Annotated in this window: 43 protein-coding genes and 1 tRNA gene (1 of these 44 running past the window's edge); 21 read left to right on the top strand and 23 right to left on the bottom strand. The window is 63.9% G+C overall.

Annotated features, from left to right (window positions below; genetic code table 11):
• From moaC to DC363_RS02210, 4 genes are all read right to left on the bottom strand, one after another.
• Window positions 1-181, bottom strand: the start of a protein-coding gene (gene moaC, locus DC363_RS02195; protein WP_277871149.1) for a cyclic pyranopterin monophosphate synthase MoaC. 305 nt of this gene lie to the left of the window's left edge; 181 of the gene's 486 nt are visible here — the first part of the coding sequence; its start codon is at window positions 179-181; the stop codon falls past the left edge of the window.
• Window positions 178-984, bottom strand: coding sequence for an indole-3-glycerol phosphate synthase TrpC (trpC, locus tag DC363_RS02200; RefSeq protein ID WP_108639474.1), 807 nt, complete (start codon window positions 982-984; stop codon window positions 178-180). Before trpC ends, moaC begins: the two co-directional genes overlap by 4 nt.
• A 175-nt stretch (window positions 985-1,159) precedes the next feature.
• The gene (gene trpD / locus DC363_RS02205; protein ID WP_108639475.1) at window positions 1,160-2,176 is read right to left on the bottom strand and encodes an anthranilate phosphoribosyltransferase; all 1,017 of its coding nucleotides are present in this window, start codon (window positions 2,174-2,176) and stop codon (window positions 1,160-1,162) included.
• Complete coding sequence (locus DC363_RS02210; protein WP_108639476.1) at window positions 2,173-2,778, bottom strand: anthranilate synthase component II; 606 nt, start codon at window positions 2,776-2,778, stop codon at window positions 2,173-2,175. The genes trpD and DC363_RS02210 overlap by 4 nt, the downstream gene beginning before the upstream one ends.
• 169 nt (window positions 2,779-2,947) lie before the next feature.
• Here DC363_RS02210 and DC363_RS02215 point away from each other — a divergent pair, with 169 nt between their 5' ends.
• The 4 genes from DC363_RS02215 to DC363_RS02230 all read left to right on the top strand — a co-directional run bounded on the left by DC363_RS02215 (window position 2,948) and on the right by DC363_RS02230 (window position 6,379).
• A complete protein-coding gene (locus DC363_RS02215) occupies window positions 2,948-4,612 on the top strand; it encodes a divergent polysaccharide deacetylase family protein (protein WP_108639477.1) in 1,665 nt (554 codons plus the stop codon).
• Between the two features lie 125 nt (window positions 4,613-4,737).
• Window positions 4,738-5,151 carry a hypothetical protein gene (locus tag DC363_RS02220; protein ID WP_108639478.1) on the top strand — a complete coding sequence of 138 codons (414 nt, stop codon included), beginning with the start codon at window positions 4,738-4,740 and terminating at the stop codon, window positions 5,149-5,151.
• Entirely contained in the window at window positions 5,148-5,687 is a 540-nt protein-coding gene (locus tag DC363_RS02225) for a plastocyanin/azurin family copper-binding protein (RefSeq protein WP_108639479.1), read from the top strand. The genes DC363_RS02220 and DC363_RS02225 overlap by 4 nt, the downstream gene beginning before the upstream one ends.
• Entirely contained in the window at window positions 5,684-6,379 is a 696-nt protein-coding gene (locus DC363_RS02230) for an RNA polymerase sigma factor (protein ID WP_108639480.1), read from the top strand. Before DC363_RS02225 ends, DC363_RS02230 begins: the two co-directional genes overlap by 4 nt.
• A gap of 6 nt (window positions 6,380-6,385) precedes the next feature.
• Here the strand turns inward: DC363_RS02230 and trpE are convergent, their stop codons facing one another.
• From trpE to fabI, 5 genes are all read right to left on the bottom strand, one after another.
• On the bottom strand, window positions 6,386-7,888 hold the full coding sequence (gene trpE / locus DC363_RS02235; RefSeq protein WP_108639481.1) for an anthranilate synthase component I: 1,503 nt from the start codon (window positions 7,886-7,888) through the stop codon (window positions 6,386-6,388).
• 3 nt (window positions 7,889-7,891) lie between these two features.
• A complete protein-coding gene (locus DC363_RS02240) occupies window positions 7,892-9,736 on the bottom strand; it encodes a SurA N-terminal domain-containing protein (protein ID WP_108639482.1) in 1,845 nt (614 codons plus the stop codon).
• Window positions 9,737-9,817: 81 nt separating this feature from the next.
• Complete coding sequence (locus DC363_RS02245; protein ID WP_108639483.1) at window positions 9,818-10,990, bottom strand: aminotransferase; 1,173 nt, start codon at window positions 10,988-10,990, stop codon at window positions 9,818-9,820.
• Window positions 10,991-11,120: 130 nt separating this feature from the next.
• Window positions 11,121-11,651, bottom strand: a complete 531-nt coding sequence (gene gpt, locus DC363_RS02250; RefSeq protein WP_108639484.1) for a xanthine phosphoribosyltransferase — start codon at window positions 11,649-11,651, stop codon at window positions 11,121-11,123.
• A 30-nt stretch (window positions 11,652-11,681) separates the two neighbouring features.
• A complete protein-coding gene (gene fabI, locus DC363_RS02255; protein ID WP_108639485.1) occupies window positions 11,682-12,494 on the bottom strand; it encodes an enoyl-ACP reductase FabI in 813 nt (270 codons plus the stop codon).
• 157 nt (window positions 12,495-12,651) lie between these two features.
• Between fabI and pdxH the strand changes: the two genes are divergently transcribed.
• The 4 genes from pdxH to DC363_RS02275 all read left to right on the top strand — a co-directional run bounded on the left by pdxH (window position 12,652) and on the right by DC363_RS02275 (window position 14,518).
• The gene (gene pdxH / locus DC363_RS02260; protein ID WP_108639486.1) at window positions 12,652-13,272 is read left to right on the top strand and encodes a pyridoxamine 5'-phosphate oxidase; all 621 of its coding nucleotides are present in this window, start codon (window positions 12,652-12,654) and stop codon (window positions 13,270-13,272) included.
• Between the two features lie 120 nt (window positions 13,273-13,392).
• Window positions 13,393-13,923 (top strand): cold-shock protein, encoded by a 531-nt coding sequence (locus tag DC363_RS02265; RefSeq protein ID WP_108639487.1) that lies wholly within the window; start codon window positions 13,393-13,395, stop codon window positions 13,921-13,923.
• Complete coding sequence (locus tag DC363_RS02270) at window positions 13,896-14,381, top strand: DUF192 domain-containing protein (protein ID WP_241962895.1); 486 nt, start codon at window positions 13,896-13,898, stop codon at window positions 14,379-14,381. Before DC363_RS02265 ends, DC363_RS02270 begins: the two co-directional genes overlap by 28 nt.
• Window positions 14,382-14,441: 60 nt before the next feature.
• Window positions 14,442-14,518 (top strand) — tRNA-Pro (locus DC363_RS02275).
• 37 nt (window positions 14,519-14,555) lie between these two features.
• On the opposite strand, the gene DC363_RS02280 is transcribed toward DC363_RS02275, so the two are convergent.
• Window positions 14,556-15,014, bottom strand: a complete 459-nt coding sequence (locus tag DC363_RS02280) for a hypothetical protein (RefSeq protein ID WP_108639489.1) — start codon at window positions 15,012-15,014, stop codon at window positions 14,556-14,558.
• Between the two features lie 553 nt (window positions 15,015-15,567).
• Here DC363_RS02280 and DC363_RS02285 point away from each other — a divergent pair.
• The 3 genes from DC363_RS02285 to DC363_RS02295 all read left to right on the top strand — a co-directional run bounded on the left by DC363_RS02285 (window position 15,568) and on the right by DC363_RS02295 (window position 21,731).
• Window positions 15,568-19,248 (top strand): vitamin B12-dependent ribonucleotide reductase, encoded by a 3,681-nt coding sequence (locus tag DC363_RS02285; protein ID WP_108639490.1) that lies wholly within the window; start codon window positions 15,568-15,570, stop codon window positions 19,246-19,248.
• Between the two features lie 219 nt (window positions 19,249-19,467).
• The gene (gene otsB, locus DC363_RS02290; RefSeq protein ID WP_108639491.1) at window positions 19,468-20,274 is read left to right on the top strand and encodes a trehalose-phosphatase; all 807 of its coding nucleotides are present in this window, start codon (window positions 19,468-19,470) and stop codon (window positions 20,272-20,274) included.
• Window positions 20,259-21,731, top strand: coding sequence for an alpha,alpha-trehalose-phosphate synthase (UDP-forming) (locus tag DC363_RS02295; protein ID WP_108639492.1), 1,473 nt, complete (start codon window positions 20,259-20,261; stop codon window positions 21,729-21,731). The genes otsB and DC363_RS02295 overlap by 16 nt, the downstream gene beginning before the upstream one ends.
• Window positions 21,732-21,735: 4 nt before the next feature.
• Here DC363_RS02295 and DC363_RS02300 read toward each other — a convergent pair whose 3' ends face one another.
• Complete coding sequence (locus DC363_RS02300; RefSeq protein ID WP_108639493.1) at window positions 21,736-22,785, bottom strand: protein kinase family protein; 1,050 nt, start codon at window positions 22,783-22,785, stop codon at window positions 21,736-21,738.
• A gap of 580 nt (window positions 22,786-23,365) precedes the next feature.
• On the opposite strand from DC363_RS02300, the gene DC363_RS17075 reads away from it, so the two are divergent.
• Both DC363_RS17075 and DC363_RS02305 read left to right on the top strand, forming a co-directional pair.
• Window positions 23,366-23,848 (top strand): hypothetical protein, encoded by a 483-nt coding sequence (locus DC363_RS17075; protein WP_241962896.1) that lies wholly within the window; start codon window positions 23,366-23,368, stop codon window positions 23,846-23,848.
• A complete protein-coding gene (locus DC363_RS02305) occupies window positions 23,845-26,319 on the top strand; it encodes a Hint domain-containing protein (protein WP_108639494.1) in 2,475 nt (824 codons plus the stop codon). Before DC363_RS17075 ends, DC363_RS02305 begins: the two co-directional genes overlap by 4 nt.
• A gap of 78 nt (window positions 26,320-26,397) precedes the next feature.
• Here the strand turns inward: DC363_RS02305 and DC363_RS02310 are convergent, their stop codons facing one another.
• The 3 genes from DC363_RS02310 to hemB form a co-directional block, all read right to left on the bottom strand.
• Window positions 26,398-26,964 carry a nucleotidyltransferase family protein gene (locus DC363_RS02310; protein WP_108639545.1) on the bottom strand — a complete coding sequence of 189 codons (567 nt, stop codon included), beginning with the start codon at window positions 26,962-26,964 and terminating at the stop codon, window positions 26,398-26,400.
• Between the two features lie 22 nt (window positions 26,965-26,986).
• Complete coding sequence (locus tag DC363_RS02315; protein WP_108639495.1) at window positions 26,987-27,544, bottom strand: lipid-binding SYLF domain-containing protein; 558 nt, start codon at window positions 27,542-27,544, stop codon at window positions 26,987-26,989.
• A gap of 122 nt (window positions 27,545-27,666) precedes the next feature.
• Window positions 27,667-28,665, bottom strand: a complete 999-nt coding sequence (hemB, locus tag DC363_RS02320) for a porphobilinogen synthase (RefSeq protein ID WP_108639496.1) — start codon at window positions 28,663-28,665, stop codon at window positions 27,667-27,669.
• Window positions 28,666-28,784: 119 nt separating this feature from the next.
• On the opposite strand from hemB, the gene DC363_RS02325 reads away from it, so the two are divergent.
• Both DC363_RS02325 and mfd read left to right on the top strand, forming a co-directional pair.
• Window positions 28,785-29,309, top strand: a complete 525-nt coding sequence (locus DC363_RS02325) for a component of SufBCD complex (protein ID WP_108639497.1) — start codon at window positions 28,785-28,787, stop codon at window positions 29,307-29,309.
• Between the two features lie 48 nt (window positions 29,310-29,357).
• On the top strand, window positions 29,358-32,798 hold the full coding sequence (gene mfd, locus DC363_RS02330) for a transcription-repair coupling factor (RefSeq protein ID WP_108639498.1): 3,441 nt from the start codon (window positions 29,358-29,360) through the stop codon (window positions 32,796-32,798).
• A gap of 112 nt (window positions 32,799-32,910) precedes the next feature.
• Here mfd and DC363_RS02335 read toward each other — a convergent pair whose 3' ends face one another.
• From DC363_RS02335 to DC363_RS02350, 4 genes are all read right to left on the bottom strand, one after another.
• A complete protein-coding gene (locus DC363_RS02335; RefSeq protein WP_108639499.1) occupies window positions 32,911-34,152 on the bottom strand; it encodes a multidrug effflux MFS transporter in 1,242 nt (413 codons plus the stop codon).
• Window positions 34,149-34,793: a DsbA family oxidoreductase gene (locus tag DC363_RS02340; protein WP_108639500.1), complete on the bottom strand. Its 645-nt coding sequence runs from the start codon at window positions 34,791-34,793 to the stop codon at window positions 34,149-34,151. Before DC363_RS02340 ends, DC363_RS02335 begins: the two co-directional genes overlap by 4 nt.
• Window positions 34,794-35,091: 298 nt before the next feature.
• On the bottom strand, window positions 35,092-35,316 hold the full coding sequence (locus DC363_RS02345) for a hypothetical protein (protein ID WP_108639501.1): 225 nt from the start codon (window positions 35,314-35,316) through the stop codon (window positions 35,092-35,094).
• Window positions 35,317-35,460: 144 nt separating this feature from the next.
• A complete protein-coding gene (locus tag DC363_RS02350; protein WP_108639502.1) occupies window positions 35,461-37,293 on the bottom strand; it encodes an extracellular solute-binding protein in 1,833 nt (610 codons plus the stop codon).
• Between the two features lie 598 nt (window positions 37,294-37,891).
• Between DC363_RS02350 and DC363_RS02355 the strand changes: the two genes are divergently transcribed.
• Window positions 37,892-38,665, top strand: a complete 774-nt coding sequence (locus DC363_RS02355; RefSeq protein WP_108639503.1) for a 3-hydroxybutyrate dehydrogenase — start codon at window positions 37,892-37,894, stop codon at window positions 38,663-38,665.
• A gap of 18 nt (window positions 38,666-38,683) precedes the next feature.
• On the opposite strand, the gene DC363_RS02360 is transcribed toward DC363_RS02355, so the two are convergent.
• From DC363_RS02360 to DC363_RS02370, 3 genes are all read right to left on the bottom strand, one after another.
• Window positions 38,684-39,400: a DUF502 domain-containing protein gene (locus DC363_RS02360; RefSeq protein ID WP_108639504.1), complete on the bottom strand. Its 717-nt coding sequence runs from the start codon at window positions 39,398-39,400 to the stop codon at window positions 38,684-38,686.
• A gap of 152 nt (window positions 39,401-39,552) precedes the next feature.
• A complete protein-coding gene (locus DC363_RS02365) occupies window positions 39,553-40,467 on the bottom strand; it encodes a pseudouridine-5'-phosphate glycosidase (RefSeq protein ID WP_108639505.1) in 915 nt (304 codons plus the stop codon).
• Window positions 40,464-41,357: a PfkB family carbohydrate kinase gene (locus DC363_RS02370; RefSeq protein ID WP_108639506.1), complete on the bottom strand. Its 894-nt coding sequence runs from the start codon at window positions 41,355-41,357 to the stop codon at window positions 40,464-40,466. The genes DC363_RS02365 and DC363_RS02370 overlap by 4 nt, the downstream gene beginning before the upstream one ends.
• A gap of 146 nt (window positions 41,358-41,503) precedes the next feature.
• Between DC363_RS02370 and DC363_RS02375 the strand changes: the two genes are divergently transcribed.
• On the top strand, window positions 41,504-42,304 hold the full coding sequence (locus DC363_RS02375; protein ID WP_108639507.1) for a glutathione S-transferase family protein: 801 nt from the start codon (window positions 41,504-41,506) through the stop codon (window positions 42,302-42,304).
• A 13-nt stretch (window positions 42,305-42,317) separates the two neighbouring features.
• On the opposite strand, the gene DC363_RS02380 is transcribed toward DC363_RS02375, so the two are convergent.
• Window positions 42,318-43,121, bottom strand: a complete 804-nt coding sequence (locus DC363_RS02380; RefSeq protein WP_108639508.1) for a DUF4198 domain-containing protein — start codon at window positions 43,119-43,121, stop codon at window positions 42,318-42,320.
• On the opposite strand from DC363_RS02380, the gene DC363_RS02385 reads away from it, so the two are divergent.
• The 3 genes from DC363_RS02385 (at window position 43,120) to tsf (ending at window position 46,526) form a co-directional block, all read left to right on the top strand.
• Complete coding sequence (locus DC363_RS02385; protein ID WP_241962897.1) at window positions 43,120-44,466, top strand: HupE/UreJ family protein; 1,347 nt, start codon at window positions 43,120-43,122, stop codon at window positions 44,464-44,466. The genes DC363_RS02380 and DC363_RS02385 overlap by 2 nt on opposite strands.
• A gap of 229 nt (window positions 44,467-44,695) precedes the next feature.
• Entirely contained in the window at window positions 44,696-45,574 is an 879-nt protein-coding gene (rpsB, locus tag DC363_RS02390) for a 30S ribosomal protein S2 (RefSeq protein WP_108639509.1), read from the top strand.
• Window positions 45,575-45,653: 79 nt separating this feature from the next.
• A complete protein-coding gene (gene tsf, locus DC363_RS02395) occupies window positions 45,654-46,526 on the top strand; it encodes a translation elongation factor Ts (protein ID WP_108639510.1) in 873 nt (290 codons plus the stop codon).
• A 374-nt stretch (window positions 46,527-46,900) separates the two neighbouring features.
• Here tsf and DC363_RS02400 read toward each other — a convergent pair whose 3' ends face one another.
• Window positions 46,901-47,662: a LuxR family transcriptional regulator gene (locus DC363_RS02400; RefSeq protein WP_108639511.1), complete on the bottom strand. Its 762-nt coding sequence runs from the start codon at window positions 47,660-47,662 to the stop codon at window positions 46,901-46,903.
• A gap of 241 nt (window positions 47,663-47,903) precedes the next feature.
• Here DC363_RS02400 and DC363_RS02405 point away from each other — a divergent pair.
• Window positions 47,904-48,131 (top strand): helix-turn-helix domain-containing protein (locus DC363_RS02405; protein WP_146180731.1); only part of this gene is annotated, 228 nt, incomplete at its 3' end.

The raw sequence follows: 48,131 nt of genomic DNA on the forward strand, positions 1-48,131 counted from the left end.
TGCCCAGCACGTCGCCTTTCTTCGCCGTGCCTTCGGTGACAAAGGCCAATGTCGCTTCGGTCATCCGGATCCAGCCCGTGGCCGTGGCGATCCTGTCCGTGACCGGTTTGCCCGAAACATCGACCATATGCGCCTGGCCCGAGCTGTCGAAATGCGAGAGGGAATCGCCGCTTTTGCTCACATCCCGCCCATGGTTTGCGGCGCGGCCAGCAGCTCTCGCGTTGCGGTGGCGACGTCGTCCTTGCGCATGAGGCTTTCGCCGATCAGGAAGCTCCGGGCCCCGAACCGCGCGATATCGGCGAGGTCATCGGGCGAGTCCAACCCGCTCTCGCTGACGATCACCCGGTCTGGCGGCACCAGCTTGGCAAGTTTTCGTGTGACGTCGAGGGAGGTCTCGAACGTGGACAGGTTGCGGTTATTGATGCCGATGAGCGGTGATTTGAGCCGTTCGGCGCGTTCTAGCTCTTCCTGGTTGTGGACTTCGATCAACACGTCCATGTCCCATTCGAAGGCCGCGGCCTCAAGCTCAGCGGCCTGTTCGTCGTCGACGGCGGCCATGATGATCAGGATTGCATCCGCGCCGAGGCCCCGCGCTTCGGTCACCTGATAGGTGTCGAACAGAAAATCCTTGCGCAGGACCGGCAGATCGCAGGCAGCGCGGGCGCGGGTGAGATATTCGTCGGCGCCCTGGAACGACGGTCCGTCGGTTAGCACGCTCAGACAGCTCGCGCCGCCTTCGGCATAGGCTTCGGCGAGAGCTTCGGGATCGAAATCCTCGCGGATCACGCCCTTGGACGGGCTGGCCTTCTTGATCTCGGCGATGAGCCCATAGCCCTCACGGCTGGCTTCGGCCAGACGGTCCGCAAACCCGCGCGTGGGCGAGGCATCGCGCGCGGCGGCTTCGACCTCGGCCTGGGGTCGCTCCTCTTTGCAGGTGGCGATGTGGTCGAGTTTATAGGCTTTGATTTTGTCCAGTATATCCATGGCCCATAGCTAGCGCCGACCCGGGCGGAAGGCAATCGCGGTGGGATGGGGAAGGTGGGAAAATTTTGCAGGGCGCAGGCGGTCTATATGAGAGAAGCGGGGGGCGCTGCCCCCGTCGCTGCGCGACTCCCCCGGGATATTTGTGAAGCAAAGATTGAGTTGAGGACTGCGGGGATCAGCCGCCTTGGGTGATGCGGGCGACGGTCTCGACGCTGCGTTTGGCGGCGCCGCTGTCGATGCTGTCGCGCGCCATGGCCACACCCTCTTTCAGGCTGTCGGCGCGGCCTGCCACCAGCAGGGCGGCCGCGGCGTTGAGCAGGACGGCGTCGCGGTAGGCGCCCTGTTCGCCGTCGAGCAAGTTGCGGAAGGCGCGGGCGTTGTCTTCCGGCGCGCCGCCCAGAATCGCATGGAACGGGTGGACCGGCAGGCCGGCGTCCTCGGGGTGAACCTCACGCGCGGTGATCAGGCCCTGCGAGAGGGCCGCGACAGAGGTGGATCCGCAAATCGAGATCTCATCGGTGCCGTCGGAGCCGTGCACGATCCAGGCGGCATCCGAGCCGAGGTCCTTGAGCGTTTCGGCCATGGGGAAGATCAGGTCGATGGCGAAGGCCCCGGTCAGCTGACGTTTGACGCCAGCCGGGTTGGTCAGGGGGCCAAGGATGTTGAAGATGGTCTTGCAGCCAAGCTCTTGCCGTGCGGGCATAACGTGTTTGATCGCCGGATGGTGCATGGGGGCCATCATGAAGCCGATACCCGCCTCCGCGATGCAGCGTTCCACGACCTCCGCGCCGACCATGACGTCGATGCCCATCTGCCCCAGAGCGTCCGCCGCGCCGGATTTCGACGACAGGTTGCGGTTGCCGTGCTTGGCCACGGGCACGCCCGCACCCGCCACAACAAAGGCGGTGGCGGTGGAGATGTTGAGCGTGCCTTTGCCATCGCCGCCGGTGCCGACGATGTCCATCGCCCCCTCGGGCGCGGTGACGGGCACGCAGCGGTCGCGCATCGCCTTGGCGGCGGCGGCATATTCAGCCACGGATTCGCCCCGCGCCCGCATCGCCATGAGAAGCCCGCCGATCTGCGCCTCGCTCGCCTCGCCCTCGAACAGGGCGTCGAAGGCAAGCTCGGCCTGGGCGCGGCTCAGCGGGCCTTCGGAGGCGGCGTAGATCAGCGGTTTCAGCTTGTCGCTCATGCGGGGACCTTCTCAGCAGTGGGATGGGACGAGGGCAACATGTCCAGAAAGTTGCGGATCATCCCGTGCCCGTGTTCGGATTTGATGCTTTCGGGGTGGAATTGCACGCCGTGGATCGGCAAATCGCGGTGCTGCAGGCCCATGATCGTGCCATCGGCCAGCTCGGCCGTGACCGCAAGACAGGCGGGAAGGGTGGCGCGCTCAACGATCAGTGAATGGTAGCGTGTGGCCTCGAACGGGTTGGGCAACCCTTTGAAAAGGCCAATGCCCTTGTGGTGCATGGTGCCCATCTTGCCGTGCACGATCTCATGCCCGCGCACCACGCGGCCGCCGAACGCCTCTCCGATGGTCTGGTGGCCCAGACAGACCCCCATGAGGGGCATGCGCGCGGCAGCGGCGGCTTTTGTGACCGCAAGGCAGATGCCTGCGCGGGCGGGATCGCAAGGCCCGGGTGAGAGGACGATGCCCTCGGCCCCCATGCCCATCGCCTCGTCCACGGTGATCGCGTCGTTGCGGCGCACGACCACATCGGCGCCCAATTCGCCGAAATAATGCACCAGATTATAGGTGAAGCTGTCGTAGTTATCGATCAGCAGAAGCATCGGTCCGCCCCCCTTCGGGTCCGCTCAAATTGGGGCTATCGTCCGCAGGCGCGACCCCTTTATACTGCCGCCATACATGGGCCGGTCCGGAAGGTGCGTCAAGGCCCGCATTGGCATCGCGACGCCCCCGTGAGAGGGGCACGCACAGCAGACAAGGGGCGACGGCAGTATGCAGGGGTTGATTGGCGGTTTGTTGGTGGGCGCACTGGTCTCATTGCTGGGGCTGGGCACGCTTTCGGTGATAAGCGAACAGCCCGCAGGCTCGACGCCGCCGGAAGCGCCGCTGGTGGATGCGCCGGAAGTGGCGGCGGTCGAGGGGGACGCGCTGCAGGATCAGGCAGAAACCGCAGCAGAAGGGGGCCGCGACAGCGCGCCGTCCTCGCCGGTGGGCAGCGTGACGATCACCGTTCCGATCACCCCGGCCTTGCCCGAGGAAGAGGCGGCGAGCACCGAGCCAGCCACACCGCAGGCAGCCACGCCCGAGGCAGAGAGCCCCCGCGCAGACACCGACCCGCTGGACCAGCCCACCGTCGTGTCGGTCGAGGGCAGCATGACGGCGCCGGACCCCTCCGACGAAGCCGGCTTCGGGGCCGAGCCCGTGGCCCCGGTCTTGCCGAACCCACAGGGGCAAGCGCCCGCCGTGCCTGATGCCGAATCGGATTTGACTGTCTCGACCGCGCCGGCGCAGCCGTTGGTGGTTATCGAGCCGGACGCGGTGGAGGCGGATACGCCCACGGATGGCACCGCGCCGGACGCCGAATATGAGGTTTTTGTTATTGAGCCCGGGACGGAGACGACCGGGACGGAGGCTGACGGACCGGAGGCGGAGACCGTGAGCGGCGACCTCGCGCAAGATAAAGCACCTGCCGTAATCCCCGACGCCCCGGCGCAGCCCACGGCGCCTAGCGCCGAGCCGGGCACGTCCGACGCGCCGGAAGTGACGATCCTGTCGCCCGAAGCCGAAGCGCCCGACGTCGTGGACGTGGCCCCCGAGGTCGCCGCGCCGGCGGATGATCCACGCCGGTTGCAGATGCAGGGGCAGGACAACGGGCTGCTGGCGGATCGTGACACGGGCGTGACCGTCCGCCGCCCCGGTCTTGAGGATACGGCAGATGCGCCAGAGGCCACAGCGGCGGGGGTAAAGGGGGCAGAGGGGCTGGATGCCCTCTCGCTTTATGCCGCCGACGCGGGGGACGCGGATGGGCCGCTCATGTCCATAACGCTGCTGGACGACGGACGCATGTCCGCCGCCGCCGCTGCCCTGTCGGGCCTGCCGTTCCCGGTCACCATCGCGCTCGATCCCGCGATGCCCAACGCGCGCGACCGGATGCGGGCCTACCGCGATGAGGGCTATGAGATTGCCGCGCTGGCGAAGATCCCCGAGGGGGCTCAGCCGGCGGATGTCGAGGTGACGCTGGAGAGCGTCTTCGCCACCTTGCCCGAGGCGGTCGCCCTGCTGGATCTGGGGCAGGGCGGGTTGCAAGCAGACCGCGCGGTGACGGCGCAGGTGATGCAAATCCTCAGCGCGCAGGGGCGCGGCTATGCCACGGTGGCACAAGGGCTGAACATGGCGACCCGGGCCGCCGCCCAGGCCGAGGTGCCCGCGGTCGAGATCTACCGCGACCTTGATCCGAACAACCAGGATGCGCGCGTGGTGCGCCGCTTCGTCGATCAGGCCGCATTCCGCGCGCGGCAGGAAAGCGGCGTGGTGCTGGTCGGGCGCGTGCGGCCGGATACGATCTCTGCGCTGATCCTCTGGGGCACCGCGAACCAGCGCGGCGAAGTCGATCTGGTGCCGCTCTCCGCGATCCTGATGAAAGACCTCGCGGAATAGTTTTTCCTTTCAATGGGTTGCGACCGGCGCGGGGAATTCGTCCCTCCCCCCGGGAACCTTTGTGTCTCACCTGCATCCAATGGGGCGTGTGTCTGGTTGTGACACAGGCTTTGAAAGGAAACGCTATGTTGAGACCCATCATTCTGAGTGCCGCGCTTGCCGCCGGTTCTGCCGCTTTTGCCGAAGGGCATGATGCCATGATGCAGGCCCCTCCGGGGGAGCCTTTCGTGCAGGTGAGCGACGCGCTGCCCTTGCCGGAGTTCATCCCGGGGCTGGGCACGCTCTTCGTCAATCCCGACATGCTGCCCGCCGGGCCGTTTCTGGCCTACGACCACGACGGGATGCTCTCGGCCACGATCTACATGACGCCGCTGGCCGAGCTTGAGGGTGGCACCTCTTACGACGACCTCGCCCTTGGGGCGTCCGAGGTCACCTCGGTCGATATCTACTACAATGCAGGCCACCCCGGGGTTGAGGCCCCCCACGCCCATGTCGTGCTCTATCACGATGACGGGGCCAAGGCACGGTTGGCAGAATGACCCGGCATCGGCGTGACGTCCTGAAACTGGGGGGCGGCCTTTTGGCGGCCCTCTCGCTCCCCGCGATCCTGCGGGGGGCCCCGAGTGACGCGGTCGCGGTTGTCGAGATGGCCGGGACCGCGCGGGGCGAGCATGTCTGGTTTCGGCCCCACGGGCTGCATGTGAACCCGGGCACGCTTGTGCGCTTCGTCAATCGCGACGCGGGCAACAGCCATACGGCCACCGCTTATCATCCCGACCTTTACGGTCGCAGCCTGCGCATCCCCGACGCGGCCACGCCTTGGGACAGTGGCTTTCTGTTGCCCGACGCGCAGTTCGAGGTCATGCTGACGGTGCCCGGCGTCTATGACTATTATTGCCTGCCGCACGAGATGGCGGGCATGGTCGGGCGCATCGTGGTCGGACGGCCCACGGATGCCGGATGGCAGGGGCCGGTGGAAAGCGCCAGCGACCTGCCGGACGCCGCGTTGAACGGGTTCGCGCCGGTGGACGATATTCTGGCACAGGGCGCGATCCAGCAAGGGGGTGAGCCATGAGCGTGCTGAACCGATCCGCATCCGAGACGACGGACCCGCGCGCCTGTTCAGAGCAAGCTCTGGTCGCGGCCGCCCGGACCGGTGAGGAGGCCGCCCTGCGCGAGTTGATCCGCCGCATGAACCCGCGCCTGTTCCGCGTGGCCCGTGGCATCGTCGGCAGCGATGAAGAGGCCGAGGATGTGGTGCAGGAAAGCTACCTCAACGCCTTCCACAAGCTTGAGACTTTCCGGGGTGAGGCGCGGTTCTCCACCTGGATCACCCGCATCGCGATCAACAATGCGCGGATGCATCTGCGGCGCAAGCAACAGCATAAGGAGTATGACACGGTGACAGAACACAGGCCCGCCGCAGCGTCCATCCATGCCTTTCCCGGGCAGGATCCGGACCGACCGGAGGTGGCTTTGGGGCGGGCACAGATCCGCGCCTTGCTTGAGGATGCGGTCGCCAGCCTGCCGTCCGAGTTGCGACTGCCGTTTCTGCTGCGCGAGGCGGAGCATATGACCCTGCGCGAGATCGGGCGCGATCTGTCGCTGAACCCGATCACTGTCAAAACCCGCCTGTTCCGCGCAAGGCGCAAGCTGCGGCAGGCGCTTGAGCAGCGGATCGAAGGCGGCTTCGACGCGATCTTTCCCTTCGACGGACAACGTTGCGCCGGCATGGCGGACCGGGTGATCGCGGCGCTGGGGGATTAAGTCCGGCTAGCGGTTGCCCGACCCGAACATCGCCGCATCGGCCGCCGCGCGTCGGATGGCGTTGCTCTTGTGCACGGTCTCCATGTATTCGGCTTCGGCGTCGCTGTCATAGACCACGCCACCGCCCGCCTGAATGTAAAGCTGGTCGCCCTTGAGCACGGCGGTGCGCAGGGCGATGCACATATCCATGTCCCCATTGGCGCTGAAATATCCGCATCCCCCGCCATAGACACCGCGCTTTTCCGGCTCAAGCTCGTCGATAATCTCCATCGCGCGGACCTTCGGCGCGCCCGAGACGGTGCCCGCGGGCATGCCCGCGAAGAACGCAGACAGCGCGTCCTGATCCTCGGCCAACTCGCCCACCACGTTGCTGACGATGTGCATGACGTGGCTGTAGCGTTCGACGACGAATTGTTCGGTCGGGCGCACGGTGCCGATCTTGCTGACCTTGGCCGTGTCGTTGCGCCCCAGATCAAGCAGCATGAGGTGCTCGGCCAGCTCCTTCTGGTCGGCCATCAGGTCCGCTTCGTTGGCCTTGTCCTCTTCTGGCGTAGCCCCGCGGGGCCGCGTGCCTGCGATGGGCCGGATCGTGACCTCGTCCCCGAAAACCCGCACAAGGATCTCCGGGCTGGCGCCGATCACCTGATAATCGCCGTAGTTGAAATAGAACATGAAGGGCGAGGGGTTGGTGCGCCGCAGCGACCGGTAAAGTGCAAACGGCGGCTCGGAGTAAGTCTGCGTCCAGCGCTGGCTGGGCACGCATTGGAAGATGTCGCCCGCGCGGATGTAGGCCTTGGCCTTCTCCACCGCCTCAAGATAGCCGGACTTTGTGAAGTTCGACACGGGCGCGGGGGCTTCGGCGGCCGCCCCCAGCGTGCGTTCGGCCATCGGCATGGGCAGCTCTAACGCCCGTTGCGCGTCCATCACCCGTTCGGCCGCCTGCGCATAGGCCGCCTTGGCCGAGAGCCCCGAGGTGGCATAGGCGGGCGCGACGAGGATCACCTCACCCTTGACGCCGTCCAATACCGCCACCACCGAGGGGCGCAGCATCACCGCATCGGGCAGGTCCAGCGGGTCCGGGTTCACCTGCGGCAGATGTTCCACCAGCCGGATCATGTCATACCCGAGATAGCCGAACAGCCCCGCGCTGGCGGCGGGCAGGTCGTCGGGCAGGTCAATGCGGCTTTCCGCGATCAGGGCGCGCAGGGCGTCGAGTGGCTCTGCGTCCTGCTCGGTGAAGGCAGTGTCATCGAAGCGCGCATCTCGATTGATCCGGCTGCGCGCGCCGTGACATTCCCAGATCAGATCGGGCTTCATGCCGATGATCGAATAGCGCCCGCGCACCTCACCGCCGGTCACCGATTCCAGCAGAAATGCATGTCGGCCCGCCTGCGTCAGCTTCAGCATCAGGGACACCGGCGTGTCGAGGTCGGCGGTCAGGCGGGTATAGACGATCTGGTTCTCGCCTGCGTCATATCCGGCGCGGAAACTGTCGAAATCAGGGGTCATGATCTACCGGAAGTTCGCGTGGACGGCATTGATGGCCGCGTCGTTGATCTGCACATCGGTGCGCACCTGCACCGCGCGGGTGTAAAGCTCGTAGATGTCCTGCGCGATGCCTTCACCGGCCTGTCCGGCGACCGCATCGACCTCAGCGGTATAGGCTTCATCGCCGGTGTCCGCGGCGCTGATGTCGTCCAGCCGCACGATGACCGCCGCCCCGTCGTTGGGCAGCACGCGCACCTCGCCCACCTCCATCTCGAAGACGCGGGCCATGAAGTCGCGCGGGGCCCCATTGATGAACCCGCGGCGGGTCAGCCCCTCTTCCTCTTGCGGCTCGAGGTCGACGGCGGTGAAGTCCTGCACGCCTTCGCGCAGCCGTGCGGCGCGGGCTTCGGCCTCATCCAGCACCGCCTGCGCGGTGGCCTCGGCCTCCCATCCGGCGATCACGTCGGCGCGGGCCTCGTCCATCGGGATCAGCGCCGGTTCGCGCACCTCGGTGACTTCCAATGCAAACAGTCCGCCATCTTCCAGTTCGCTCAGCTCGGCGTAGTCGCCTTCGCCCTGCGCCTGTGCCTGATCGCGGAAGGCGGCATAGGCGGCGATGCCGTCGTCGACGCTGGCAGACCACTCGATCTCACCCAGTTGCATGTCGGTCTGCTCGGCCACATCGGCAAGCTGCGCCCCCCCGGCGAGCAGGTTGTTGATCGGGTCGATCTGGTCCTCGATCATGCGGCGGGCACGGGCGGCGGCCTGATCTTCGCGCAGGTCGGGCATAGCCTCTTCAAAGGTGATTTCCTGCGCGGCGAGCACAGCGTTCACGCGGTAAAGCGCGGGGCCGAGGTCGGTGGGAAAGGGGCCCACGACTTCGCCGGTCTCGGCGCCAAAGATCGCCTCACCAGCCTCACCCATCTGCGCCTCGGTCACGTCGCCCGCGTCCACGTCATCAAGCGTGAGCCCGCGCTCCGCCACCAGTTCGGGGAACGACGTCTCATCCGTCGCGATGGCGTCGCGTGCGGCTTCGGCGGTGGCCTCATCGCGGAACACAAGGCGCTCGATCAACCGGCGTTCGGGCTGGACGAATTCGGCGATCCGGTCGTCATATTCGGCGCGCAGCGCCTCTTCGTCGACGGGCATATCGTCCTGAATCATGTCCGGCGTCAGCCAGACATAGCGGATCACCCGTGTCTCGGGGCTGGTGTAAAGGTCGGGGTTGGCGTCGTAGTGGGCCTGCAAATCCTCTTCCGAAGGTTCCGGCAACACGATATTGAGATGCTCGGCCGACAGCGTGGCCCAGGTGAACGCGCGCTCCTCGCGCACGAATTGCGCTACGGTCTCACCATAGGTCTCGGGCGCAGGGATGCCGGTGAAGACCGCCCCTTGCAACAACGCGCGCGAGGCACCGTCGCGCAGGGTTGTTTCATATTCCCGCACGGTCAGGCCAGACCGGGCGAGCGCTTCGCGGTAGGCATCGCGACTGAAGGCACCGTCCAGACCGCGGAAGGCCGGGGTCTGGCGGACCTGTTCGCGCACGACCTCATCGCCCACCGACAGGCCAAGCTGCGCAACCTCGTTGTCCAGGCTGCGCTCGGCCACGACCGACTGCAAAGCACGGATCGGCAGACCTTCGGCCTCGGCCTCAGGGAAGGACATCTGACGGCCAAGTTGGTTGCCGCGAATGTTCATCTGCGTCTGCAGTGCGTTGTAATAGGTCTGCACCGTCACGGGTTTCTCACCTACGGTGCCCACGGTGTTGACGTTGCCCGTCAGGCCCGTGGCCCCAAAGCCCATCAAGCCGACGAAAAGCAGGCCCAGAATGATCCAGACAAAAAAGTTCTTGGTGGTGCCTTTGGCCATGGTCTAGTCGCCCCGATCTTGCGCAGAAATCCTGTTTGCAACTGCATATGCAAGGGGGCCGGTGCGTGCAAGCGGTGTTGGCTACGGCGCGGGGCTGTAGGCTGCAAGCCGGTCGAACAATACCGTGAGGCCCGCGCGATCCACATTGGCGAAGGCCAGACGCAGGTGCCGCTTGCCCTGACCCTCTGGCATGAACATGGTGCCGGGCAGGGTCAGCACATGGGCCTGCCGCACCAGATCGCGGGCCAGCTCGTCCGAGGGCATATCGAAGGGGTGTCGGACATAGGCGAAATAGGCGCCGCAGCCTTCCAGCACCCAGCCTTGGGCGGCGAGCTTGGGGAACAGCGCTTCGATGGCGGCGCGGCGGTCAAGGATTGCGCGCCGCTCCCCCGCCAGCCAGTCGCCGAGGTTGCGCATCCCCCAAAGGGCCGCGTGCTGGCCAAGCTGGTTGGGGCAGATGGTCACCGTGTCGAGGAACTTCTCTGCCTCGGCCAGACGGGTGTCCGAGGCCACCATCGCGCCGACGCGGTGCCCGGTCAGACGGTAGGCCTTGGAGAAGGAATAGAGCTGGATCAACGTCTGGTCCCAGTCGGGATCGCGAAACAGATCATGGGGCGCGCCGTCGCGGCTGTGGAAATCGCGGTAGGTCTCGTCGATGATCAAGGCGAGGCCACGCGCGCGAGCCAGCTCGAAGAAGGCCCGCACCGTTTCGGCGGGATATTCAACGCCGCCGGGGTTGTTCGGCGTGACCAGCACGATGGCGCGGGTGCGCGGGGTAATGCGGGTCGCAGCGTCCTGCGGATCGGGGATCAGCCCGGCGCGGGCGGGCAGCGGCACGCAGCGCAGGCCCGCCATGTCGAGCCACATGCGGTGGTTGAAGTAATAGGGCACCGGCACGATGACCTCATCCCCCTCGGCGCACAGGGCGGCGATGGCGGCGGTGAAGGCCTGATTGCACCCGGAGGTGATCGCCACATTCTCGGCCCCGATCTGGCCGCCATAGGCTTGCGACCAATCCTGCGCCACCTGCGCCCGCAACGCCGGCAGCCCCAGCACGGGGCCATAAAGATGGGTGTCATCCTGCTCTACAATCATCCGCGCCATCGCTTGGCGCATCTCCAACGGCGGAGGATCGACGGGGGCGGCCTGGCTCACGTTGATGAGCGGGCGGCCGGTGAAGTCGACCCCCTCAAGCCAGCGGCGCGCCTCCATCACTGGGGGCTGGAAAGTGCTGGCGGTGCGCGAAGGGCTCATGAACAGTGTCCTGACGAGAGGGCGGAAGCCTCCGGCGGGAGTTTATCGGTCAGATGAAGGCGGAACCGGGTTCGCTTCATCTGACCCCGCAAACTCTCCCCGAAGGGTCGGGCGCGGTCTGTCCGTCCGGTCAGTCCTTGCCGCGGTAGGGTTCCACGTATTGCAGCGCCATATCCCAGGGGAAGAAAATCCAGGTGTCCTGGCTCACGCCGGTGATGAAGGTATCGACCTGCGGTTCCCCTTCCGGCTTGGCGTAGACGGTGGCGAAATGGGCGTTGGGATAGCGGCCCCGCACCAGTTCGATGGTCTTGCCACTGTCTACAAGATCATCGACGATCAGGATGCCGGTGCCGTCGCCCATCATCTCGGCGTCGGGGCTTTTGAGCACTTTCGCATCCCGCCGTTGGTCCGCTTGACCGCCACCGGAGTGATAGGAGACGACCGAGATCGTATCGACCGTGCGCACGTCCAGTTCCCGCGCCACGATCATCGCCGGCGCCATGCCTCCGCGGGTGATCGCGACCACCGCCCGCCAGCCGCCATCGTCCGGCCCTTTGCCATCCAGCCGCCAAGCCAGCGCGCGACTGTCGCGATGGATTTGATCCCAGGAGATGTGGAAGCCTTTTTCGTGGGGCAGACGGTTGTCGTCTCGGGTGCTCATGGGCGCTGTTCCTTCGCGGGTTTGATCGTATCAGTCCTTGTTGGGCGACATGTCGGGCGCGTCGACCGCCTTCATGCCCACCACGTGATAGCCTGCATCGACGTGATGCGTCTCACCGGTGACGCCGGTGCTCAGATCGGACAGAAGATAAAGGGCCGAGCCGCCCACCTCATCGATCGTCACGTTCTTGCGCAGGGGGGAGTTGTATTCGTTCCATTTCAGGATGTAGCGGAAGTCGCCGATGCCCGAGGCGGCCAGCGTCTTGATTGGCCCGGCCGAGATCGCGTTCACGCGGATGCCGTCCTTGCCCAGATCCTCGGCCAGATAGCGCACGCTCGCCTCGAGCGCGGCCTTGGCGACGCCCATGACGTTGTAGTGCGGCATGATCCGCTCGGCGCCGTAATAGGTCAGCGTGATGGCCGAACCGCCCGCGTTCATCATCTTCTCGGCCCGTTGCATGACCGAGGTGAAGGAATAGACGCTGATGTCCATGGTCATGGTGAAATTGTCGCGGCTGGTGTCCACGTAACGGCCGCGCAGCTCGTTCTTGTCGGAGAACCCGATGGCGTGAACGACGAAATCGAGGCTGTCCCAATGCTCTTTCAGCCCGTCGAACAGGCTGTCGATCGAGGCCTCATCGCTCACGTCGCAGGGCAGCACGATGTCCGATCCCAAAGAGGCGGCCAAGGGCCCAACACGTTTTTTCAACGCCTCGCCCTGATAGGAAAAGGCAAGCTCGGCCCCCGCGTCGCCCAGGGCCTTTGCGATCCCCCAAGCGATGGATTTGTCGTTGGCCAGGCCCATGATCAGCCCGCGTTTTCCCTGCATCAGATTGTTCGACATCCAAGACCCCTGTGTTCGGCGCGCGCGACTGGCGGCCTTCTTGCGCTTCGGTTTAGGCGATGATGACGCCTGCTTCAAGGTTCCCCGCGAAGGGGACTTGACCAAATCGGGCCCAGCGTCACCTATGGGGCGGAAGCTGAAAAGGACGAGGGCGCAGATGGCGGACCGGACGGGAAAATTTGCAGGCGACGACCCTTTCGAGATCGCCCGCCGCTGGCTTGCGGAAGCCGAAACGCAAGAGCCGAACGACCCCAACGCCATCGCGCTTTCGACGGTTGATGCCGACGGCATGCCCAATGCGCGCATGGTGCTCTTGAAAGAGATTGAGGCCCACGGCGATGGGGACGGCGCCTTTGTCTTCTATACCAATTACGACAGCCAGAAGGGGCAGGAGATCGCCGCGACCGGCAAGGCGGCCTTTGTGATGCACTGGAAATCCCTGCGCCGACAGATTCGTGTCCGCGGCACTGTGACGCGTGAAGAGGGCGCGAAAGCCGAAACTTACTACCGCTCGCGCAGTCTTAAAAGCAGGCTGGGGGCCTGGGCGTCGGAGCAGTCGCGGCCGCTCTCGTCCCGCGCGGCCCTCGTGGCCGAGGTCGCCAAGGTGACCGCGCGCCACGGCACCGATCCTGCGCGGCCGCCATTCTGGGGCGGCTTCCGAATCTCTCCGGTGGAAATCGAGTTCTGGGCCGATGGCGACTTCCGGTTGCATGACCGCTTTCGCTGGTCGCGGCAGACGGGTGCGCAGCCCTGGTCGGTGGTGCGCCTGAACCCTTGAAACCCACGGCACCTGCGGGTGACCGTTTGAAAAGGCTTGTAATTTTTCGGGGGCGGGTCCACGGTTCCGCCCATGGGACAGGCCTGCAGCGGCTGGGTGGCGCGTGGGCAAGGGAAGAAAATGCAAGATTTACAGACTGACGAATATGAAATGGTCGGCCATGTCAAATGGTTCGACCCGGGCAAGGGGTTCGGTTTCATCGTGGCGCAGGACGGGGGCCCGGACATCCTGCTGCATGCCAATGTGCTGCGCAATTTCGGCCAATCCTCGGTGGCCGACGGCACCGAGATCGAGGTGCGGGTGATCCGTACCGACCGCGGGTTGCAAGCCTCGGAAGTGCTGCACATCCCGCAATCCGAGCGCTCGCCCGCCTCCGCTCTGGCGGATTTCGCCGATTTCGATCCGGCCGCCGTGGCCAGCGCGCCGGCCGAGCCTGCACGGGTGAAATGGTTCGACAAGGTCAAGGGCTTCGGCTTTGCCAATGTCTTCGGGTCAGACGCTGACGTCTTCGTGCATATCGAAGTCTTGCGTCTGTCCGGTCTGGCTGATCTTTTGCCCGGTGAGGCCATCGCAGTGCGGGTCATTGACGGCAAGCGCGGATTGATGGCGGCTGAGGTGTTGCCATGGGAAATCGCTCTCTCGCAGGGATGATCGTCACGAGCGCCGTGGTGTCGGGCCTAGCCGGCAGCGCGTCTGCGGCCTGTACGGAGGATGAGCTGCGGATTCGTGGCGCGTTCGGTGAGGCGCGGTTCACGGTCTCGGTCGTCGATACCGTAGAAGAACGCGCGCAGGGATTGATGTTCGTCGAACAGATGGGCCGGATGGAGGGGATGCTTTTCGTCTATGACCGTCCGCAAAGCGTCAGTTTCTGGATGCGAAACACGCTGATTCCCCTTGATATGGTGTTCATCGGCGCGGATGGCATCGTCTCCAACATCCATAGCAACGCGCAACCGCTTGATGAGACGCCAATCTATGGCGGCCATGCCGTGCAATATGTGCTTGAGGTGAACGGCGGCATGGCGGACCGGCTGGGGCTGGCCGCGGGGGATGAGGTCCAGCATCCAAGCCTTGGGGCGGACGCGGCCTGGCCCTGCGCAGAAAAATAGAAAATTTCCGAAAAAAGCACTTTTCAACCGCGCGTGTAGGGATTAGATGAGGCCTCGGATCGGGGCGTGGCGCAGCCTGGTAGCGCACCTGTTTTGGGTACAGGGGGTCGGATGTTCGAATCATCTCGCCCCGACCACTTCTTCAAAAACCCAACCTCTCACAAGAACCGTCTGTCAGAGGAGCCGCCCGCCGGCGGCTTGCAACACGCGGGCCACTTCCGCTTGGACCTCCGGATCGGGCAGGCGCAGCAGCACCGCGCCGCCCTGGCGTTGCGGCACCCGGATATAAAGGTCGGCGGTGACGAGATAGCCCTGCGCCGTGGATTCGCCGCTGAAGGCGGTCACGAAGGTGGGCAAGTCCTGAACAGTTCCGTCGTAGCCGAGGATCAGCGCGGCAGCTGCGTTCGGGTCGGGCAGGGCGGCACAGAAAACCTGATTCCGACGGGGACGCGACAGCGTGCGCGCGGGTCCGTCGCAGACATCGGCGGCCAGTTCGAACAGGCCCGCAGGGTAAGTGTCGAAAAAGGCGCGCTGCAAACCCGCAGGTGGGGAGGGCGCCGGCGCGACACCAGATGTGGGGCCCTGAGTGCAACCCGCTACAATGAGAGCCACGAACGCGACGGTTTTACGCATGTCTCTGCCTTCGATCTTGGACGTTGTGACAAGTCTGACACAGACTTTGCCCTGACCCCAGCACCGAATCCCCCCACGAACAGCCGCACAGGCAGCGCTGTGGATAATTCACGTAAAAGGTGAGCCGCGCCCGCTAAATCCATAGGGACTATAACGCTTTCCGGATCGGTGGCCGCTCCGAAGGCACAGACCCCACCTGTGCGTAACCTTGAGGATGAATTATCAACCGTGTCCGGCGGCTGGTGTCTTGTCCCGGTCAAGATATTTAAATCCAGATTTGGGGTAAAAATTCCGTTGACCCACAAGGTGTAGTTAGGCCAGTTTGTGCGGGCTGGATCGGACAACACAATATCTGGTGTTTCTCCCGGCATGGGACAGTTTTCAGGATATGGGCACCATATGTGCCTCGAACCTTTGGGTCGCCCCCGGTGGGCACCGGTCTCATGCTGCACGCCTGATTGTCGGGCCAGCGCACAGGATTTCGGCCGCAGGGGCCGGGGGCAAGGGACACGGCGCTGCAACGACAGGCCATCAGAACAAAGGCAAGGGCACGATGAAGATCGAACGCAATTTCACGACTTCGGGACAGGACGCTTACGCAGAGGTGGCCTTCAAAACCGCAACCTCTGAGATCCGGAACCCGGATGGAACCATCGTCTTCAAGCTCGACAATTGCGAGATCCCCAAAGCCTGGAGCCAGGTTGCCTCGGACGTCATCGCGCAGAAATACTTCCGCAAGGCGGGCGTGCCCTCGGCAACCGAAAAGGTCGCAGAAAAGGGTGTTCCGGAATTCCTGTGGCGGTCGGTGCCCGCAAAAGGGGCCACGCTGGGGGGGGAGACCTCGGCCAAGCAGGTGTTCGACCGGCTCGCCGGGGCCTGGACCTATTGGGGCTGGAAGGGCGGCTACTTCACCACCGAAGAGGATGCCCGCACCTATTTCGACGAAATGCGCTACATGCTGGCCACCCAGCGTGCGGCCCCGAACTCCCCCCAGTGGTTCAACACGGGCCTGCACTGGGCCTACGGCATCGACGGACCCGCACAGGGCCACCACTACGTAGATTACCAAACAGGCAAATTGACGAAATCAACGTCATCCTACGAGCACCCCCAACCCCACGCCTGCTTTATCCAGTCCGTCGGCGACGATCTGGTGAACGACGGTGGCATCATGGACCTTTGGGTTCGCGAGGCGCGCCTGTTCAAGTATGGCTCGGGGACGGGGACCAATTTCTCCTCGCTGCGCGGCGAAGGCGAACCCCTTTCGGGTGGCGGCAAGTCGTCCGGCCTCATGGGCTTTTTGAAGATCGGCGACCGGGCTGCGGGCGCGATCAAGTCTGGCGGCACCACGCGGCGTGCGGCGAAAATGGTCATCGTCGATGCGGATCACCCCGACATCGAAGAGTTCATCAACTGGAAGGTGCTGGAAGAGCAGAAAGTGGCGTCGATCGTCGCAGGCTCCAAGATGCACGAACAGAAGCTCAACGAGATCTTCGCCGCCATTCGCGGCTGGGACGGGGCCGAGGCTGACGCCTATGACCCAAAGAAGAACGAGCAACTGAAACAGGCCGTGCGCGGCGCGAAAAAGGTTGCCATTCCGGAGACTTATATCAAGCGCGTGCTGGATTACGCCAAGCAGGGCCACACCAGCATCGAATTCCCGACCTATGACACCGACTGGGATTCCGAGGCTTACAACTCGGTCTCGGGCCAAAACTCGAACAACTCGATTCGGGTCACGGACGCCTTCCTCAAGGCGGTCGAGAACGACGAGAACTGGAAGTTGATCAATCGCCGCAACGGTGAGGTCGCCAAGATCATCAAGGCGCGCGACCTGTGGGAAAAGGTCGGCCACGCCGCATGGGCCTGTGCCGATCCGGGCATCCAGTATCACGATACGGTCAACGCCTGGCACACCTGCCCGGAAGATGGCGCGATTCGTGGCTCCAACCCGTGCTCGGAATACATGTTCCTTGACGACACGGCCTGCAATCTGGCGTCGATGAACCTGCTGACCTTCTACAAGGACGGTGAGTTTCAGGTCGAGGACTACATGCACGCATCGCGCCTCTGGACCGTGACGCTGGAAATCTCGGTGATGATGGCGCAGTTCCCCTCCAAGGAAATCGCCCAGCGCTCCTACGACTTCCGCACGCTGGGTCTGGGCTATGCCAACATCGGCGGGCTGCTGATGAACATGGGGCTGGGCTACGACAGTGACGAAGGCCGCGCCATGGCCGGTGCGCTGACCGCGATCATGACCGGCGTGAGCTACGCCACCTCGGCCGAGATGGCCGGTGAGCTTGGCCCCTTCGCCGGGTTCAAGAAAAACCGCGCGCACATGCTGCGCGTGATCCGCAACCACCGCAACGCGGCCTATGGCGCCTCGGACGGCTATGACGCGCTCGACATCAAGCCTGTGGCGCTGGATCACGCCAACTGCCCTGACAGCCGGCTCGTGGATATTGCTATGTCCACATGGGATGAGGCGCTGAAACTGGGCGAGAAGCACGGCTACCGCAACGCGCAAGCTACTGTGATCGCGCCCACGGGCACCATCGGGCTGGTGATGGATTGCGACACCACGGGAATCGAGCCGGACTTCGCGCTGGTGAAGTTCAAGAAGCTCGCCGGGGGCGGATACTTCAAGATCATCAACCAGTCGGTGCCTGCCGCGCTGACCAAGCTGGGCTATTCCACCAGCCAGATCGAAGAGATCATCGCCTACGCTGTGGGTCACGGCACGCTGGGCAACGCGCCGGGGATCAACCACACAGCGCTGGTGGGGCACGGGTTCGGGCAGGCCGAGATCGACAAGATCGAAGCGGCGCTGCCGTCGGCCTTCGACATCCGTTTCGTGTTCAACCAGTGGACCCTCGGCGAAGAGTTCTGCCGCGATGTGCTGGGCATTCCGCCCGAAAAGCTCAACGATCCGACCTTTGATCTGCTCAAGTCGCTGGGCTTCACCAAGGCGGATGTGGACGCGGCCAACGACCACGTTTGCGGCACCATGACCCTCGAAGGCGCGCCCCATCTGCGCGAAGTGCATTATTCCGTCTTCGACTGCGCCAACCCTTGCGGCAAGAAGGGCAAGCGGTTCCTGTCGGTCGAAAGCCACATCACCATGATGGCGGCCGCGCAGTCCTTCATCTCGGGCGCGATCTCGAAGACCATCAACATGGCCAATGACGCGACGATCGAGGATTGCCAGAAAGCCTATGAGCTGTCGTGGTCGCTGGGGATCAAGGCCAACGCCCTCTACCGTGACGGCTCCAAGCTCAGCCAGCCGCTGGCGGCAGCGCTGATCGAGGACGATGAAGAAGCCGAAGAAATCCTCGAAAGCGGCAACACGATGGAAAAGGCCCAAGTGATCGCCGAGAAGATCATCGAAAAGGTCGTCGTCAAAGAGGTCATCAAATCCCACCGCGAAAAGATGCCCCAGCGTCGCAAGGGCTACACCCAGAAGGCCAACGTCGGCGGGCACAAGGTCTATCTGCGCACCGGCGAATACGAGAATGGCAACCTGGGCGAGATCTTCATCGACATGCACAAGGAAGGCGCAGGCTTCCGGGCGATGATGAACAACTTCGCCATCGCGGTCTCGGTCGGTCTGCAATACGGTGTGCCGCTGGAAGAGTTTGTGGATGCCTTCACTTTCACCAAGTTCGAGCCTGCAGGCATGGTTCAGGGCAACGACAGCATCAAGAACGCGACGTCGATCCTTGACTATATCTTCCGCGAACTGGCGGTCAGCTATCTCGACCGCACCGATCTGGCCCACGTGAAGCCCGAAGGCGCGTCGTTTGACGATCTCGGCCGGGGTGAAGATGAGGGCGTGAGCAACATTCAGGACGTCTCCGAGAGCACCGCGTCGAAGTCGCTGGAAGTGCTCAAGCAGATCAGCTCGGCCGGATATCTGCGCAAGCGCGTGCCCAACGATCTGGTGGTGCTGCAAGGCGGGGCAGGGACCGTGGCCTTCTCTTCCGAGACGGATGCGGAGACTGCGATGGAAACCCTGATCCCCGCGGTGATCGCTGGCAACGGCATGACGCAGGCCACCACGACGACGACCACCGCAGTGGCATCGGGCACGGTAAACCTGACCGCGCGGGACAAGGCCAAGATGCAGGGATACGAGGGCGAAGCCTGCGGCGAATGCGGCAATTTCACCCTAGTGCGCAACGGCACCTGCATGAAATGCAACACCTGCGGCGGCACGAGCGGATGCAGCTAAGGGACAAGGTTCCGGGGCGGGTGCGCTCGCCCCTGGTGCGGATCGGGCCGACAGGCAATAAACTTTGAGCGGTAAACTATGAGCCCGATCAGCAAGACTAACGGGGCCCCATCGCGGGGCCCTTTTTTATAGCCGGTTGCGGCGGTCTTGGGCGGAACTTCACCCGAGCTTTCGGCGTTACAACCTTAAGGCTATCCAAGATCGATCAGGGACGAGGTCATGCTCACGTCATCATCCAGCACATCCGCTCAAACGTCGCCGAGCAAAGCAGGGCTTGCCGCTTTGCCGGACCTGTCGCAGGTGGCGCTGTTTCTGGATTTTGACGGCACGCTGGTCGAGATTGCCGAGCGGCCCGATGCCATCATCGTTCCCGATGATCTGCCTGCAACCTTGCGCGCCTTGGATGACGCAACCGGGGGCGCGGTGGCCGTTGTTTCGGGCCGACGGCTGGATGAGTTGGACGCATGGCTCACGGGGTTCGACGGCGTGCTCATCGGATCCCACGGGGCGGAAACGCGGAACGGTGCGGACGCAGGTGGGGACGGCGCCGCCCATACCGGCCGAGCGTTCAGTGACGCGCGTGATCGGCTGAGGGGCTGGGTCGCAGGGCGCGACGGTGTTCTGCTGGAAGAAAAGCCAGCCTCGCTGGTGCTGCATTACCGCCAGGTCCCCACGTGCGAGGGGGCCTGCGCTGACATCATGGACACGGTGGCGAGTGACCTGCCGGGGTTCGAAGTCCGTCCGTCAAAGATGGCGTTCGAGCTGATGCCGAAATCCGTTTCAAAGGAAACCGTTGTGCAGGATCTCATGACGCGCTGGTCCGGGCGCATCCCGGTGGCCATCGGCGATGACCGCACCGATGAGGGGATGTTTCGCGCAGCACAAGCGTTGGGCGGCACGGGGATCAAGGTCGGTGAGGGGGACACCCTCGCCAGCAGCAGGTTGCCCGACGTTACGGCGCTGCGCGCGCTTCTGGCCGATTGGCTCGAGGCCGAAGCAAGGGGGGTGACATGCCGAACCGCCTGATCGTCCTGTCCAACCGCATTCCCACCGATGGCCCCCCATCGGGGGGGCTTGTCGTCGCATTGCATGAGCTTCTGGCCGAACGGGGCGGGCTCTGGATCGGGTCGTCGGGCACCTTCGCCGAGACCCCCGGCGAAGAGCTGCAACCGGTGCCGACCGTTGATGGCTACGACAAAGCCACCTTTGACCTCACCGCGCAAGAGCACGAGGATTTCTATCTCGGCTACGCCAATTCCGTGCTCTGGCCCCTGTGTCACCACCGGACCGATCTGCTCGCCCTCGACCGGCGTTATGCGGCGGCCTATGATACGGTGAATGCCCGCGTGGCGCGGATGCTGGCCAAGGTGATCGGGCCGGACGATCTGGTCTGGGTCCACGACTATCACTTCCTGCCCATCGCCTATGAACTGCGCCGCCTGAACGTGACCGCGCGCATCGGGCTGTTCCTGCACATTCCGTTCCCGACCTCGCCGGACCTCATGGCGCTGCCCGAACAGAAAGAGTTCTTTCACTGGCTGGCCGCCTTCGATCTGGTCGGTTTGCAGACCGAAGCCGATGTCGCCCGCTGTCTGTCGGGTTTCCGCGAACAGCGGGAAGGGGAGCTGTTGCTGAACGGGCGGGTGAAATTCGGCCCTCGGGTATTTCAGGTCCGGTCCTTCCCCATCGGCATCGACGGCGCGGCCTTCCGCGACCTCGCCGAACGGGATGCACCGCTCGACCCGCTGCACCTTGGCAAGAACACGCGGCTGGCGATTGGCGTGGACCGCCTGGACTATTCCAAGGGCTTGCCGCAGCGGATCAAGGGGTTCGCCCGCTGGCTCGAGACGCGAAAACCCGGAACAGACCGCGCGACGCTGTTGCAGATCACCCCGCCCTCGCGCGAGGCGGTCGAAGCCTATCAGGAGATCACGACCGAGCTGGAAACCCTGACCGGGCGCACCAACGGCCAATTCGGAGAGATTGACTGGACCCCGGTGCGCCTGATCGAAAACGGCGTCCCGCGGGAGGTTCTGGCCCCGCTTTATCGCAGGGCCGATCTTGCGCTGGTCACGCCGCTGGCCGATGGCATGAACCTTGTAGCGAAAGAGTTCGTCGCAGCGCAGGACGCGGAGGATCCCGGCGTGCTGATCCTTTCGAACGCTGCCGGTGCGGCGGAACAGATGGTCGATGCGCTGATCGTCAATGCCCATGATGCAGATGAGATCAGCGAGGCGATCGAGCGTGCGCTGACCATGCCGCTTACTGAGCGAAAGGCCCGCCATGCGGCGCTGATGAAAGTGGTCGAGGACACGGACATTGCCACTTGGGGCGCGAGCTACATCGACTGTCTGCGCACCTCGGGTGAGGGTGGCGGCACATCCTCGCGTTTGCAGGATCTTCTGAGCGCATTGAAACGAGGCGAGCAGTTGCAACCGGCTCCGGTCGATCTGACGCCAAAGACCGAAGAACAGGCGGAATGAACGCCTAGACCCCCGGCGGGGTCCGGGGCAGGCTGAGCGCGCGCACGAAAATCTGTTCGACTTCTTGAAACAGCGGCGCGAAGGACCGTGTTTCGCGGTGTCGCCGGGCCAAGAACCCACCGGTTCTTGCCACGCGGGCGGCCATGTGCGGATCGGCCCCCACCAGATCGTAGCGCAGGATCCGATGCGCCGGGGTCCATGATTTTTTCTTCAACTCGTTGCGAATGACCCGCAAGCGCAGCGAGGCATGCAAGCAGGTGAAAATCTCGAACCGTTTGATAAAGTCTTCCTGCTTCGCGGGGTCGTCGGTCAGCGCCGCGTCGCGCAGGATCGGACGCAGGCTGTCGTAGATCGGCGCGATCTCCATCGGCAGGGCTTCGTCCGCGATGAGCCAGCCGAAATCCTCATACCCGCCGCGCAGCCCGCAATGTTCGAAATCGAACCAGCCGATGCGGTCGGCATCGTCAAGTGCGGCATTGGCGCTGCGGCAATCCCACTTCACCATGCGCGGCGCATCCACGGTCAACACCGCCTGCAACGCGTCGACCTCAACTTTGGGCACCGGCAGACCGTAAAGCCAGGCCAGACGTTCGGGGCCGCGGGCAAAGTGCCGGATCTCTTTGCGGGTGGCGGTGATCGGTGCAAGCAGATCGCCCCATTCGACACGGGCGGCGCAGGTGTGAATGTCAACAAGCGCGCGCAGGGCATCGCGCAGCAGCTCGGCTGCCGCCTCGGCCCCGCGCTGGTGCAAGACCACATTCAGCCGCCGCCGCCCGAGATCGCGGATCACGGTGAGGTCCCCCTGTTCATGCAGCACTTCGGGCACCCGGTCACATCCGGCGACCGCGAGCTTTTCCAACGCGGCCCGCTCATGGCGCAATCCGGTGCTGTCGACGCGCCGCGCCACGATGACGCTGCGGTTTGGCGTATGGACGCGATAGACGGGCCGTTTCTCGCCTCCGGGCATGCCGATGCGGATCACGTCTTCGCCGAATGTGGCGGAAATAAGGGCGCGCAGGGACGCAACGTCAGCGTCGATATCCGGTCGTGTCACTCTGGGTTCGCCCTTGTTTATCGTTGTTCCGCCCACGATTGACTTAGGACAGGCAACAGAAGCGGCACAAGAGTGATTCGCAAAATGCGGCGAAACTGCCCCAATTCGGTGCGCCCTTGTGGGCCAATTGTGGCAAGGAAATCGGCCAATCGGGCGAACTGGCGTCCGTTTGTGAACAATCCGCTGGCATATTGGCGATTGTTCACTGCCCAAGGTTGTGCTGCCGCCACCGACCAATCACTGCGCCGCACTCTAAGTCCCCATAATTTATAGATGAATCTGTTAAAAATGACCTAAATGTGTTCGAATTTCGGCAGGCTGCCTCATGTGGCCACTATTTTTTGACAATTGTCTTGGGTAGAACAATGGACGGGGGTGTCGATCTGTCTCACCTGGGGTGAGGGTTTCGACCAAAATATTTAGTCTGCGCCACGGCAACGTGGCCCGTTGTTGAATTGGTGCTCTTGCGGAAGCGGACGCACTTTTGATCGAAGGATTGCTGCCATGGCCGAAGAAACGAAGAATACGATTGGAACGCGTGGAGTCTATGTGACTGCCGGAACCGGCGGCACTGGCACGGGTGGAACCGGAACGGGTGGAACTGGCACGGGCGGCACGGGTGGCACTGGCACTGGCGGAATGGGCACGGGCGGCACTGGAACCGGCGGCACAGGTGGCACGGGCACGGGTGGAACCGGAACCGGCGGTACGGGCACTGGTGGAACTGGCACGGGTGGAACGGGGACGGGTGGAACCGGAACGGGCGGTACGGGGACTGGCGGCACGGGCACGGGTGGAACTGGCACGGGCGGCACTGGATCCGGCGGTACGGGCACTGGTGGCACTGGCACTGGTGGAACCGGAACGGGCGGCACTGGCACGGGTGGAACCGGAACGGGCGGCACTGGCACGGGTGGAACCGGAACAGGCGGCACCGGAACAGGCGGCACCGGAACAGGCGGCACTGGCACGGGTGGCACGGGGACCGGCGGAACCGGCTCTGGTGGCACGGGCTCTGGCGGCACGGGCAGTGCCGGCAGCACCTCGCGCGATGGCTATGTGACCGGCACCAGCGGCGATGACACGATCGTTCTGGGCTATACCGATGCGGACGGCGACCAGATCGACGAGGGCGATGCGATCCTTCCCGGCGAATATGACGATGACGACATCGTCTTTGCTCTGGGCGGCGACGATACCGTGCGCGCGGGTGAAGGGAATGACGAAGTCTATGGCGGCTCGGGCAACGACAGCATCGAAGGCAATGCCGGGGATGACGTGCTTTACGGCGACACAGGCGGACGCGCGCCCGAAGGCGGCGGCGGCCGGGAGAGCTTCGAGTGGGATCTGCAAACCGAGCATGACGTCGACACCTGCTTCACGCAGGACACGGGCCAGGTCGAGGTGACGTTCACGCGGCTGGTGGATGCCAACCGTCACGACAGCCATTTGGCGAAGGACAAGCTGAACGTCGACGGAATCGACTCCGGGGACGAAGCCATCGACAACCGCAGCGGACTGCACTCAGAAACCCACGGCCGCGACGGTCGCGGCAAGTTCCAGTGGGAGTTCTCGGAGGCCGTCTCGGACGTGCAGTTCAACGTGAACGACATCGACGGCGACGGCGTGGTGAAGATCACCGCCTATGATGCGGACGGCAACAAGATCCCGGTCGATCTGGACGGCGGCAGCTGTCTGAAGCTCATCGACACGGATTCTGTCGCCGGAGCGGATACCGCCGACAGCCAGGGCGGTTATGCGGGCGTGACCTCGCCGCATTACAACCTTCAGGTGACGATCCCCGGCCCGGTCGCTCGGATCGTCGTCGAACACACGCAGGACGGCTACAACAACTCAGGCATCCGCATCACCGACCTGTACTTCGACGCCCCCGCGGCGACGGACGACGGCCCCGATGGCAATGACACGATCGACGGCGGCAAAGGCAATGACGTGATCTACGGCGAAGGCGGGGATGATGTCCTTTACGGGGGCTATGGCAACGATACCATTTACGGCGGCCCCGGCGACGACAGCATCTTCGGCGGCAAGGGGGACGACGTCCTCTACGGCGGTGACGGCCACGATTATCTGGACGGTGGCAAGGGTGACGACACGATCTTTGGCGGTGACGGCCGCGACACGGTCTATGGTGGCGACGGCGACGACGTGATCAACACCGCCGGCGGGTCCGACCCTCGGCCGGACATCGGTTATCCCGGCCTCTACGGCGCGGACACCGACCCCGACAACGACCGGGATCTGGTCTACGGCGGCGACGGCGACGACCGCATCTTCACCGGTGACGATGCTGATACGATCTACGGCGGCGACGGCGACGACCAAATTCATTCCGGCTTCGACGACGATTATGTCGAAGGCGGCGATGGGGACGATACGATCATCGCCTCTGAGGGCAACGACGAGGTCTATGGCGGATCGGGCGATGATGTCATCTATGGCGGCCTTGGCCCTGATGCGCCCGATGTCGTTAATATCCCCGACGACGGCTCCGGCCCCTTCGGCCCGGATCTGGTGACCGACAACAACCGCGACACGCTGTTCGGTGGTGACGGGGACGACTCGATCTTTGGCATGGACGATGCCGATACGCTCTATGGCGGCGACGGCGACGACTACCTCGACGGTGGCGTGGACGATGACACGCTGTTTGGCGGCGACGGTGACGATGTGCTCAGGGGCGGGCAGGGTGCCGACGAACAGTTCGGCGGCTTCGGCTCGGACCGGTTCGTGATCGATGAGGAAGGCCACGGCGCGGGCGATGTGATCGTCGGCGGTGAGGATCCCGACGACGGTGACATCGACGTGCTCGACCTGACCGGGTCGAACGTGGATTACATCACCTATGATCCCGACGATGCCGAGGCCGGCGTGGTCACCTTCGGCGATGGCTCGACCCTGACCTTCTCGGAAATCGAGAATGTGATCCCCTGTTTCACGCCGGGCACCACGATTGCCACGCCGCGGGGCGAACGTCTGGTCGAGGATCTGCGGGAAGGCGACCGGATCATCACCCGCGACAACGGCATTCAGGAAATCCGCTGGGTGGGCCGCAAGGAGATGACGGGCAAAGCTCTGGTCTCGAACCCGCACCTCAAGCCGATCCTGATCCGCGCGGGCGCATTGGGCAACGGTCTGCCGGAACGGGACATGCTGGTCAGCCCGAATCACCGGATGCTGGTCGCAAGCGAGCGCACGCAGCTTTACTTCGAAGAGCGTGAGGTGCTGGCCGCCGCCAAACATCTTGTCGGCTCGGACGGCATTCACGAGGTGGACGTCATGGGCACGGCCTATATCCACTTCATGTTCGATCGTCACGAAGTCGTGCTGTCGAATGGCGCCTGGACCGAGAGCTTCCAGCCGGGGGATTACACGCTCAAAGGCATCGGCAACGCGCAGCGCAACGAAATCTTCGAGCTGTTCCCCGAGTTGCAGTCGAAGACCGGGCTTGAGGGCTATCAATCGGCCCGCCGCTCGCTGAAAAAGCACGAAGCGCGTCTTTTGGTGAAGTAAGATGCAGCTACGGCCCGCGCCTTTGGGGGGGGGCGCGGGGCAGAAACCGGAGTGCGCGAGCGCTCCGGTTTTTTGCTGTCAGCGCGTGCGGTAGGCGGCCCAGTCCTGCGGCGTGTCGAGGTCGAGCCGCGCGCGGTTGCCCGGCAGCGCGACGGTGACCGCGTCGGGGCAGGCGGCGATCAGTTTCGCCGCGCCGCGATCCCCGCGCAGCCCGGCGAACCGGGGAAACTGCGACGCCGCGAAATAGACCGGGTGGCCGGGCTGGTGGTCCTGCGTTGTCGCACGCACGATGGGTGCCTGCGTGCGTTGCGCGGCCTCGCGCAGCGTGGCAAGGTTTTCAGCGGTGATATCGGGCATGTCCGCCGGCAGGATGATGACGCCGCATGCGGTCTGGGGCAGGGCGGCGATACCGGCTTTGAGGCTGTCGGACATGGTTCCAGTCACCGCCACGACCTGCGCCGTGGCGGGCAGAACCGCCCGTCTTGGGTGATCCAGCGCGGGAAGCGTCACGAAGCAGGGCCCCAACTCCAAAGCACGGGCGGCCATACGCGCCAGAAGCGGTGTGCCGTCCACCTCTTCCAGCAGCTTGTCGACCCCCTCCATACGGCTGGACCGGCCAGCCGCCAGAAGCAGAACCGGAATCACCGAGGGCACCGGCCGGATGCAATCACGGAATGATGCGCGTGTATTTCGTGCCTTCGATGGTCGCCCCGGCGCGGAAACCCGCCTGCGCGAAGACCACCGCGATCACCGGCGCGAGCGAGGTCGTCGTCTCGGCCCGCAGGGATTCCCCGGTGTCGTTGAGCGCGTATTCCACATTGGCACCCACGGCCCAGCCGCTGGCGCGGCGGAAATCGGTCAGCGCCTCTGGCGTCATGAAGAACAGCACGCTCGAGAACTGCTGCCCGCCCACCTGCAACCCGGCGCTGGCGCTGGCGGCGGAATAATAATCGACCGTCGTCTCGCCAATGCGCAGCGCGCCGCGCCCGAACGAGCCGCCGACGCCCAGACCGGCCTGCGTGATCACCGGCATGACCAGCATGCCGCTGGCCTTGTTGGCCAGATCGCGGGTGCCGGGGTAGGTGGCATACATGTGGTTGAGCGTGCTGTCGACGCGGCTGTCGATCACCGCCGCCCCGGCGCCGCCGATGCCGTTGCCGCAAGCGGCCAATGTTGTCGCCGCCACGGTGCCGAGCGCGAACGTCCGTCTTGAAATCTGTGTCATAACTGCCTCGTGCCAAAACTTCGGGGTTTGTCCCCGTTATGGCCGACACTATAGGCAGTATTTCGCAAACTGTCAGCAGCTAGATGCAGCTGGGCGGGTTTTGGCCAAGACGCAGGAGCGGGTCAGCCGTTCAGGGCGCGGGCCGCGGCGGGGGCGAAATAGCTCAGCACACCGTCCGCACCTGCCCGTTTGAACCCCTGCAACGATTCCAGCATCACCCGGTCGCCGTCCAGCCAGCCGTTCTGCGCGGCCGCCTGCAGCATCGCGTATTCACCGCTCACCTGATAGGCGAAGGTGGGCACGCCGAACTCGGCCTTCACCCGCTGCAGAATATCAAGATAAGGCATCCCCGGTTTAACCATCACCATGTCCGCCCCCTCGGAGAGATCGCGCGCCACAAGGCGCAAAGCCTCATCGGAGTTGCCCGGGTCCATCTGATAGGTCTTCTTGTCCCCGGTCAGCGCCGCAGACGCGCCCACGGCATCGCGGAACGGGCCATAGAACGCCGAGGCATATTTCGCGCTGTAGCTGAGGATCGTGACGTCGCGGTGCCCTGCCTCTTCCAGCGCCTGCCGCATGGCGCCCACGCGCCCGTCCATCATGTCCGAGGGTCCAAGGATGTCGGCGCCGCAATCGGCCTGCGCCAAGGCCATTTTCACCAGCGCCTCAACCGTGCGGTCATTGACGATTTCGCCGTTCTCGACAAAGCCGTCGTGGCCGTTGACGTTGTAGGGATCAAGCGCGATGTCGGTCATCACAGCGATGTCCGGGCAGGTGTTCTTAATTTCGCGGATGGCGCGGTTGGCGATGTTGTCGCGGTCCCAGGCCAGCGCGCAATCTTCGGTCCGGGCTTCCATCCCCGTGTAGGGAAAGACGCAGATCGCGGGAATGCCCAGATCCCAAGCCTCACGCGCGGCGGCGCCGATCCGGTCCACCGTGCGCCGGACTACGCCGGGCATCGAGGGGATCGCCTCTTCCGCGTCGGAGCCTTCCATCACGAACACCGGCCAGATCAGATCCGACGGCGCCAGCGTGGTTTCGCGCACCAGCGCCCGCAAGGCAGGGCTTTGGCGCAGGCGGCGCAGGCGGGCGGTGGGGAAAGATGGAAGCGGGTGGGTCATGGATCGGGCCTTTCTGGTCACAGCCCGTGGGTGCCATGGAATTGATTGCATCACAAGGCTGGGCATTGCCGCAGACCCCCGCTAGGTTGCGCCAAAATGACATCAGGCTGCCGCACCCCGTGAACTGGACCGCTACCTTATTCGAAGTCATCGACATGCGCTCGTTCAGCAACCTCTGGTACTGGATCGGGCTTGCCGTCTTGTGGTCCACCGTGAGCCATTGGGTGCTTGGTGTGCCCTATGACATGATCCAGCGGGCCCGCAAACACGGGGGCGAGGCCGAGATCGACCTGCAGGATCTGGTGCGCATCAACGTCAACCGGCTGCTCTATATCGGGCGTGTCTCGGGGCTGGTGCTGCTGGCGCTGGTGTCCTTCATCCTGACCTCGCTGGCGATTCTCGCCTTCTACTACGATGTCGAATTCGCCCAGGCGACCTTCCTTCTGGCCTTTCCGATGACGCTGGTCGGCGCGCTGAGCCTCTCCACCGCCACGGTCATTGCCCGCGAACAGCCGCAGGGGGATGCGCTTTATGCGCGGCTGTCTAAACACCGGGTCATCACCCAGTTCATCGGCATGATCTCGATTTTCGTGACCGCGATGTATGGCATGTATCAAAATCTCGATGTTGGCCCCTATTTCTAGGCCGCCAGAACAGTTGACAGGACCGGCGGGTGACGTAAGTCCGACCTTATGACCAATCCAAATCACATCACCGTCTCGGGCGCGCCCGAAGGCTTCGACGCCCGTCTGGTTCTGGCCGAGGCCGAGCGCGGCCCCGTGGTTCACGTCTGCCGCGACGACAAGCGCTTGGCCGCGATGAAAGCCGCGCTCGCGTTCTTCGCGCCGCAGATGCCGGTGGTGGTGTTTCCGGGGTGGGATTGCCTGCCCTATGACCGCGTGTCGCCCAATGCCGACATTTCCGCCGCGCGCATGGCGGTGCTGGCGGGGCTGGCCCATGGGATGCCGGAACGGTTCGTGCTTCTGACCACGGTCAACGCGGCGACCCAGAAGGTGCCCGCCCGCGCTGTGCTGCGCGAAGCCGCGTTCACCGCCCACGTGGGCAGCCGCATCGACGAGGCCGCTCTCAAGGCGTTTCTGGTGCGCATGGGCTTTGTGCAAAGCCCCACGGTGACCGAGCCGGGCGACTACGCCGTGCGCGGTGGCATCATCGACATCTTCCCCCCGGGGCAAAGTGGTCCGGTGCGGCTGGACCTGTTCGGCGACGATCTGGACGGCGCGCGGCGGTTCGATCCGGCCACCCAGCGGACGACGGAAAAGCTCGACGTGGTCGAGTTGGCCCCCGTGTCCGAGGTGATATTGGACGAGGCGGCGATCACCCGGTTCCGGCAGACCTACCGTCTGGAGTTCGGCGCGGCGGGCACCGATGATCCGCTGTATGAGGCGGTGTCGGCCGGCAAGAAACACGCGGGCGTTGAACACTGGCTGAGCTTTTTCTACGACGAGTTGGAAACGCTGTTCGACTACGTACAAGGCGCGACGATCTCGCTGGATGAACAGAACGCGGCCCAACGTGAGGCGCGCTGGTCTTCCATCGACGATCAATACGACGCCCGGGTTGAGGCGATGCGCGCCAAGGGGCGGATGGACAGCGTTTACAAACCTGCCAAACCCTCCGGCCTTTATCTCGATGGGCCGGCTTGGGACGCGGCAGTGGCCGATTTCCGGGTGTTGCAATTCAACGCCTTGCCGCAGGCGACCGGTCTGGGCGTGATCGACGCGGGGGGGCGTATCGGACGCAACTTCGCACCGGAGCGCCAGCAGGAAAGTATCAGTCTTTTCGGGGCTTTAGCGCAACATCTTAAAGCAAAGCTTGAAGACGGGCCGGTGGTCGTCGCGTCCTATTCCGAGGGCGCGCGGGAGCGTCTGATGGGGCTGATCGAGGATGAGGGCATCGCCGAAACGATCCCCGTCACCGACTTTTCCCGGGTGGGCAAATCCGGCCTGCATCTCGCGGTCTGGGCGCTCGAACACGGGTTCGAGAGTGACGGGCTCACCGTGGTGTCCGAGCAGGACGTGCTGGGCGACCGGCTGATCCGGCAGACTCGCAAGAAACGCCGCGCCGAGAATTTCCTGACCGAGACCCAAAGCCTCACCCCCGGCGATCTTGTCGTCCATGTGGATCACGGGGTCGGGCGGTATCTGGGGCTTGAGGTGGTCACGGCAGCGGGGGCGGCGCACGAATGCTTGCTGTTGGAATATGCTGAAGGATCAAAGCTTTACCTGCCGGTTGAGAATATCGAACTGCTCAGCCGCTACGGCCATGAGGTCGGCCTGCTCGACAAGCTGGGCGGTGGCGCATGGCAGGCGAAGAAGGCCCGCCTGAAGGAACGCATCCGCGAGATGGCCGAGCGGCTGATCCGCGTGGCGGCCGAACGCGCGCTACGCACCGCCCCCGCGCTGACCCCGCCTGACGGCATGTGGGACCAGTTCCTTGCCCGTTTTCCCTATGCAGAGACCGACGACCAGTTGAACGCCATCGCCGATGTGCTCGAAGACCTCGGCTCGGGCCAGCCGATGGACCGGCTGGTCTGCGGCGACGTGGGCTTCGGCAAGACCGAAGTGGCGATCCGCGCGGCCTTTGTGGCGGCCATGTCCGGCGTGCAGGTGGCGATCGTCGCACCGACGACCTTGCTGGCACGGCAACACTACAAGGGGTTCGCCGAGCGGTTCCGCGGATTTCCCATCAATGTCAGACCCTTGTCGCGCTTTGTGAGCGCGAAGGACGCTGCCGCCACACGCGACGGTCTGGCCAAGGGCACGGTGGATATCGTCATCGGCACCCATGCGCTGCTGGCGAAATCGGTGCGGTTCAAAAACCTCGGGCTTTTGATCATCGATGAAGAGCAGCATTTCGGCGTGCAGCACAAGGAACGGCTGAAGCAGATGCGCACGGACATCCATGTTCTGACGCTCACCGCAACGCCGATCCCGCGCACGCTGCAGCTCAGCCTATCGGGCGTGCGCGAATTGTCGATCATCGGCACGCCGCCCATCGACCGGTTGGCGATTCGCACATACGTCAGCGAGTTCGATACGGTCACGATCCGCGAGGCGCTTCTGCGCGAGCATTACCGCGGCGGGCAGTCGTTCTTCGTCGTCCCGAGGGTGTCGGACCTGCCCGAGATGGAGGAGTGGCTGAAGACCGAGGTGCCCGAGGTCAGCTACGTCACCGCCAGCGGCCAGATGGCGGCGGGCGAGCTCGACGACCGGATGAACGCCTTCTACGACGGAAAATACGATGTTCTTCTGGCGACCACCATCGTCGAGAGCGGGTTGGATATCCCGACAGCGAACACGATGATCGTGCATCGCGCCGATATGTTCGGGCTGGCGCAACTCTACCAGATCCGCGGCCGTGTGGGCCGGTCAAAAACCCGCGCCTATGCCTATTTGACCTATAAACCGCGCCAGAAACTCACCCCGCAAGCGGAAAAGCGGCTGCGCGTGTTGGGCTCGATCGACACGCTGGGCGCGGGCTTCACACTGGCGAGCCAGGACCTCGACATTCGCGGGGCCGGCAACCTTCTGGGCGAGGAACAGTCCGGCCAGATGCGCGAGGTTGGCTATGAGCTTTATCAGTCGATGCTGGAAGAGCAGATCGCCAAAATTAAATCCGGCGAGGTGACGCTGGTTGAGGACGGTCAGTGGGCGCCGCAGATCAATCTGGGCGTGCCGGTGCTGATCCCCGAGGACTACGTCCCCGATCTGGACGTCCGGCTGGGACTCTATCGCCGTCTGAGCGAATTGACCACCAAGGTCGAACTTGAAGGGTTCGCCGCTGAATTGATCGACCGGTTCGGGAAATTGCCGAAAGAGGTCAATACCCTGATGCTTGTGGTGCGGATCAAGGCGATGTGCAAACGCGCCGGAATCAGCCAGTTGGACGGCGGGCCGAAGGGGGCGGTGATCCGGTTCCACAACGACAAGTTCGCCTCACCCGAGGGATTGGTCGCGTTCATCGAGGACCAGCGCGGCATGGCGAAGGTGAAGGACAACAAGATCGTCATCCGGCGCGACTGGTCCACGGACCGCGAGAAAATTCAGGGCGCGTTCAACATTGCGCGCGACCTTGCAGCGAAGGTGAAGGCTGCGAAGAAGGCCCACGGGTAACAGGGCTGTTGGGCTGCGGTTGCGGGCGGGGGTTGGGGGCTTTGCCCCCCGGCGCCTGCGGCACCTCCCCCCAGGATATTTCCAAAGCAAAGATGGGGGAAGGCGGACTTGGTCAGTCGCTGTCGCGGCGGATCTTGGTGGTGATCCAAAGCGCGATGCAGGCGCAGATGAAGATGCCGATGGCCAGCGGCAGCGGCGTTCCGTCAAAGTTCAGGCCGATGGGCACCGCGATGATCACCGCACCGACCGTGGAGGTGGCCGTGATGATCGAAGCCGCCGAGCCCGCGATATGCCCCATGGGCTCCATGGCGAGCGCGTTGAGGTTGCCCAGGGTCAGCCCCGCCTGAAAGAAGACCGAGACCGTCCAGAGCGCGTAGAACACCAGTTCGACCTGCTTCGGCAACCCTAGCATCATGACCAGCACCATGCCCGCCGAGAGGGCCATCTGCGCGGTGAACATGCCCTTGATGATCGCGCGCATGCCAAGTCGCCCGACCAGCCGCGCGTTGATCAGCGAGGCAGAGGCGGCCAGCACGGCGATCCCGCCGAACCACAGATGGAAGGTCTCGCCCTGACCGTAGGTGATGTCGAACACCTGTTGGGTCGAGCTGAGCACCGAGAAGAGCATTCCCATGCTGAGGGTCTGCACGAAGGTCGACAGGCGCGCGGTGGGGTGTCGGAACACTTCGGCTGCGGCGTGAAACAGTGTTGTGAACCGCAGGGGGCGGCGGTTCTCGGGCGCCAGCGTTTCCGGCTGGCGCAACATCAGCCAGAGCGTGGCCACCAGAGAGAAGAGCGCAAACGCGATGAAAATGCTGCGCCAGCCCGACAGCGCGATTATGAAGGCGCCGAGACTGGGTGCCAGCGCGGGGACGAGCGAGAAGATCAGCATCACGAAGGACATGATCCGCGCCATGTTGCGCCCGGCATAAAGGTCGCGCACCAGCGCCATCGTCGCCACCCGCGGCGCGGAGGCGGCCAGCCCCATAAGCAGCCGTGAGGCCAGCATGGTTTCCAGCGTCGGCGCGAGATAGGCCACGAGAGTCGCGGCCACATAGAGCGTGGCCCCGACGGCAATCACCGGTTTGCGGCCGAACCGGTCGGCCACGGGGCCGATGAAGAAGGTGCCCAGCCCCATGCCCAGCACGAAGCTGGTGATGATCAGTTGCGCGTTGTTGAGATTGTCCGGCGACAGTTCCGCGCCGATCTCGGGCAGGGCGGGGAGCATGGCGTCGATGGAGAAGGCCACCGTCGCCACCAGCATCGCGATCAGCGCGACGAATTCGACCTGTCCGAGCGCCTTCTCGGGGCGTCCAAAGGGGCGCCGGCCATGGGCTTTGTCTGCGATGCTCATTCCGAGGCCTCGATCTGGTTCATGATTTCTTCCATGACCTTGACCCACATCTCGGGCGGCTGCGCTCCGGGGACGGCGTGCTGGTTGGCGACGATGAAGGTCGGCACCGAGGTGACGCCCATCTCGCGGCTGTGGGCGTCGCGTTTGCGGATGTCGTCCACGTCGGCATCGGACTTGAGCAGCTTGCCGATCACGGCGGCGTCCATTTCGCAGCCGTCGGCGATGTCGAGCAGCACGTCATGGGCACCGATGTCGCGGGCGTCGCGGAAATAGGCTTCGAACAGGCGCTGGACCACGAAACTCTGACGGCCCTCGATGCCCGCCCAGTGGATCAGCCGGTGGGCGTCGATGGTGTTCGGCGTGCGCTGCATGTCTTCGAAGTTGATCGTCAGCCCCGCCGCTTCGGCCTGTTCCAGCACCGGCGCATAGGCTTTGACCGCGCCCTCCTTGCCGCCGAACTTCGCCTCAAGGTAGGTGCGCCGGTCGAGGCCTTCGGCGGGCATGTGGGGGTTGAGCTGGAAGGGATGCCATTCGATCACGAACGGATGGTCGGGAATCTGTTCCAGCGCGCGGTCCAGATTCGTCTTGCCAATATAGCACCACGGGCAGATCGGGTCGGAAATGATATCTAGTTTGACCATGCTCGGCCTTTCATCGGGGTCTTGGCGCGGGGCGCAACAGGTATGGGACACGCCGCGCGGCAAGGCGTCGGCGCAAGGAAGGCGCGGCGTCATGTGGCGGGCGATGGGCCGCTCAGGGGCGGCTACTTCGGTATCGTCTATCACATAGGTTTGGGTATGAAAGACGCCAATGGCGTGCGGGGGGAATTAACCAGATGCCGCCGCAGGGTCTTCCACGGGGCGCGTTTCACGGGACCTGCGTGGCTTGCCCGACATCAAAAGCGCGGCGCGTGGCCCTTTCGCGCCGGCAGCCGGCCTGTCAGGCGGCGAGCGCCCCGTCGTGGTGCCGGCGGCGGATCAGCCAGTCTTGCAAAGTTTCCGCGGCTTCCCGTGGGGTAAGATCGTGGGCCCGGGCGAGCTGCGGGATGATCGACGGCCAGTCCTGTCCCGCCTGTTTCAGCGGGACCGGGTCGAGAAAGGGAAACTCAGCCAGCAGAAGGTCGAGAACGGCTGACCCGGGGGGCGGCGCTGGAAAGGCGGTCATGTTCAGGCTCCTCAAACCGTGGGGGCTGTTGCGGGAAGTCTGCGGATAAGTGCTTTACATATGGTTAATCGGCGCCCCGCAGGGGGCCGCAACAAATAAGGGCGCCACGAAAGGCGCCCTTTTGCATTGGACAATGAGGTGGCCTTACCCCTCGTCCCACCACCAGACATCGGGCTGCCAGCCGGGCCAGTCCCCGAAAATCGGCATGGTTTCTGGATACTTGAGCCGTTTGTCATGGGCGATGCGGCTGATGTTCCACTGGTAGATCGGCAGCACGTAGCGCCCTGCGGTCAGCAAGCGGTCAAGCGCGCGTGTGGCGGCAAGGAAGTCGTCCTGGCTCTCGGAGGTGAGCAACCGGTCGATCATCGCGTCGATGGCTTCGGACTTCACGCCCATCAGGTTGCGCCCGCCTTCCACATCGGCCGCCTCGCTCCCCCAATACAGGAACTGCTCGTTCCCCGGAGAAAGCGACAGCCCCCGGCGGTAGTAGGTCATGCCGAAGTCATAGGCATCCGTACGTTCGGCATATTGCGCGTTGTCGACCACGGTGATCGTCGGGGTGATGCCCAACCGGCGCAGGCTTTCCACATACATGTCGATGATCGACTGGTTCTCGGAGGAGCCGGACTTGAGCAGGATCTCGAAGGTGAACGCCTCGCCCGCGTCGTTCTTCATCACGCCGTCCTGCACGGTCCAGCCGGCCTGTTCCATCAGATCAAGCGCGCGGGCAATGTTGGCGCGGTTGCGCTCGGACCCGTCCGAGACGGGCAGGGCATAGCCGCTGATGGCATCCTCGGGGATCTGGTCGGCGTAGGGTTCGAGAAACTCGAGCACGCGGCCCGTGGCGGGCCCTTCCTGCATCGCCAGCGGCGAGTTCGAGAAATACGAGGTGATGCGGGGCTGTTCGCCACCGGTCATCGCTTCGTTGATGAACTCGAAGTTGAACGCATGCAGCAGGGCGTCGCGCACGCGGATGTCTTGGAACTGCGGCAGACGGGTGTTCATCACGAAGCCGGTGATGCCCGAGGGGCGCGAATGGGGCAGGATCGAGCGGACGTAATCGCCCGACTGCATCAGCGCGAAATCATATTGGGTGGTCCACTTGGCCACGTTGAATTCGCGGTTGGTGTTTACGTCGCCGACCTTGAAGGCCTCGAAAGCTGCGGTCTCGTCACCGAAGAACTCCATCCGCAGGGTGTCAAGATTGTAGAGGCCGTTCACGAAGGGCACGACGCCGTAGCCCCAGTAATCCTCATCGCGGGTGAGCTCGATGAAGCGACCGGCCTCGAAATCCGTGATGATGTAGGGGGAGGAGACGACGGGGATCGTGTCGAGCCCGGATTCGGCGAAGGCCAGCCCGTCCCATTGGGATTTCTGCAGGATCGGACGCAAGCCGGCCAGCAGCGCAAGTTCGCGGTCCTCGGTGTTGAAGGTCAGACGGACGCTGCGCTCTCCGGTTTGTTCGATGCTCTCGACCTTGCCGTAAAAGCCCTGATAGCGGGGGTGGCCTTCGGTGCCCAACGTCTCATAGGACCAGATCACATCCTCGACCGTGACGGGGCTGCCGTCCGAGAAGCGCGCCTCGGGGCGCAGGGTGAATTCCACCCATGAGCGGTCGTCCGCCGTTTCAACCGATTCGGCGAGCAAGCCGTATAGCGTGAAGGGTTCATCCAGCGACCGCGCCATGAGGCTTTCGCCCATGAGGTAGCGCAACTGCCAATGCACCGAGCCCTTGGTGATGAACGGGTTCAGGCTGTCGAAGCTGCCCACGTTGGCGGTGACCATCCGCCCGCCCTTGGGCGCGTCGGGATTGGCATAGGGCAGGTGGTCGAAATCCGCAGGCAGGGCTGGTTCGCCATACATGGCGATGCCGTGCATCGGCTCGGCCGCGGCGCCCAACGCCAGAAGCGAGGTGGTCGCGGCCAGTGCGATCCCGCGCCAAAGCGCGCCGATTGCGGTGGATGGTCGATTGGTCATAGGCTGTGTGCTCCCGATTGGACCCCGGTTTCGGCCGGGTATTGCCGTCAGCCTAGAGGCGGAAACAAACCATTTCAAACTTTTAGCTTGGATACGGGCGGCGGATTGCTTATAACAGGGGCACTGCTCGATAGGTTTCTTGCCTGTATGAAACCTGCCTCAATAACTTAACCCCAGCTTCGGCTGGGGTTTTTTTCTGCCTGTATTTATTGGCGTTCAGGCCCATTTGCTTAAAGCTTTACCGAATGTTCGCGCCTATATGCGCGACGCGTTCAGATACCCGAGAATCACCTGCGGCAATGGCCTTGATCTACGCCCACGGGAGAATGGAAAAAAGCCCCTGTGCCGTCCGATAAGCGGGTCAAACGGGAGCTTTCACAGGATTGTGAGAGCACGTCCGACCAGGGAGGCACAGCATGCATGAGCGGGGCCGGTGTGCGACCGGCCCGCGCAGGCCGATTTGCGCAAGAATCGTGGCAAGGGCCACCCCCGTGGCGTGGGTTTTCAGTCGTAAGCCCACCGTACCAGTCCTCGGCGCTTGCTGTCCCGCGCGGGGCGCCTATGCTGCGCTGCAATATCGTAAAACCACGGAGCCCCCATGACCCTTGCAGGAAAAACCGCCGTCATCACCGGATCGAACTCAGGCATCGGGCTGGGAATCGCGCAAGAGATGGCGAAGGCTGGCGCGAACGTCGTCCTCAATTCCTTCACCGACCGGGATGAGGATCACGCCATCGCCAAGGATCTGGCCGCAGAGCACGGGATCGAGGCGCGCTACATTGCGGCGGACATGTCGAAGGCCGAGGACTGCCGCGGCTTGATCGAACAGGCCGGGGCCTGCGACATTCTGATCAACAACGCGGGCATCCAGCACGTGGCCCCGGTGGACGAGTTCCCCACCGAAAAATGGGATGCGATCATTGCGATCAATCTGACCTCGGCCTTCCACACCACGGCGGTCGCCCTGCCGATGATGCGCAAGGCAGGCTGGGGCCGGGTGATCAACATCGCCAGCGCCCACGGGCTCACCGCGTCGCCCTACAAAAGTGCTTATGTGGCGGCGAAGCACGGGATTGTGGGCCTGACCAAGACGGTCGCGCTCGAGACCGCGCAGGACCCGATCACCTGCAACGCGATCTGCCCGGGCTACGTGCTGACGCCGCTGGTCGAGGCGCAGATCCCCGACACGATGAAAGAATACGACATGAGCCGTGAGGACGTGATCAAGAACGTGATGCTCACCCGCCAGCCGTCCAAGGAATTCGCGACAGTGGAACAGCTTGGCGGCACGGCGGTGTTCCTGGCCTCGAACGCGGCGGCGCAGATCACCGGCACGACACTCAGCGTAGACGGCGGCTGGACCGCACTTTAGAGCGCGGCCCATCGCAGCCTAGTTTTGCGGGTCGTCCGGCGTGGAATGGGCGATCCGGCCCACCAGTTCATCCAGCGCATCGGGGGCGCGGCCGTCCTTCTCGCCGGGGTAGACCAGCCCGGCCGAGATCACCAGCTTCGCCGCATCCTCGACCGTCATATCGAGTTCCACGACATCGGCCGTGGGCACCAGCAGCAAAAAGCCCGAGGTCGGGTTCGGCGTGGTCGGCAGAAAGACCGAGGTCATCGGCCCCGCATTGGCCTTCTCCAGCAGTTCGCCCTTGGTCGTGGTCGAGATGAAACCGATGGCCCAGATCCCCTTACGCGGGTATTCGATCAGACAGGCCCGGTCAAAACTGCTCTCGGTCTGGGCGAAGACCGTCTCGGCGATCTGTTTGACCGCGTTGTAGATCGAGCGGACGATGGGCATCCGCGCGACAAGGCTTTCGCCCCAGCGCAAAAAGCTACGCCCGATCAATCCCTTGCCCAGCCAGCCGACGAACATCGTGAAGATCAGGAAGATCACCAAACCGATGCCGCGGACGTTCACCTCGATCCAGTTGGGGTCCGAGGGGTCGCGCCCCATGGCGTAGTTCAGCAGGGCTTCGGTCTGATAGGCATCGGGCACGAAGGGCCAGACAAAGCTGTCGACCCAGCCCACGACCGTCCAGATCAGCCACAGGGTCAGACCGATGGGCGCGATCACCACAAGCCCGGCAATAAAGTTGTTCCGCATCGCGGTCAGAACGGGACGACGCAGTTTAGGGTCTTGGGGTGTGCTCACGCGTGGGGGGCCTTTGTCAGGGGTTCAAAACGATATGTAGTGCACCCCTGTGACTTGGACAATGCGAGGTTGGGCGAAGCTCTCTCTCGCCGGATTTGACCGACTCAGGCCACCAGCGATTGGGCGATCTTCGCAGCCAGACGGGCGTTGTTGCGCACCAGCGCGATGTTCGCGGTCAGCGAAGCGCCCTCGGTCAGCTCGAAAATCCGGCCCAGCAGGAACGGGGTCACCGATTTCGCGGCGATGCCCTGATCCTCGGCCTCTTTCAAGGCCTTGTCGATGATGGGGGCAAGGGTGCTGGCAGGAATTTCCGCGTCCGAGGGGATCGGGTTGGCGACCATCTGGCCACCGGGCAGGCCCATCAACGCGCGCATCTTGTGGGCGGCGGCGATGTCTTCGGCGCGGTCCATGCGCAGCGGTGCCGCAAGGGACGAGGCCGAGGACCAGAAAGCGGGGAGGGTGTCTTGCCCATAGGCGATGACCGGCACGCCGAGGGTTTCGAGCACTTCGTAGGTCTTGTCGAGGTCAAGGATCGCCTTGGCCCCGGCGGCAACAACCGTCACCGGTGTCTGCGACAGTTCCTGCAGGTCGGCGGAAATATCGAAGCTGGTCTCGGCCCCTTTGTGGACGCCGCCGATCCCGCCGGTGGCGAAGACCGAGATGCCCGCCAGATGCGCCGCGATCATGGTGGCGGCGACGGTGGTGGCCCCCGTGCCGCCCAGCGCGATGCAGGCGGCCATGTCGGCACGGCTGAGCTTGGCGACGTCATCGGCCTGCGCCAGCGTGTCGAGTTCCGCGTCCGTCAGGCCGATGTGCAAAGTCCCGTCCATCACCGCGATGGTGGCGGGCGTGGCACCTGCGTCGCGGATGTCCTGTTCCACCTGACGCGCGGTCTCCACGTTCTGCGGATAGGGCATGCCGTGGGTGATGATGGTGGATTCAAGTGCGACGATGGCCGTGCCATTGTCCTTGGCGGTCTGCACTTCGGGGGCGTATTTGAGCGGGAGCTGCTGGGTCATAGGGGTGTCTTTCCGGATACATAGGTTGCGGCTGCGTTCAACGCGCGTTCCAAGGCGGCCTGCGGGGCCATACCTTGCAATTCGGACGCGATATGGGCGGCCATGAATGTATCACCTGCGCCGGTGACGCGGGTGACGAGGACTTCGGGCGGCTGCGCCGTGCGCAGGGTGTCGCCGTGGCTTTCCGCGGCCAGACTGCCGCCATCGGTGACAAGCACCCGGTGCACCCCGCGTTTGGTCAGTCCGCGCGCGGCGTCGGGGGCGGTGTCAAAGCTGGTCTGGCAAAGCAGACCCGCCTCTTCGAGGTTCACATAGAGCGTGGCCGAGGGATGGCCGACCAGGGCCAGCAGACGTTCGGCCTTGCCCGGAGAGGCCGGGGCCACGCGCAGGTCGGCGGCGCGGAACAGGGGCGAGTTGGCGATGTCGTAGAGCAAATCCCGCGTCAGGTTCCCGTCCAGCGCCACAAGACTGTCCCAGGGCGCTTCAGCGCTGCCAAGGGTGCCGTCGGACATGGGCGCAAGGATCTTGGTGCCCGCCTGTTCCAGCGAATGGGCGTCGGCAATGGCCGCAATCAGCCCGTTGGCCCCCTCGATCGCCATGTATGAATCCGTGGGCAGATCGGCGGAGCGGTAAAGATATTCGGTCATCAGGCCCATGTGCTCGGCCTCGGTCACCAGCTCACAACCTTCCGCGTCGCGGCCCACGGCCGACAGCAGCGCGGGCGTCAGGCCGAATTTGGCCAGCGTCATGGCAATGTTCATGGCCACGCCGCCGGGCAAGCGGGTGATGCGGCCGGGCACGTCCGAGCCCTCACGCATGTGGCTGGGCGCGCGGCCGATGATGTCCCAGAGGACCGAGCCGATGCACAGAATGTCAGGTGCCGTTGTCATGGCGTGGTCATGGCGCGACAGGGCGCGAAGGTCAACGCCGATTGCGCCTTGCCCGCAAGATATCCGCCCCGCGCCCCGGCTTGCGATATTGATCGGAGGCGGCGCTTGCGGCAGTCTGGGTGGCACACAGCGTCGGAGGGATCGTCATGCCGCAAAAGCCAATCGTCTATCACATTCCTGTCTGTCCGTTCTCGCAACGGCTCGAGATCATGCTGGCGCTGCGGGGGAGGGAGGATGCGGTCGAGTTCCGCGTCGTCGACATCACCAAGCCCCGCGACCCGGCCCTGTTGGAAAAGACCCGCGGGACCACGGCGTTGCCGGTGCTGGAATGCGCCGACGGCACGATCCTGAAAGAAAGCCTCGTGATCCTGCAGTATCTGGATGAGGTGCTGGACGGCGGCCCGCTGCGCCGCCGCGATCCCAAGGAGCATGCCATCGAGCAGATGCTGATCGGGCGCGAAGGGGCGTTCACCACGGCGGGCTATCTTTTCGTGATGAACCAGGACCGCGCCGCGCGGGACGACCATGCCGAGAAGCTGCTGTCGATCTACCGCGACATGAACGACTTTCTGGCGCATTGGGCCCCAGGCGGCCCCTTCCTGTTCGACACCTTCGGTCTGGCCGAGACGGTCTTCACGCCGATGTTCGTGCGCTTTCACTTCCTGGATTACTACGAGGGCTTCTCACTTCCCGAGGGGCCCGACTACGATCGCGTTCGCACGTGGCGCGCCGCCTGTCTGGAACATCCGGCGGCGCAACAGGTCAGCAAGGAGGAGGTGGTCAAACTCTACTACGACTACGCCTTGGGTGCGGGCAATGGCGCGCTGGTGGCGGGGCGCAAGGTGTCGAGCTTCGCGTTCGAGCCGCACTGGAAAGACCGCCCCTGGCCACCGCAGGACAAATACGGCGGCAGCGCCAGCGATGCGGAACTGGGGCTTTCAAGCTAGATCACGGGTCGGGTCACTCGGGCACGGCGAAGGTCAGCGCGGCCCAAAGCGTTTCCCACTGAATATCCTCGGCGTCCGCCAGGGCGTCCGCCGGTTCGCGCAGGACGACGTGATCGACGAGGTAGCTGTGCCCGGGCTTGACGGGCAGGGTGGCGATGCCCTCCTCATCCGTGCGGTGCAAGGTCACCTCAACGGCGCCATCGGGGGCCTTCTCGAACAGCTCCACCTGTCCATCGGCTACGACCTCATCGAGGTAATAAAGCTGCACCCGCATCCCCTGTGACAAATCCTCCGTATAAGGATTGTCGAGCGCCACATATTCCACCGCCAGCCCGGTGCGGTAATCCCGCCCGACCCCGTGGCCCGCGGCGATCAACGTCTTGGCAAACCGCCAATAGCCTTCGCGGATGTCGTCACGGGCCAGCCCGCGGGCGTCGTGGCGGGCTTCGATATCGCGAAAATCCTTGTGGCTGGCGAAGCTCAGGAACTTTTCCCACTCCGAATAGGACACAATCGACATGCGCGATTGATAGCTGACGATGTTAAGCCCCTCGCGCAGCGGTGGGATGTCCAGCGCCGGGCGCGCGCCAAGGCGGTTCTGAACCGCCGCCTGTTGCATCCCCGCAGCGACTGTAAACCGCGTGAAACGCTGGGGAATATAAGCCAGTTGCGTTCCTTCGAATTCTTCCCCATTGAGAAGTCGACCTTGCAGCATACCGTCCGGCTCAATCTGATAGGCCTGCGGTTCGATCCAGAATTCATGGGATTGGGCGGGCAGGGCGATGGTGATGGCAAGAAGGGCGGCAAGGATGCGCATGAAACTCTCCGATTGGTTGGCTGTAACAGTGGTCTGGATGCGGGCGGTGTCAATGATCACCGTGCTGGCGATCACGGGCGCGTCAGCGGCCACCGCACACGAGGTCCTGCCCACGATCGGCGACATGGAGGTGCAGGGCGATGCGCTGTCCTTCACGCTTGAGGGCAATTTCGAAAGCCTTGTGGCGGGGATCGACCTTGACGGGCTGGAGGACACCGAAGCCGCCCCCGAAGCCGACACCTATGACCGCCTGCGGGCACTGGACCCGGCCGCGTTCGAGGCCGAGGTCGAGGCCTATTGGCCGCAGATGGCCGAGGCGATCACCGTTCTGGTGGACGGAACCGACGTGCCGGTCGAACTCGTCGGTGTGCAGGTTCCTGACGTTGGCGATGTGGACCTCGTGCGCGCTTCGACCCTGCAATTCCGCGCGCCGCTGCCCGAGGGCGCCGAGAGCGTGCAGGTCGGCTGGCCTGCGGAATATGGCGTGCTCGTGTTGCGCCAGACCGGGGTTGAGGCTGGCTGGGATGGCTACCTCTCCGGTGGCGGGCTGAGTGATCCGGTGCAACTGGGCGGCGGGAACGAGATGTCGGGGCTGAGCGCGTTTGTGCAGTTCATCCCCGTGGGCGTGGAACACATCGTGCCGCTGGGGCTTGATCACATCCTTTTCGTGCTGGGCCTGTTCTTCCTGTCCACCCGGATGCGTCCGCTGCTGTGGCAGGTGACGGCCTTCACCGCCGCACATACGGTGACTTTGGCGCTGGCGACGCTCGGCTATGTCAATATCCCCGAAGAGTATATGTGGCTGGTGGAAAGCATCATCGCCGCCTCGATCGTCTATGTCGCGGTCGAGAACATCTTCACCGACGGGCTGAACCCATGGCGCCCGGCGATCATCTTCGGCTTTGGCCTGTTGCACGGGCTGGGCTTCGCCTCGGTGCTGACCGCCTACGGCCTGCCTGACGGCGCGGTGATTCCGGCGTTGCTGGGCTTCAACATCGGCGTCGAGTTGGGGCAGCTCTTCGTGATCGCCATCGCCTTCATCATCGTCGCCAGCGCGATCCGCCTGTCCGTGGACGGGCAGGTGAACAAGGTCGCGGCGGCGGTCTATATGGCGGTGGCGGTGCTCGTGGTGCCGCTGGCGCTGATCCCGATCTCGGCCATGGGGCCCGAGGCTGTCGAAGCCTATCTGCCGCTGCTGTTCATGGTGGCCCTGCTGGCGGGGCTGTCGGCAGCCTCTTGCGCTGTTGAGCGGTTCGACACCTATCGCCACATGGTCGCCATGCCGGCCAGCGTCGGAATCGCCCTTGTGGGCGCCTACTGGGTGGTTGAGCGGGTTTTCCTTTAAACCCGTTCATACAGCCTGACGACACTATCGCGGGGGGCGCAGATAATCCCTGACGCCCCTTGCGCGCGATGCGGTCCCGCAGTATAGGACGCGCACGAAATCCCCAGACGGGGGCGGGTGAATTGGGTAGACATCCCAAGGCATCCACCGGTTGGGCCGATCTTTCCTCCGGGGCAGGGCGGTCTGATACCCCTGTCCAAGGCTTATGAAACCGGAAAGGAAACGACCCATGGCTCTTCCAGAGTTTACCATGCGCCAACTGCTTGAAGCAGGCGTACACTTCGGCCACCAGACCCAGCGCTGGAACCCGAAGATGCAAGAATTCATCTACGGCGCCCGCAACGGCATCCACATCATGGACCTGACGCAGACCGTCCCCATGCTGGACGCCGCGCTCAACGTCATCCGTGAGACTGTCGCCAAAGGCGGCCGCGTGCTGTTCGTCGGCACCAAGCGTCAGGCGCAGGCGCCGATCAAGGACGCTGCCGAGAAGTCCGCTCAGTTCTACATGAACCACCGCTGGCTGGGCGGCACGCTGACCAACTGGCAGACCGTGTCCAAGTCGATCCAGCGTCTGAAAAGCATCGACGAAGCCTCCGAGCGTGGCTTTGAAGGTCTGACCAAGAAAGAGCGTCTTGGCATGGAGCGTGAGCAGGGCAAGCTTGAAGCCTCGCTCGGCGGGATCCGTGAAATGGGCGGCGTGCCCGACCTGCTCTTCGTCATCGACGTCAACAAGGAAGATCTGGCCATCGCCGAAGCCCGCAAGCTGGGCATTCCTGTTGTTGCCGTGGTCGACACCAACTGCTCGCCCGAGGGTGTGGACTACATCATCCCCGGCAACGACGACGCGGCCCGCGCCATCGCGCTCTACACCGATTTGGCTGCCCGCGCGGCGCTGGACGGCATGACCGCACAGATGGGTGCCGCTGGCATCGACATCGGTGAGATGGAAGCCTCCCTCGAAGAGGAAATGGCTGCCGAGTCCACCGGCGTGGAAACCGGCAACGTGAGCGAAGAGACCGCCCACGACGACGCCGCTGCCAAGGACGACGGTCAGCTCGACAAGCTGAAGTCCAAGCAGGAAACCGTCGCCGACGCCAAGGCCTGATCCGGCCCCACGCAGGACGATTTCGCCGGGCGCGCCTGTCGCGCCCGGACCCCATTCATTCTTTAAAGGAGACCAACAGATGGCAATCACTGCTGCATTGGTAAAAGAGCTCCGCGACACCACCGGCGCGGGCATGATGGACGCAAAGAAAGCGTTGACCGAAACCGATGGCGACATGGAAGCCGCCGTTGACTGGCTGCGCACCAAGGGCCTTGCAAAAGCTGCCAAGAAATCCGGCCGCACCGCCGCCGAAGGTCTGGTGGCCGTGGCCGTCAAAGACGGCAAGGGCATCGCTGTCGAAGTGAACTCCGAAACCGACTTCGTGGGCAAGAACGCCGACTTCCAGAAGATGGTCGGCAACATCGCCCAGACCGCACTTTCCGTGGATGATGTCGATGCGCTGAAGGCCGCTGACATGGACGGCAAGACTGTCGAGCAGACCGTGACCGACGCCGTCGCCGTCATCGGTGAGAACATGTCCGTGCGCCGGATGGTCAGCGTCACCGGCGAGACCGTCGTTTCCTACGTGCACAACGCTGCGGCCCCCGGCATGGGCAAGATCGGCGTGCTGGTCGCCATGACCGGTGGCGACGAAGCGCTTGGCAAGCAGATCGCCATGCACATCGCCGCTGTGAACCCTGCGGCACTGTCCGAGGCTGACATGGACGCCGCAACGGTCGAGAAGGAAAAGCAGGTCCAGATGGACATCGCCCGCGAATCCGGCAAGCCCGAGCAGGTAATCGAGAAGATGATCGAAGGCCGGATGAAGAAGTTCGTCGCCGAATCGACGCTTCTCAACCAGCCGTTCGTCGTGAACCCCGACCTGACCGTGGGGCAGGCGGCGTCCGACGCTGGTGCGACGATCACCGGTTTTGCCCGTCTTGAAGTCGGCGAAGGTATCGAAGTCGAGAAAGAAGATTTCGCAGCCGAAGTCGCCAAGATCAAAGGCTAAGCCAGCAGGTTAGCTTTGTGGCGCAAGTCATTGAAAAGGCCACCCCTTACGGGTGGCCTTTTTGGGTTCGGCGGTCCGCCCCGGGAGCAGGCGGAACCGCCGTACAGACAGCGCCTTGGGAATAATGGGATGGGCGCCTGTCTGGGTGCCGGCCGGACCGGGCTTAGCCCGGTCCGAACCAGCGTCCGGTTTCCCGGCATGACCCGAGCGTCCCAGACAATACATGGGCGGCACGGATCACAGTTCCCGGGCCTTAGGCCACCACTCACGGAACGTTTTCACCTTTACATTGACGTAACGTAAACAACAGTCCGGAAAACCCTACCTGTATCATTTTATTTCAAAATGGTAGCAAATTTCGCACGATATTTATTTCAGTTGCGCGGGGATTGGGCCGTATCGATCACGAACATCTGGTTGTAGAATGCCGCTTTCAAAACCGCCTGTGCCGTCGTCTCGACATCCAAAGCCTCCCGTGCGAGGCGCAGGTGCTTCTCCACGGTCGCCGGCGAGACATCGAGCAAAAGCGCGATATCCTGATTGGTTTTGCCATCGCCAACCCATTGTAAAACCTCGCGTTGGCGTCGCGTCAGGTGTCTCTGGCTGTAAGGCAGCGTCTGAAGTTTCAGGTGCAACACGTTGTTTATGATGGTGATTTCGGCTCCGTGTTCGGCCCAGACTGCATCGACGTCGCTTTGCGTCAGGCCCGGACGGGCCGTCAGGGCGATCGCGCCTTTGATCCGTTTAGACACGCTGAGGAAACTGACGGTATAACCCGCGGTGACGTTCTGGCTTGCGTTGAAGGCGACGACATTGCGTTCCGCTTCGGTAAGCTGCGCTGGGTCGCGCAGGCGCATCCAGGAACAGGCGCCGGTGTTCTCCAGCGCCCAATGGATCATCGGCGCGTTGTAGAGGTGACCTTGGCCGAGAAAGGCGTCCATGTAGCTGTCGCCGTGGTTGGTGAGCAGGACCCAGTCTTGTGGATCGCCCAAAGACGCGCCGGAGCGATAGCGGGTGAAGCCGTAGATCAGCCGATCGAACCCATAGGTGGCCATTCTGTCGCAATGCAGGGCCCAGAGCTCCTCGACGCGGGAGGCGTTGGTCAGGGCGTCAAGATGGGCGACAAGGTCGGACATGGGATAAGAGGTAGCACCCGGGCGGCGCGACGCGAATTGTTTTTTGACGCGCGTGGCCCTTAGCGGAGGTATAGCGGTTCCGCCCATGGTGCAGGATGCTCAGGGTCGCTTATATATATAGATCTTCGGTATTCTATATTTTACATAATACTGATTATGCGAACCCGATATGGAAGATGGTGGATTCACAAACGAAGTGCAAATTCTGTAAGAATTCAGAGAGTTGCATGGAGTATGAAGAATGGGAACCCACTACTGTCACCTGAAGCTGGACGAACGTCGCAAGCTTGCAAAATGGCTTGAAGCTAAAATGCCGATTTCAGAGATCGCGGATCGGCTGGGGCGCGACCCCTCCACGATCTACCGAGACATTAAGCGTAATCGGCACACGGACGACGAACTGCCTGAGCTAAATGGGTATCACGCGCTCGTCGCTCAGGACAAGTATGAGCAGCGCCGCGCGATTCAC

This window comes from Thalassorhabdomicrobium marinisediminis, from assembly GCF_003072065.1.
GTDB classification, from domain to species: Bacteria; Pseudomonadota; Alphaproteobacteria; order Rhodobacterales; family Rhodobacteraceae; genus Octadecabacter; species Octadecabacter marinisediminis.

Coding starts and splice junctions, on each gene's coding strand:
- trpC (WP_108639474.1), bottom strand. CDS start 984: ATGGATATACTGGACAAAATCAAAGCCTATAAACTCGACCACATCGCC.
- trpD (WP_108639475.1), bottom strand. CDS start 2,176: ATGAGCGACAAGCTGAAACCGCTGATCTACGCCGCCTCCGAAGGCCCG.
- DC363_RS02210 (WP_108639476.1), bottom strand. CDS start 2,778: ATGCTTCTGCTGATCGATAACTACGACAGCTTCACCTATAATCTGGTG.
- DC363_RS02215 (WP_108639477.1), top strand. CDS start 2,948: ATGCAGGGGTTGATTGGCGGTTTGTTGGTGGGCGCACTGGTCTCATTG.
- DC363_RS02220 (WP_108639478.1), top strand. CDS start 4,738: ATGTTGAGACCCATCATTCTGAGTGCCGCGCTTGCCGCCGGTTCTGCC.
- DC363_RS02225 (WP_108639479.1), top strand. CDS start 5,148: ATGACCCGGCATCGGCGTGACGTCCTGAAACTGGGGGGCGGCCTTTTG.
- DC363_RS02230 (WP_108639480.1), top strand. CDS start 5,684: ATGAGCGTGCTGAACCGATCCGCATCCGAGACGACGGACCCGCGCGCC.
- trpE (WP_108639481.1), bottom strand. CDS start 7,888: ATGACCCCTGATTTCGACAGTTTCCGCGCCGGATATGACGCAGGCGAG.
- DC363_RS02240 (WP_108639482.1), bottom strand. CDS start 9,736: ATGGCCAAAGGCACCACCAAGAACTTTTTTGTCTGGATCATTCTGGGC.
- DC363_RS02245 (WP_108639483.1), bottom strand. CDS start 10,990: ATGAGCCCTTCGCGCACCGCCAGCACTTTCCAGCCCCCAGTGATGGAG.
- gpt (WP_108639484.1), bottom strand. CDS start 11,651: ATGAGCACCCGAGACGACAACCGTCTGCCCCACGAAAAAGGCTTCCAC.
- fabI (WP_108639485.1), bottom strand. CDS start 12,494: ATGTCGAACAATCTGATGCAGGGAAAACGCGGGCTGATCATGGGCCTG.
- pdxH (WP_108639486.1), top strand. CDS start 12,652: ATGGCGGACCGGACGGGAAAATTTGCAGGCGACGACCCTTTCGAGATC.
- DC363_RS02265 (WP_108639487.1), top strand. CDS start 13,393: ATGCAAGATTTACAGACTGACGAATATGAAATGGTCGGCCATGTCAAA.
- DC363_RS02270 (WP_241962895.1), top strand. CDS start 13,896: ATGGGAAATCGCTCTCTCGCAGGGATGATCGTCACGAGCGCCGTGGTG.
- DC363_RS02280 (WP_108639489.1), bottom strand. CDS start 15,014: ATGCGTAAAACCGTCGCGTTCGTGGCTCTCATTGTAGCGGGTTGCACT.
- DC363_RS02285 (WP_108639490.1), top strand. CDS start 15,568: ATGAAGATCGAACGCAATTTCACGACTTCGGGACAGGACGCTTACGCA.
- otsB (WP_108639491.1), top strand. CDS start 19,468: ATGCTCACGTCATCATCCAGCACATCCGCTCAAACGTCGCCGAGCAAA.
- DC363_RS02295 (WP_108639492.1), top strand. CDS start 20,259: ATGCCGAACCGCCTGATCGTCCTGTCCAACCGCATTCCCACCGATGGC.
- DC363_RS02315 (WP_108639495.1), bottom strand. CDS start 27,544: ATGACACAGATTTCAAGACGGACGTTCGCGCTCGGCACCGTGGCGGCG.
- hemB (WP_108639496.1), bottom strand. CDS start 28,665: ATGACCCACCCGCTTCCATCTTTCCCCACCGCCCGCCTGCGCCGCCTG.
- mfd (WP_108639498.1), top strand. CDS start 29,358: ATGACCAATCCAAATCACATCACCGTCTCGGGCGCGCCCGAAGGCTTC.
- DC363_RS02335 (WP_108639499.1), bottom strand. CDS start 34,152: ATGAGCATCGCAGACAAAGCCCATGGCCGGCGCCCCTTTGGACGCCCC.
- DC363_RS02340 (WP_108639500.1), bottom strand. CDS start 34,793: ATGGTCAAACTAGATATCATTTCCGACCCGATCTGCCCGTGGTGCTAT.
- DC363_RS02345 (WP_108639501.1), bottom strand. CDS start 35,316: ATGACCGCCTTTCCAGCGCCGCCCCCCGGGTCAGCCGTTCTCGACCTT.
- DC363_RS02350 (WP_108639502.1), bottom strand. CDS start 37,293: ATGACCAATCGACCATCCACCGCAATCGGCGCGCTTTGGCGCGGGATC.
- DC363_RS02355 (WP_108639503.1), top strand. CDS start 37,892: ATGACCCTTGCAGGAAAAACCGCCGTCATCACCGGATCGAACTCAGGC.
- DC363_RS02360 (WP_108639504.1), bottom strand. CDS start 39,400: ATGCGGAACAACTTTATTGCCGGGCTTGTGGTGATCGCGCCCATCGGT.
- DC363_RS02365 (WP_108639505.1), bottom strand. CDS start 40,467: ATGACCCAGCAGCTCCCGCTCAAATACGCCCCCGAAGTGCAGACCGCC.
- DC363_RS02370 (WP_108639506.1), bottom strand. CDS start 41,357: ATGACAACGGCACCTGACATTCTGTGCATCGGCTCGGTCCTCTGGGAC.
- DC363_RS02375 (WP_108639507.1), top strand. CDS start 41,504: ATGCCGCAAAAGCCAATCGTCTATCACATTCCTGTCTGTCCGTTCTCG.
- DC363_RS02385 (WP_241962897.1), top strand. CDS start 43,120: ATGAAACTCTCCGATTGGTTGGCTGTAACAGTGGTCTGGATGCGGGCG.
- DC363_RS02380 (WP_108639508.1), bottom strand. CDS start 43,121: ATGCGCATCCTTGCCGCCCTTCTTGCCATCACCATCGCCCTGCCCGCC.
- rpsB (WP_108639509.1), top strand. CDS start 44,696: ATGGCTCTTCCAGAGTTTACCATGCGCCAACTGCTTGAAGCAGGCGTA.
- tsf (WP_108639510.1), top strand. CDS start 45,654: ATGGCAATCACTGCTGCATTGGTAAAAGAGCTCCGCGACACCACCGGC.
- DC363_RS02400 (WP_108639511.1), bottom strand. CDS start 47,662: ATGTCCGACCTTGTCGCCCATCTTGACGCCCTGACCAACGCCTCCCGC.